The sequence below is a fragment of the Klebsiella sp. CN_Kp104 genome (assembly GCF_040064515.1).
Classification (GTDB): domain Bacteria; phylum Pseudomonadota; class Gammaproteobacteria; order Enterobacterales; family Enterobacteriaceae; genus Klebsiella; species Klebsiella aerogenes.
Genome location: NZ_JBEAII010000008.1, coordinates 57,672 through 115,032, shown reverse-complemented (window position 1 = coordinate 115,032; position 57,361 = coordinate 57,672). Strand labels below are relative to the sequence as shown.

Annotated in this window: 53 protein-coding genes and 1 tRNA gene (2 of these 54 only partly in view); 22 read left to right on the top strand and 32 right to left on the bottom strand. The window is 55.6% G+C overall.

Translation table 11 applies throughout. The features are described from left to right. From ABLU80_RS11690 to ABLU80_RS11675, 4 genes are all read right to left on the bottom strand, one after another. Nucleotides 1–263, bottom strand: the 5' portion of a protein-coding gene (locus ABLU80_RS11690) for an AI-2E family transporter (protein WP_015365665.1). The gene continues 847 nt to the left of window position 1, outside the view; only the first 263 of its 1,110 coding nucleotides appear in the window; its start codon is at nucleotides 261–263; the stop codon falls past the left edge of the window. Nucleotides 264–445: 182 nt separating this feature from the next. After that, nucleotides 446–522: transfer RNA gene (locus ABLU80_RS11685), tRNA-Pro, on the bottom strand. A gap of 76 nt (nucleotides 523–598) precedes the next feature. After that, nucleotides 599–2,359: an LPS biosynthesis-modulating metalloenzyme YejM gene (yejM, locus tag ABLU80_RS11680; RefSeq protein WP_047076990.1), complete on the bottom strand. Its 1,761-nt coding sequence runs from the start codon at nucleotides 2,357–2,359 to the stop codon at nucleotides 599–601. A gap of 19 nt (nucleotides 2,360–2,378) precedes the next feature. After that, nucleotides 2,379–2,606, bottom strand: coding sequence for a YejL family protein (locus ABLU80_RS11675; RefSeq protein ID WP_015365667.1), 228 nt, complete (start codon nucleotides 2,604–2,606; stop codon nucleotides 2,379–2,381). 188 nt (nucleotides 2,607–2,794) lie between these two features. Between ABLU80_RS11675 and yejK the strand changes: the two genes are divergently transcribed. Beyond that, nucleotides 2,795–3,802 (top strand): nucleoid-associated protein YejK, encoded by a 1,008-nt coding sequence (gene yejK, locus ABLU80_RS11670; RefSeq protein WP_015365669.1) that lies wholly within the window; start codon nucleotides 2,795–2,797, stop codon nucleotides 3,800–3,802. 39 nt (nucleotides 3,803–3,841) lie between these two features. Here the strand turns inward: yejK and ABLU80_RS11665 are convergent, their stop codons facing one another. After that, complete coding sequence (locus ABLU80_RS11665) at nucleotides 3,842–4,603, bottom strand: DeoR/GlpR family DNA-binding transcription regulator (RefSeq protein WP_047038200.1); 762 nt, start codon at nucleotides 4,601–4,603, stop codon at nucleotides 3,842–3,844. Nucleotides 4,604–4,684: 81 nt separating this feature from the next. Between ABLU80_RS11665 and ABLU80_RS11660 the strand changes: the two genes are divergently transcribed. Further along, nucleotides 4,685–5,281, top strand: coding sequence for an NUDIX domain-containing protein (locus tag ABLU80_RS11660; protein ID WP_260842034.1), 597 nt, complete (start codon nucleotides 4,685–4,687; stop codon nucleotides 5,279–5,281). Between the two features lie 20 nt (nucleotides 5,282–5,301). Here ABLU80_RS11660 and ABLU80_RS11655 read toward each other — a convergent pair whose 3' ends face one another. Continuing rightward, entirely contained in the window at nucleotides 5,302–6,588 is a 1,287-nt protein-coding gene (locus ABLU80_RS11655; RefSeq protein ID WP_047058034.1) for a serine hydrolase, read from the bottom strand. Nucleotides 6,589–6,691: 103 nt separating this feature from the next. Between ABLU80_RS11655 and ABLU80_RS11650 the strand changes: the two genes are divergently transcribed. After that, entirely contained in the window at nucleotides 6,692–7,579 is an 888-nt protein-coding gene (locus tag ABLU80_RS11650) for a LysR family transcriptional regulator (protein WP_348849991.1), read from the top strand. Between the two features lie 58 nt (nucleotides 7,580–7,637). On the opposite strand, the gene rplY is transcribed toward ABLU80_RS11650, so the two are convergent. Then, nucleotides 7,638–7,922, bottom strand: coding sequence for a 50S ribosomal protein L25 (gene rplY / locus ABLU80_RS11645; RefSeq protein WP_015365674.1), 285 nt, complete (start codon nucleotides 7,920–7,922; stop codon nucleotides 7,638–7,640). Nucleotides 7,923–8,058: 136 nt separating this feature from the next. Then, on the bottom strand, nucleotides 8,059–9,816 hold the full coding sequence (locus tag ABLU80_RS11640) for a DEAD/DEAH box helicase (RefSeq protein ID WP_348849990.1): 1,758 nt from the start codon (nucleotides 9,814–9,816) through the stop codon (nucleotides 8,059–8,061). Nucleotides 9,817–9,963: 147 nt separating this feature from the next. Here ABLU80_RS11640 and rsuA point away from each other — a divergent pair, with 147 nt between their 5' ends. From rsuA to ABLU80_RS11625, 3 genes are all read left to right on the top strand, one after another. Then, nucleotides 9,964–10,683 (top strand): 16S rRNA pseudouridine(516) synthase RsuA, encoded by a 720-nt coding sequence (rsuA, locus tag ABLU80_RS11635; RefSeq protein ID WP_015365676.1) that lies wholly within the window; start codon nucleotides 9,964–9,966, stop codon nucleotides 10,681–10,683. Next, nucleotides 10,680–11,876, top strand: coding sequence for a Bcr/CflA family multidrug efflux MFS transporter (locus ABLU80_RS11630; protein WP_015365677.1), 1,197 nt, complete (start codon nucleotides 10,680–10,682; stop codon nucleotides 11,874–11,876). The genes rsuA and ABLU80_RS11630 overlap by 4 nt, the downstream gene beginning before the upstream one ends. Before the next feature lie 331 nt (nucleotides 11,877–12,207). Continuing rightward, on the top strand, nucleotides 12,208–12,552 hold the full coding sequence (locus ABLU80_RS11625; protein ID WP_015365678.1) for a YejG family protein: 345 nt from the start codon (nucleotides 12,208–12,210) through the stop codon (nucleotides 12,550–12,552). A gap of 3 nt (nucleotides 12,553–12,555) precedes the next feature. Here ABLU80_RS11625 and yejF read toward each other — a convergent pair whose 3' ends face one another. From yejF to ABLU80_RS11580, 9 genes are all read right to left on the bottom strand, one after another. Beyond that, a complete protein-coding gene (yejF, locus tag ABLU80_RS11620; RefSeq protein ID WP_348849989.1) occupies nucleotides 12,556–14,145 on the bottom strand; it encodes a microcin C ABC transporter ATP-binding protein YejF in 1,590 nt (529 codons plus the stop codon). A gap of 1 nt (nucleotide 14,146) precedes the next feature. Then, nucleotides 14,147–15,172 (bottom strand): microcin C ABC transporter permease, encoded by a 1,026-nt coding sequence (locus ABLU80_RS11615; protein WP_047080709.1) that lies wholly within the window; start codon nucleotides 15,170–15,172, stop codon nucleotides 14,147–14,149. Beyond that, complete coding sequence (locus ABLU80_RS11610) at nucleotides 15,172–16,266, bottom strand: microcin C ABC transporter permease YejB (RefSeq protein WP_213796119.1); 1,095 nt, start codon at nucleotides 16,264–16,266, stop codon at nucleotides 15,172–15,174. The genes ABLU80_RS11615 and ABLU80_RS11610 overlap by 1 nt, the downstream gene beginning before the upstream one ends. Nucleotides 16,267–16,275: 9 nt before the next feature. Then, complete coding sequence (locus tag ABLU80_RS11605; RefSeq protein WP_047080707.1) at nucleotides 16,276–18,081, bottom strand: extracellular solute-binding protein; 1,806 nt, start codon at nucleotides 18,079–18,081, stop codon at nucleotides 16,276–16,278. Between the two features lie 57 nt (nucleotides 18,082–18,138). Next, entirely contained in the window at nucleotides 18,139–19,701 is a 1,563-nt protein-coding gene (locus ABLU80_RS11600) for a cyclic di-GMP phosphodiesterase (RefSeq protein WP_015365683.1), read from the bottom strand. Between the two features lie 205 nt (nucleotides 19,702–19,906). Then, on the bottom strand, nucleotides 19,907–20,476 hold the full coding sequence (gene mepS / locus ABLU80_RS11595; protein ID WP_015706124.1) for a bifunctional murein DD-endopeptidase/murein LD-carboxypeptidase: 570 nt from the start codon (nucleotides 20,474–20,476) through the stop codon (nucleotides 19,907–19,909). Between the two features lie 426 nt (nucleotides 20,477–20,902). Continuing rightward, on the bottom strand, nucleotides 20,903–21,610 hold the full coding sequence (locus tag ABLU80_RS11590; protein WP_047080706.1) for a phosphatase PAP2 family protein: 708 nt from the start codon (nucleotides 21,608–21,610) through the stop codon (nucleotides 20,903–20,905). Nucleotides 21,611–21,652: 42 nt separating this feature from the next. Continuing rightward, on the bottom strand, nucleotides 21,653–22,630 hold the full coding sequence (locus tag ABLU80_RS11585; RefSeq protein ID WP_049033857.1) for a GTP-binding protein: 978 nt from the start codon (nucleotides 22,628–22,630) through the stop codon (nucleotides 21,653–21,655). 121 nt (nucleotides 22,631–22,751) lie between these two features. Next, on the bottom strand, nucleotides 22,752–24,218 hold the full coding sequence (locus ABLU80_RS11580) for a fructuronate reductase (protein WP_348849988.1): 1,467 nt from the start codon (nucleotides 24,216–24,218) through the stop codon (nucleotides 22,752–22,754). A 206-nt stretch (nucleotides 24,219–24,424) separates the two neighbouring features. Here ABLU80_RS11580 and uxuA point away from each other — a divergent pair, with 206 nt between their 5' ends. Further along, nucleotides 24,425–25,615, top strand: coding sequence for a mannonate dehydratase (gene uxuA, locus ABLU80_RS11575; protein ID WP_045364293.1), 1,191 nt, complete (start codon nucleotides 24,425–24,427; stop codon nucleotides 25,613–25,615). A 156-nt stretch (nucleotides 25,616–25,771) separates the two neighbouring features. Here the strand turns inward: uxuA and yeiP are convergent, their stop codons facing one another. Next, entirely contained in the window at nucleotides 25,772–26,344 is a 573-nt protein-coding gene (gene yeiP, locus ABLU80_RS11570; RefSeq protein WP_015365690.1) for an elongation factor P-like protein YeiP, read from the bottom strand. A 205-nt stretch (nucleotides 26,345–26,549) separates the two neighbouring features. Between yeiP and ABLU80_RS11565 the strand changes: the two genes are divergently transcribed. After that, entirely contained in the window at nucleotides 26,550–26,804 is a 255-nt protein-coding gene (locus ABLU80_RS11565) for a YkgJ family cysteine cluster protein (RefSeq protein WP_015365691.1), read from the top strand. On the opposite strand, the gene setB is transcribed toward ABLU80_RS11565, so the two are convergent. Next, a complete protein-coding gene (gene setB, locus ABLU80_RS11560) occupies nucleotides 26,801–27,982 on the bottom strand; it encodes a sugar efflux transporter SetB (RefSeq protein WP_285177801.1) in 1,182 nt (393 codons plus the stop codon). The two genes, ABLU80_RS11565 and setB, sit on opposite strands and share 4 nt — an antisense overlap. A 330-nt stretch (nucleotides 27,983–28,312) precedes the next feature. On the opposite strand from setB, the gene fruB reads away from it, so the two are divergent. From fruB to fruA, 3 genes are read left to right on the top strand one after another with little or no spacing between them, the layout of a single operon-like run. Beyond that, entirely contained in the window at nucleotides 28,313–29,443 is a 1,131-nt protein-coding gene (fruB, locus tag ABLU80_RS11555) for a fused PTS fructose transporter subunit IIA/HPr protein (protein WP_020078281.1), read from the top strand. Next, on the top strand, nucleotides 29,444–30,382 hold the full coding sequence (gene fruK / locus ABLU80_RS11550) for a 1-phosphofructokinase (RefSeq protein WP_015365695.1): 939 nt from the start codon (nucleotides 29,444–29,446) through the stop codon (nucleotides 30,380–30,382). Between the two features lie 16 nt (nucleotides 30,383–30,398). Further along, nucleotides 30,399–32,093, top strand: a complete 1,695-nt coding sequence (fruA, locus tag ABLU80_RS11545; RefSeq protein WP_015365696.1) for a PTS fructose transporter subunit IIBC — start codon at nucleotides 30,399–30,401, stop codon at nucleotides 32,091–32,093. A 53-nt stretch (nucleotides 32,094–32,146) separates the two neighbouring features. On the opposite strand, the gene nfo is transcribed toward fruA, so the two are convergent. Then, complete coding sequence (gene nfo / locus ABLU80_RS11540) at nucleotides 32,147–33,001, bottom strand: deoxyribonuclease IV (RefSeq protein ID WP_020078284.1); 855 nt, start codon at nucleotides 32,999–33,001, stop codon at nucleotides 32,147–32,149. A gap of 97 nt (nucleotides 33,002–33,098) precedes the next feature. Continuing rightward, nucleotides 33,099–34,148, bottom strand: a complete 1,050-nt coding sequence (locus ABLU80_RS11535; RefSeq protein ID WP_348849987.1) for a YeiH family protein — start codon at nucleotides 34,146–34,148, stop codon at nucleotides 33,099–33,101. A 374-nt stretch (nucleotides 34,149–34,522) separates the two neighbouring features. Here ABLU80_RS11535 and yieE point away from each other — a divergent pair, with 374 nt between their 5' ends. After that, nucleotides 34,523–35,389 carry a DNA-binding transcriptional regulator YeiE gene (gene yieE, locus ABLU80_RS11530; protein WP_015365699.1) on the top strand — a complete coding sequence of 289 codons (867 nt, stop codon included), beginning with the start codon at nucleotides 34,523–34,525 and terminating at the stop codon, nucleotides 35,387–35,389. Here the strand turns inward: yieE and ABLU80_RS11525 are convergent. Together ABLU80_RS11525 and ABLU80_RS11520 are read right to left on the bottom strand one after the other, a co-directional pair. Then, a complete protein-coding gene (locus ABLU80_RS11525; RefSeq protein WP_032712049.1) occupies nucleotides 35,367–35,873 on the bottom strand; it encodes a hypothetical protein in 507 nt (168 codons plus the stop codon). The genes yieE and ABLU80_RS11525 overlap by 23 nt on opposite strands. Further along, nucleotides 35,870–36,337: a hypothetical protein gene (locus ABLU80_RS11520; RefSeq protein WP_032712047.1), complete on the bottom strand. Its 468-nt coding sequence runs from the start codon at nucleotides 36,335–36,337 to the stop codon at nucleotides 35,870–35,872. Before ABLU80_RS11520 ends, ABLU80_RS11525 begins: the two co-directional genes overlap by 4 nt. Before the next feature lie 215 nt (nucleotides 36,338–36,552). On the opposite strand from ABLU80_RS11520, the gene ABLU80_RS11515 reads away from it, so the two are divergent. Next, a complete protein-coding gene (locus ABLU80_RS11515; RefSeq protein WP_015365702.1) occupies nucleotides 36,553–38,022 on the top strand; it encodes an amino acid permease in 1,470 nt (489 codons plus the stop codon). 303 nt (nucleotides 38,023–38,325) lie between these two features. Next, nucleotides 38,326–40,299 carry a catecholate siderophore receptor CirA gene (gene cirA, locus ABLU80_RS11510; protein ID WP_015365703.1) on the top strand — a complete coding sequence of 658 codons (1,974 nt, stop codon included), beginning with the start codon at nucleotides 38,326–38,328 and terminating at the stop codon, nucleotides 40,297–40,299. Nucleotides 40,300–40,368: 69 nt separating this feature from the next. Here cirA and arsC read toward each other — a convergent pair whose 3' ends face one another. The 4 genes from arsC to fghA form a co-directional block, all read right to left on the bottom strand. Next, nucleotides 40,369–40,803 carry a glutaredoxin-dependent arsenate reductase gene (gene arsC, locus ABLU80_RS11505; protein ID WP_020078288.1) on the bottom strand — a complete coding sequence of 145 codons (435 nt, stop codon included), beginning with the start codon at nucleotides 40,801–40,803 and terminating at the stop codon, nucleotides 40,369–40,371. A gap of 12 nt (nucleotides 40,804–40,815) precedes the next feature. Continuing rightward, the gene (locus ABLU80_RS11500; protein WP_047466083.1) at nucleotides 40,816–42,105 is read right to left on the bottom strand and encodes an arsenic transporter; all 1,290 of its coding nucleotides are present in this window, start codon (nucleotides 42,103–42,105) and stop codon (nucleotides 40,816–40,818) included. 34 nt (nucleotides 42,106–42,139) lie between these two features. Beyond that, the gene (locus ABLU80_RS11495; protein WP_045376776.1) at nucleotides 42,140–42,460 is read right to left on the bottom strand and encodes a metalloregulator ArsR/SmtB family transcription factor; all 321 of its coding nucleotides are present in this window, start codon (nucleotides 42,458–42,460) and stop codon (nucleotides 42,140–42,142) included. Between the two features lie 150 nt (nucleotides 42,461–42,610). Next, complete coding sequence (gene fghA, locus ABLU80_RS11490; protein ID WP_116299845.1) at nucleotides 42,611–43,447, bottom strand: S-formylglutathione hydrolase; 837 nt, start codon at nucleotides 43,445–43,447, stop codon at nucleotides 42,611–42,613. A 343-nt stretch (nucleotides 43,448–43,790) separates the two neighbouring features. Here fghA and folE point away from each other — a divergent pair, with 343 nt between their 5' ends. The 6 genes from folE (at nucleotide 43,791) to mglC (ending at nucleotide 50,769) form a co-directional block, all read left to right on the top strand. Beyond that, complete coding sequence (folE, locus tag ABLU80_RS11485) at nucleotides 43,791–44,459, top strand: GTP cyclohydrolase I FolE (RefSeq protein WP_015365708.1); 669 nt, start codon at nucleotides 43,791–43,793, stop codon at nucleotides 44,457–44,459. Nucleotides 44,460–44,474: 15 nt separating this feature from the next. Continuing rightward, the gene (yeiB, locus tag ABLU80_RS11480) at nucleotides 44,475–45,632 is read left to right on the top strand and encodes a DUF418 domain-containing protein YeiB (protein WP_348849986.1); all 1,158 of its coding nucleotides are present in this window, start codon (nucleotides 44,475–44,477) and stop codon (nucleotides 45,630–45,632) included. A gap of 155 nt (nucleotides 45,633–45,787) precedes the next feature. Continuing rightward, a complete protein-coding gene (galS, locus tag ABLU80_RS11475) occupies nucleotides 45,788–46,810 on the top strand; it encodes an HTH-type transcriptional regulator GalS (protein ID WP_015365710.1) in 1,023 nt (340 codons plus the stop codon). Between the two features lie 298 nt (nucleotides 46,811–47,108). Further along, on the top strand, nucleotides 47,109–48,107 hold the full coding sequence (gene mglB / locus ABLU80_RS11470) for a galactose/glucose ABC transporter substrate-binding protein MglB (RefSeq protein WP_015365711.1): 999 nt from the start codon (nucleotides 47,109–47,111) through the stop codon (nucleotides 48,105–48,107). Nucleotides 48,108–48,222: 115 nt separating this feature from the next. Beyond that, nucleotides 48,223–49,743, top strand: a complete 1,521-nt coding sequence (gene mglA, locus ABLU80_RS11465; protein ID WP_015365712.1) for a galactose/methyl galactoside ABC transporter ATP-binding protein MglA — start codon at nucleotides 48,223–48,225, stop codon at nucleotides 49,741–49,743. Between the two features lie 15 nt (nucleotides 49,744–49,758). Continuing rightward, on the top strand, nucleotides 49,759–50,769 hold the full coding sequence (gene mglC, locus ABLU80_RS11460; RefSeq protein WP_015365713.1) for a galactose/methyl galactoside ABC transporter permease MglC: 1,011 nt from the start codon (nucleotides 49,759–49,761) through the stop codon (nucleotides 50,767–50,769). 70 nt (nucleotides 50,770–50,839) lie between these two features. Here the strand turns inward: mglC and sanA are convergent, their stop codons facing one another. From sanA to ABLU80_RS11435, 5 genes are all read right to left on the bottom strand, one after another. Continuing rightward, nucleotides 50,840–51,556 (bottom strand): outer membrane permeability protein SanA, encoded by a 717-nt coding sequence (gene sanA, locus ABLU80_RS11455; RefSeq protein WP_015365714.1) that lies wholly within the window; start codon nucleotides 51,554–51,556, stop codon nucleotides 50,840–50,842. Nucleotides 51,557–51,725: 169 nt separating this feature from the next. After that, complete coding sequence (cdd, locus tag ABLU80_RS11450; protein ID WP_032712038.1) at nucleotides 51,726–52,610, bottom strand: cytidine deaminase; 885 nt, start codon at nucleotides 52,608–52,610, stop codon at nucleotides 51,726–51,728. Between the two features lie 127 nt (nucleotides 52,611–52,737). Then, nucleotides 52,738–53,433 (bottom strand): CidB/LrgB family autolysis modulator, encoded by a 696-nt coding sequence (locus tag ABLU80_RS11445; RefSeq protein ID WP_015365717.1) that lies wholly within the window; start codon nucleotides 53,431–53,433, stop codon nucleotides 52,738–52,740. Then, entirely contained in the window at nucleotides 53,430–53,828 is a 399-nt protein-coding gene (locus ABLU80_RS11440; RefSeq protein WP_020078292.1) for a CidA/LrgA family protein, read from the bottom strand. Before ABLU80_RS11440 ends, ABLU80_RS11445 begins: the two co-directional genes overlap by 4 nt. Nucleotides 53,829–53,940: 112 nt before the next feature. Next, a complete protein-coding gene (locus ABLU80_RS11435; protein WP_015365719.1) occupies nucleotides 53,941–54,846 on the bottom strand; it encodes a LysR family transcriptional regulator in 906 nt (301 codons plus the stop codon). Between the two features lie 127 nt (nucleotides 54,847–54,973). On the opposite strand from ABLU80_RS11435, the gene ABLU80_RS11430 reads away from it, so the two are divergent. After that, entirely contained in the window at nucleotides 54,974–56,332 is a 1,359-nt protein-coding gene (locus ABLU80_RS11430; RefSeq protein ID WP_020078293.1) for an aromatic acid/H+ symport family MFS transporter, read from the top strand. Nucleotides 56,333–56,343: 11 nt separating this feature from the next. Next, nucleotides 56,344–57,361 carry the 5' portion of a gentisate 1,2-dioxygenase gene (gtdA, locus tag ABLU80_RS11425; protein ID WP_348849985.1) on the top strand. Its footprint extends 20 nt past the window's final position, so the window shows 1,018 of its 1,038 coding nt (coding positions 1–1,018); it begins with the start codon at nucleotides 56,344–56,346; its stop codon lies beyond the right edge, outside the window.

The window sequence follows — 57,361 nt, the reverse complement described above, 5'->3', positions numbered from 1 at the left end:
AGTTCGAAGGCTAGCGACGAAATGATAATCGCCAACGGGGTGAAAACAATAAGACAGATAATCACGACGGTCAGTAGCGCCGCGATACCGTTGCGCTCACCGATGCGCGTACGGATGTTGTTTTTTACCGGATTAAATATCACCGCCAGGATAGCTGCCCACAGGATAGCGGAATAGTAAGGGGAGAGTACGTCAAAAAAGGCCAGGGTAACGATCAGTAAAATAAGGATAAAAAATCCTTTGGTAAGTCCTTTAACTCTCATTGGGTCCGCTCCAGATGATAACGAATACAGTCGAATGATAGATGGAATTTAACAATTTGCCATCAGGATAATCGCAGTCACAAAGGGAAGGGGAGTACAAACATTAAAAAACCCGCGCTCTCAGGGAGAGTGCGGGTTCTAAAGGGGGACCGGTGGTTGTAGCAACCTACCGGTTAAATTTTTGGTCGGCACGAGAGGATTTGAACCTCCGACCCCCGACACCCCATGACGGTGCGCTACCAGGCTGCGCTACGTGCCGACGCGTGGAGGATAATATTACCCGTTCCCCCATCGAATGCAAGCGACCGACAACTGATTGATTTAAAATTAATCAATCAGTTAGCGATAAAGCGTTTTTCATCCGTCAGCACCTGCAGCAGCAGGCTGAGCTGCGGTTTTTGGTCTTTAATCTTCTCACCATCGCTGTTCCAGGTGTGGTAGGTGCCGTTGTGGTCGAGCACCACGGTCATCGTTGGCGTGGTAATCGCCAGAGTATCGCTATTGGCCGCAGTGACCCAGCTGCGGCGGCGTGCCGGGCTAAACAGGTCTTCGCCCTGCGAATATTCATTCGCTGGCGTCGACACGTGCAGCAGACGCTGCATCAGCGTCGTCATCACGTCTTTGTTATCCGTGAGCGTTGAGATCTCTTGCGCTGGGGTTCCCGGCCAGTGGATAACCAGCGGCACCTGCAGATTGCCACGTGACCAGTCGAATTTACCCTGCTTGTTATCCAGCGGCATACCGTGCCCGGCGGTAATAATCACCACCGTATTATCCAGTTTGCCCGCTTTACGCAGCGCGTCCAGCACGCGGCCAATTTGTGTATCGACGTTGCCTGCAGCGCGGCCGTAGGTGCGCGCAAAATTCTGCTGCTGGCTGTTATCAATATTAGTGCCGTTCAGCGATACCCACGAGAACCAGCGGTTCTCGTCCAGAGCGTAGCGATCCAGCCAGCCGATCCATTGGTCAGCCGTTTGTTCATCGCTCTGCGTTTTAGCCGCCGGCAGCGAGAAGTCCGACAGCAGCGCCTGGCGATAAAGCGGGCTGCTGAAACCGTCTGATGAGAACAGGCCCAACTGGTAACCCTGTTGGTTGAGGGCGGTAATCAGCGCCGCCGGAATACGCGCCGAGAGCACGCCATCCATATAACCCGGCGATATGCCGTAGAACAGGCCGAACATCCCGCTGTCGGTGCTGTTACCGGAGCTCATATGCTGGCTAAAGTTGACGCTCTCTTTCGCAAAAGCCGCTAGTTGCGGCATGTTCTTCTCGAAACGTGAATAGTTAAGGTTATCCACGGTAATGAGCAGCACGTTGTAACCCGTACCGAGGTCGCGATAGCGCAGATCGCTCAGCGGATATTGCACCGAAACCGCTTCCGGCGCGCCTTGCTCAACCAGACGGCGCTGATAGTCTTGCGCATCGAGCAGGCCATGCTTCTCAAGGAAGCGGCGGGCGGTCATCGGATAAGAAAGCGGCAAGTTGGCCCGCTGCATGGTGATCGGGCGATAGAAATTGGCATCCGCCCAGATATAAATCAGGTGGCTGCTGATAAACGAAATAAAGAAAAACCAGGCGACGGGGCGCGCGTAGTGGCGACGGCGCGTAAGGCTGCGCAGCTTTTGCCAGCTCCAGGTGGCGAAAAGCATCTCAATCAGGAAGATGATCGGTACGCTGATAAACATCAGCTGCCAGTCGCGTGCCATCTCGTTCTGATCGGGGTTAATCACCAGTTCCCAGACGACGGGATTTAAGTGCAGGTGGAAGCGAGTGAAGACTTCGCTATCGATTAGCAGCAGCGTCATCCCCGCGGTGGCGAAGATAACCGACAGGAAGCGCATAAGCCGCTGCGAGCCGACAATAAAGGTCAGCGGGAAGAGAATCAGTACATAGCTGGTGAAAACCAGAAAACTGAAATGACCAACGAGGCTGACATACGAGAATACTCGTCCGGCAAGCGTCGTTGGCCAGTCGGCGACAAAAAGATAGCGGCTGCCGAGCGCCATAGCCAACAATATGTTGAACAGGGCGAACCAGTGTCCCCAGCTGACCATCTGGGAGACTTTTTCTCGGTAGGGCTGACGAAGAGTCACCATATACTATTGTTCGTTATCCTTAGTGCGCGGGATCGTCGTTAATGGACGATTGCAGCGCCTGGGCGAAAGAACGGGCGATTGCCTGACGCTGAGCCGGCGCGACGCTACTGTTGAGCAGGTTGGTCACCATATTGCCCAGCACCATCAGTGACAGGTCAACCGGCGCTTTGTGTGTTTCCAGGACGTTCGTTAGCTCGCTGAGCAGCTGCTCGACCTGTTCATCGCTATAGCGGGATATTTGTGGCATAAACTCAAAATCTGTTTGTTCGTGAAAGGGCAACATATTACCGTAGCAGCAGCTTTTTTTCCGCATTTTTTCGCCACGGCGCAAAAGCGCCCGGCCACGCGAGTCTCAAGCATAAAAGAGGCGTCTGCCGGTTGCGTCGTCGTCCCGGTGGTGGTTGAATACCGCCCGGTCTAAAAGGAGAGTTTAACATGAGTCTGGATATCGACCAGATTGCCCTGCATCAGTTGATCAAACGTGATGAACAGAATCTGGAACTGGTGCTACGCGAGTCGCTGCTGGAACCAAATGCCACTGTCGTGGAGATGATGGCCGAACTGCATCGTGTCTACAGCGCAAAAAGCAAAGCCTATGGCCTCTTTAATGAAGAGAGCGAGCTGGCGCAAGCGTTGCGTTTACAGCGTCAGGGTGAAGAAGAATTTCTTCCTTTCAGCCGTGCGGCCACCGGCCGCCTGCGCGATGAGCTGGCGAAGTATCCATTTGCCGAAGGCGGCATTGTGCTGTTCTGTCAGTATCGTTACCTGGCGGTCGAGTATCTGCTGGTGGCGGTGCTCAATAATCTGAGCAGCATGCGCGTTAACGAAGAGCTGGATATCAGTTCCACCCATTACCTGGACATCAACCATGCCGACATCGTGGCGCGCATCGATCTGACCGAGTGGGAAACCAATCCCGAATCGACCCGTTATCTGACCTTCCTGAAAGGGCGGGTGGGGCGTAAAGTCGCCGATTTCTTCATGGACTTCCTCGGCGCCAGCGAAGGGCTCAATGCCAAAGCGCAGAACCGCGGTCTGTTGCAGGCGGTGGATGATTTCGCCGCTGACGCGCAGCTGGATAAATCCGAGCGCCAGAACGTGCGCCAGCAGGTGTACGCCTACTGTAACGAACAGCTGCAGGCGGGCGAAGAGATCGAGCTGGAATCGTTGTCGAAAGAGCTCTCCGGCGTCAGCGAAAAGAGTTTCCAGGAGTTTACCGCCGAGCAGGGTTATGAGCTCGAAGAGAGCTTCCCGGCGGATCGCAGTACGCTGCGCCAGCTGACCAAATTTGCCGGTAGCGGCGGCGGCTTGACCATTAACTTTGATGCGATGCTGCTCGGCGAGCGCGTATTCTGGGATCCGGCAACGGATACGTTGACCATTAAAGGTACGCCGCCGAACCTGCGCGATCAGCTGCAGCGCCGTACCTCAGGCGGTAATTAATCCCTGCTGATTATCCCGGCGGAACATGATGCCGCCGGGTTAACCTGCTACCTGAATAATCCCGACGCCGCTTTGCTTAAGCTTCTGGCGTAACCTGTCATCCAGTTCGCTATCGATAACCACTGTGCTGGCAAGATTAAGCTCGCCGATGGCAAACGCGGAGGCGGAATTAATTTTTTCGGCAGAGGCCATCACCACGGTTTCTGCGGCTCTGGCCGCCAGCGCGCGCTTAATGCCCGCCTCTTCATAATCACCGGTGGTAAAGCCCGCCTGCGGGTGCACGCCGGTAACCCCCATAAAGAACAGATCGGCATGAATCCGCGCCATCGCCGCCAGCGTCCCGGCGCCGACCGTAACTACGGAATGTTTAAACAATGTACCGCCGAGCAGGATCACTTCGATCCGCGGATGCTCGACCAGCGCCACGGCGATCCCCGGACTGTGCGTCACCACGGTGCAAGCAAGGTCGGCAGGTAGCGCGGCGATCATCGCCGTGGTGGTGGTGCCGCCGTCGACGATGACTACCTGTCCTGGCTGGATAAGCGCCGCAGCCCGGCGGGCTATCGCCTGTTTGGAAGCCATCTGCACGCTTTTTCTGCTTTCGATTGGCGCGATAGCGGCGGATACCGGTAGCGCGCCGCCGTGGACCCGTTGCAGTTTACCTTCCGCCGCCAGTTCGCGCAGATCGCGACGAATGGAGTCTTCTGAGACCTGAAAGCGCTGGCTTAACTCCCCCGACATCACCTGTTTTTCTGCGGCAAGGATCTGCAGGATGTGCTGTTTTCTCTGGCTGGCGAGCATGTTGTTTGCTTCACGATTGATCTTGTTTGTGCACGATTATGCATGTTATGTTGCCCGCTGTCACCTTGGAAGGGGAAAATCATGCATGAAGACGCACCGCGCGTTCGCCACGTTCGCGAAACGCTCTTGTCCGATAACTGGTACACGCTGAAAAAATATACCTTCGAGCTGTTGCGCCGGGATGGGCGCTGGCAGGAGCAGAGCCGGGAAGCCTACGACCGCGGCAACGGCGCGGTTATTCTGCTCTATAACCGCCACCAGCAGAGCGTGGTGCTCATCCGCCAGTTTCGTTTTCCGGTGTGGATTAACGGTCACGACGGCTTTCTGATTGAGGCCGCCGCGGGGTTACTGGATAACGCCTCGCCGGAAGAGCGCATTATCGCCGAAGCGGAAGAGGAGACCGGATTTCGCGTTACCCGCATTGAGCCGGTATTCACCGCGTTTATGAGCCCGGGGTCGGTTACCGAGAAGCTGTACTTCTTTATTGCCGAATACTCCGCGGACGATCGCCGTGGCGATGGCGGCGGGCTGGCGGCGGAAGGAGAGGATATTGAAGTGCTGGAGTGGCCGCTGGTGCGGGCGTTACAGGCCATTCGCGATGGCGAAATCGTGGATGCGAAAACCATTATGCTGCTGCAGCACCTGGCGTTAAATGCCGATACGCTCCTTGCCGGTTAAGCGGCAAGGAGCAGGGGAGATTAGCGCAATTCGCGGGCAATGGCGCTGTACATCAGCGCCGCTTCCAGCGGCTGTGCGTTAAAGGACGGTTCCGCCTGCGGCCAGGTTGACCACTGCACGATCACCAGATGTTCCGCACGGTTGACCATAATCACCTGGCCGTAGATCCCCAGCGCCCACAGCGAGCCTTTTAGCCCTTCCTGCGGCGTCGGCTGTACGTTTTGCGCATTGGCCGGAATGGCGTTATTCCACCATTGATAGCCATAGATACCTTCCGGATGCGCGGCTGAAACCGAGTTCAGCGCTTTTGTCCAGCTTGCGGCTTGATCGAACCAGCCAGCGGGCACCAGCTGTTTACCGTTGCTCAGGCGGCCATCGCGGGCGACAAACTCGCCAAAGCGGCCCCAGTCTTCGAGGGTGGCGTTAAAGCCGTGGGCGCCGACATCATGTTGTCCTTTTTTGTAGGCGTGCCAGACGCCATCGTGGGCCATACCCGCAGGCTGCCACAGTGATTGTTCAAGCCAGGCGGCCAGCGACATACCGGTCGCGCGCTCCAGCACATCGCCCAGTAGCCATGCACCGCCGGAAGAGTAGGACCACTGCTCGCCTGCCGGGTGTTTACGCGACAGCGTTGACACAATTTTACGCACGCAATCGTAGGCGCCGGGCTGTGCTTCACACTGGGTCAGACGGGCGAAGTGCGACTGTGGATTGGTGTAATCTTCATTCCATTCCACGCCGCTGGTATGTTGAATGAGCTGCTTGAGCGTTACGCCGTCCCAGGCGGTGCCTTTCAGTTCGGGTTCATAAACGGTAATCAGGTCGTCGAGGGAGTGGATTTTACCCTGTTGAATAGCGATGCCGACCAGCGTTGAGACGACCGATTTGCCCACCGAGCGCGAGGTCCACAACGTGGTGTCGGTATTACCTTCGGCGAGATATTTCCAGGCGACTTTACCGTCTTTCAGCACCAGCATACCGCTGACGTTTTCGCGCTTCAGGTAATCCTGCAAATTCCAGGTGTGGCCGTTGAGCGTATAGCGGGCATCGGTCAACTGCTTTTCAGCGCGCTCCAGCGGGACTGAGGCGCCGTGGCGGAAAACATCGCCAGCATAGTTGCGATAGTCATTACGAAAGCCAACGACGCGTGAAGCCTGATCCCAGGTGAGCATGTCTTTGGCCGCGGGTAGCGTTTGATCGTAAGGCGTGGGGCAGACATCCAGCGTCAGGTCGCCGCATTTTTGCGCCATTGCCGCCGCCGGCAGCGCCGCCAAAATTAACGCCAGGGCCAGTGGTTTTCTTATCATTTTCATTTCCTCGTTTGCCATAGATTCGCATCGCAGTATATAAATCGGCGCGCGGCGGCTAAAATCACTACATGGGGGATTTTCCCCCGAAAGGGAGGGAAGGATGAAAACCCTGCAGTATTCATTTGCACAGATTGAAGCCTTCGCGACGATTGCTGAGACCGGTAGTCTGTCGCGGGCGGCGATCCGTTTAGGGAAAGACCGTACGACGCTTCGCGATCTTCTGGATTACCTGGAAGATGCGTTGGGCTACCGGCTATTCAGCCGTGAAGGGCGTAGTCTGACTTTAACCGCCGAGGGCGAGCAGCTTTTTCGCCAGGCGCACCTGTTGTTGCGTCAGGCGCAGGCTTTCGAGTCTTTTGCGCAAACGCTGCCGCAAACGGCCTGGCAGGAGTTACGCCTGGTCTACGATCCCTTCGTGCCGCGTGAGTTTCTCTGTTTGCTGGCCGATACGCTTGCCCGGCGGCAGATCCGTTTAAGCTGCTGGAGCGCTTCGCGTCGCGAAGCCGAGCAGGCGTTGAGCGATGGCGTCGCGGATATGGCCATTTGCCAGGCGAACAATCGTACGCTGGGTAGCGAAATGGAGTGGCGGGCGCTGGGTACCGTTGATTTACGCTTTTACGCCGCGCAGCGGTTGTTCGCTGGTACCGCAAGGCCGCTGACGTTGCTGAATTTATCGCTCACCCCGCAGTTAGTCATGCACCGGCGCAGCGACGATCAAATCGCCCGCCGGTTGCAGATATCCGGGCATACGCTGTATATGAATGAAATCACCATGTTGCGCCACGCAATGGAGCAGGGGCAGGGCTGGGGTTTTTTACCCGATCATTTACGGCCCGACGAGTGGCAGGGGGTTGCTGAAATTGCCACCGAGGTCGGTAATCAGGGGCTTAACGTTACCATGGTGATGCTGTGGTTGCCGGGAATGAATAAACACCGCGCGTTGGGAGAGATTGTTGACGACGCGCCAGGGTTATGGCGGCGCAGATAACAAAACGCCCCGGGTCAGAAGACACCAGGGCGTTTGCCATACAACTTGCTATCGGCGATTAAGCGCGAACGAAGTCGATGTGGGTCAGTTTCGGCTTGAACGCGTGACGCTGAACAGCCTGAACTTTAACTTTTTCTTCTTTGCCATCGACAACCAGGGTCAGAACTTCGCCGTAGAACTCAGCTTTGTCCTGCATGTTCCACAGTTTGTCGTGGTCCAGTTCGATAGCAACCGGAGCAGCTTCGCCACCGTAGATGATTGCCGGGAACTTGTTAGCTGCGCGCAGGCGGCGGCTCGCACCCTTACCCTGCTCTTTACGTACTTCTGCGTTGATAGTAAACATTGATGTCTCTCTATATATAAAGCCTGCAACAGGCGACCCAGCAGCAGGCAGATTATCTGCTTTGCGAATGCAAAAGCGGGCGGCATTATAGCCGCCTATCGGCACAGCGGCAATCAAAACCTCAGTTTTTGACGGATTAACGTAGCTCATTGGCGCGACGGAAACGGCCCTGATAATCGAACACTTTTTCCCGCACCTGCCAGTATTGCCCCTTCATACGGGCGACGACAAAGTCCGGATGGCGCAGTAGCGCCTGCTGGGCAATGATATCCGCCGGGGTTATCCAGCGCAGCGGCACGCCCGGCGTACGGGTATGCGGGCGGATAAACAACTGCTCAAAGGCGGTACGCTGCGCGGGCGTTTGCAAACGGAAGCGCTCACTCACATCGGCGCCGTCTTCATCGTAATAGGTGATTTTTAGCCACGGGCCTTTTTCGTCGCCGCCATGCTGCAGCGCCATGCCGCTGCAGCGCAATACCAGCGCGTCTTTAAGCTTCAGCGCCGCCTTCAGCATGTCGTCCGGGTCGACCAGCACCGTATCGCACTCGCGACAGCGGCGGGCGGCAATGTCATTCTCGGCGTTGCACTGCGGGCAGTTTTTAAAACGAAAGCGGAAGTCGCACTGTTCGCGGTGGCTGTCGTCGTCTTCGAACCAGCCCTGGCAGCGGCGGCCAAAATGCTCAATCAACGTGCCGTCGGCGGTGGTTTTCCCCCAAAAAGTATTGGCGAAACCGCAGGCCGGGCAGAAGACCTGCACTGGGACATTATCGCTTTTGCCTTTTGGCGTGCCGACTTCCGGCGCATACAGGTCGTGAGGGTTGCCGGCATAGTCGAGGATCAGACAGTCGGTTTTGCCCGGCGCCAGACGCAGGCCGCGGCCTATAATTTGTTGGTAAAGGCTTACCGACTCGGTTGGCCGAAGAATCGCGATAAGATCGACGTGCGGCGCGTCAAAGCCGGTGGTCAGTACCGCGACGTTCACCAGATAGCGATACTGCTGCGCCTTAAAGGCTTCGATGATGCGATCGCGCTCCGGCCCCGGCGTTTCGCCGGTAATCAGCGCCGCCTGCGCGGGCGGCAGCAGGCCGGTAATTTCCCGCGCGTGTTCGACGGTCGCGGCGAAGATCATCACGCCTTTACGGTTTTCGGCAAACTCAACGATTTGGCTAACGATATGCGGCGTGATGCGCTGCTGTTTTTTCAGCTCGTGGTTAAGGTCAGCTTCGCTGAACAGGCCATTGCTCTGCGCCTGCAGGCGGCTGAAATCGTACTGTACCACCGGCATATCGAGGCGCTCAGGCGGCGTCAGGTAGCCGTGCTTAATCATATAACGCAGCGGCAGTTCATAGATGCAGTCGCGGAACAGCGCTTTCTCGTCGCCGCGTACCATACCGTGATAGTGGAACTGATAGATCCAACCCTTGCCCAGGCGGAAAGGGGTGGCGGTCAGGCCAAGCAGCCTGAGATGCGGATTCACCTGCCGCAGGTGGCTGATGATTTGCTGATACTGGCTGTCGTCATCGTCGCTGATACGGTGGCACTCATCGACGATCAGTAAAGAGAACTCGCTTTGAAATTGCTCAAGATTACGCGCCACCGACTGCACGCTGCCGAAGACCACCTTGCCCTGGCTCTCCTTACGCTGCAGACCGGCGGCGAAAATATCCGCTTCCAGCCCAAGCGCACAGTATTTACTGTGATTCTGCGCCACCAGTTCTTTAACGTGGGCCAGAACCAGTACGCGTCCGCGCGCCAGCCGCGCCAGTTCGGCGATCACCAGGCTTTTGCCGGCGCCGGTCGGCAGTACGATGGCGGCGGGCTCATGGTGACGGCGGAACCAGGCGAGCGTGGCGTCAACGGCCTCTTTTTGGTAGGGACGTAGTGTAAAAGTCATCAATTCTCGGGGGTTAATTAACTCGCAAATAGTATGCCATGAATCTTTTCCCTTGAGTGGTGTTAAGAGCCCGTTATACTAACCAATGGAATTCTTCTTTTTCGGGCGAGATGCCCGCTCCAGCATTATTACAGGCTAAAAAATCTCATGCGACTTGATAAGTTTATCGCTCAGCAGCTTGGCGTCAGCCGTGCTATTGCCGGGCGTGAAATCCGCGGCAGCCGCGTTACCGTGGACGGCGACATTGTGAAAGATGCCTCCTTTAAGCTCCAGCCAGAGCACGAGGTGGAATATGACGGCAATACGCTGACCCAGCAGCACGGCCCCCGTTACTTTATGCTCAACAAGCCGCAGGGTTATGTCTGTTCAACAGACGATCCCGATCATCCAACGGTGCTTTATTTTCTCGATGAGCCGGTTGCCCATAAGCTGCACGCCGCCGGGCGTCTGGATATCGACACCACCGGTCTGGTACTGATGACCGATGACGGTCAGTGGTCGCACCGCATCACTTCGCCGCGTCATCACTGCGAAAAAACCTATCTGGTGGAGCTGGAAAATCCGCTGGAAGAGGGCGTCGCCGAGCAGTTTGCCAAAGGCGTGCAGCTGCATAATGAAAAAGATCTCACCAAACCTGCAGTCCTCGAAGTTATCACTCCGACAGAAGTGCGCCTGACCATCAGCGAAGGCCGCTACCACCAGGTAAAACGCATGTTCGCGGCGGTGGGTAACCACGTCGTGGGATTACATCGCGAGCGTATCGGCGACATTACCCTCGATGCGTCGCTGGAACCCGGCGAATACCGCCCGCTGACGGAAGATGAAATCGCCAGCGTTGGCGCCCCACAAGCACGGAGTAAAACGTGACGACAAAGCAGAATTCTTCATTTGGGATTGTGTTTATTCTTGGCCTGTTGGCCATGTTAATGCCGCTGTCGATTGATATGTATCTGCCGGCGCTGCCGGTTATCTCGTCGCAGTTCAACGTGCCGGACGGCAGCGCGCAAATGACGCTCAGTACCTATATTCTGGGCTTTGCGCTGGGGCAGTTGCTGTACGGGCCGATGGCCGACAGCATTGGCCGTAAACCGGTGATCCTCGGTGGGACGCTGATATTCGCCGCGGCGGCGGTGGCCTGCGCGTTGTCGCAGACCATCGAGATGCTGATTACTATGCGTTTCTTCCACGGCCTGGCGGCCGCGGCGGCCAGCGTGGTGATCAACGCCCTGATGCGCGATATCTACCCGAAAGAGGAGTTCTCGCGCATGATGTCGTTTGTCATGCTGGTCACCACCATTGCGCCGCTGGTGGCGCCGATGGTCGGCGGCGCGGTGCTGGTATGGTTCAGCTGGCACGCGATTTTCTGGATCCTGGCGCTGGCGGCGCTGCTGGCATCGGCGATGATCGCTTTCTTTATTAGCGAGACGCTGCCGGTAGAACGGCGGCAGAAATTTCATATTCGCACCACGCTTGGCAACTTCGCCACCCTGTTCCGCCACAAGCGGGTACTCAGCTATATGTTGGCCAGCGGCTTTAGTTTTGCCGGCATGTTTTCATTTCTCAGCGCGGGTCCATTTGTCTACATCAACATTAATCACGTGTCGCCGCAGCACTTTGGCTACTATTTTGCGCTGAATATCGTGTTCCTGTTCATCATGACCATCATTAACAGCCGCTTTGTTCGCCGGGTCGGCGCATTGAACATGTTCAGAGCCGGGCTGTGGATCCAGCTGGCGATGGCGGTGTGGATGGTGGTGTGTGCGCTGCTTGATGTTGGTTTCTGGTCGCTGGTGGTGGGCGTGGCGGCGTTCGTCGGCTGCGTATCGATGGTCTCCTCTAACGCCATGGCGGTGATCCTCGACGAGTTTCCGCATATGGCGGGAACCGCATCGTCGCTGGCCGGAACATTTCGCTTTGGGATTGGCGCGATTATCGGCGCATTGCTGTCGATGGCCACCTTTACCACCGCCTGGCCGATGCTGATTTCTATCGCATTTTGCGCCGTTAGCTCCATTCTCTTCTATCTGTACGCCAGCCGGCGACGAAAAGTCGCACATTAAGTCACATTTTCAGGGGCGATTTCCGCCCCTTTTTTGATACATATCAACCGAAATCGGCTTCCCTGTTTAGCTATATGTTTCTTTTATGTAAAATCAATTAGTGTAAAAAGTCGCAATGTTGCGATAAAAAAGTTGTTTTGGATCACAGAAACGGGTACATATAGCCGCGAACTGTTTCCGCAAGGCAACTATAAAGTTCTGGATAATAAGCTGTTAGCCCTGACCACATGCGGGTGTAAGCGTTTTCTAAGCTGTTGCAGGACTATTTGTCAACAATGTGTTAATATTGATGTAAATTTATTGTGAAGCCTTTTGCTTCCGGGGAAACCAAGTGAATACACAGCAACTCTCTATCGTACACCGACTGCCGCAGAGCTATCGCTGGCTGGCCGGTTTTGCGGGTTCAAGAGTTGAACCGATTCCGCAAAACGGCGCTGAGGGCGAAAATAGCCTGGTGGCATTAAAACTGCTCAGCCCGGACGGCGAGAAAGCGTGGCCGGTGATGCGCACGCTGAGCCAGGCGCTGAGCGACATCGAAGTGGACTGTTCCATTCTTGAGTGTGAAGGCGAACCGTGCCTGTTCGTTAATATGCAGGATGAGTTTGCTGCTACCTGTCGTCTGAAAAATTTCGGCGTGGCCATTGCCGAGCCTTTCTCTGGCAACAACCCCTTCTGACCGTCAGCTTAACGCCAGCAGCTGGCGGGTGTACTCCTGAAGCGGTGCCGTAAATACGCGCTCGCATTCTCCCTGCTCGACGACTTCTCCCTGCCGCAGCACTATCACCTGATGGCAGAGCGTCCGTACAACACGTAAATCGTGGCTGATAAACAGATAGGCCAGCTGATGCTTTTGCTGTAGCGTCTTCAGCAGCGCCAGGATCTGCGCCTGCACGGTTTTATCCAGCGATGACGTCGGTTCATCCAACACAATCAGCTGCGGTTTGACGATCAGCGCCCGGGCAATGGCAATACGCTGGCGCTGGCCGCCGGAGAATTCCGCCGGATAGCGCTGCCGCGTCGCGGGGTCGAGCCCCACTTCCTGCATCACCTGAATCACCGCTTGTTCACGTTGCGCGGACGTCAACGTCGGCTGGTGAACGCGTAATCCTTCCTCGATAATCTGCAGGACGTTCAGACGCGGGTTGAGGGATGAATTCGGATCCTGAAAGACCACCTGAATGCGTCGGCGCAGCGGCAGCATCTGGCGGCGATTTCGCCCCTGGATCGACTCGCCGGCAAACTGCATTTCTCCGCTGGAGTTAATCAGCCGCAGCAGCGCCAGCCCGGTAGTGCTTTTGCCAGAGCCGGATTCTCCCACCAGCCCCAGCGTTTCTCCGGCCCGCAGGGTAAAAGTCAGATGGTTGACCACCCGATTGTGATCGACCACCCGGCGCAGGATCCCTTTGCGGATTGGGAAGGCGACATTAAGATCGCGGGCCTGCAGTAGGATGGGCGCGTCGGCGGGGAGCGGCACCGGTTTGCCGGCCGGTTCGCTATCCAGCAGGCGGCGGGTATACGAGTGCGTTGGCGCCTGAAACAGCTCCCGGCAGCCGTTTTGTTCGACGCAGCGGCCGTCTTGCATCACCGCTACCCGGTCGGCAAGCTGGCGGACGATGCTCAGATTGTGGGTGATGAACAACATCCCCATGTTGAGCTCACGCTTCAGTTCGCGCAGCAGTTGCAGAATCTGCGCCTGTACCGAGACGTCCAGCGCGGTGGTCGGTTCATCGGCAATGAGCAGCTCCGGGCGCGTCAGCAGCGCCATGGCGATCATCACCCGTTGGCGTTCGCCGCCGGAAAGCTGGTGCGGATAGTCGGCAAGCCGTCGTGAGGCGTTGCGGATGCCAACCCGATCCAGACAGTCGAGGATTTCGCCGCGCGCCGCCTCTTTGCGCATGCCGCGGTGCAGCGAAAGCACCTCGTACAGTTGTTTCTCCAGATTATGCAGCGGATTGAGCGACACCATCGGCTCCTGGAAAATCATCGCGATGCGGTTGCCGCGGATCCCGCGCAGGGTTCGTTCATCGGCGTGCAGCAATGATTGACCGTGAAAGCGAATATCGCCGCTGGGGTAGCTGACCGGCGGAGAGGGCAGGAGGCGCAGTACCGACAGCGCGGAGACGCTCTTGCCGGAGCCTGATTCGCCGACCAACGCCAGCGTTTCACCTGCGGCAATCCGCAGCGTCAGGTTGCTGACTACCGTTTGGCTTGCCCCTTGCTGGCGGAAGGCGATAGAGAGGTCGTCAATGTCTAATAACGGCTGGCCCATGTTATACCGCCTTACCCGGATCGAAGGCGTCGCGGACCGCTTCGCCAATGAAAATTAGCAGAGTCAGCAGCACCGCCACCGACAAAAATGCCGCCATCCCCAGCCACGGCGCCTGCAGGTTATTTTTCCCCTGCAGTAGCAGTTCGCCCAGCGATGGCGAGCCTAGCGGCAGGCCAAAGCCGAGAAAGTCGAGCGAGGTCAGGGTGGTTATCGAACTGCACAAAATAAACGGCAGGAAGGTGAGGGTAGCGACCATCGCATTCGGCAGCATATGGCGCAGGATTATATGGCGATCGCTGACCCCCAGCGCCTGTGCGGCGCGAATATAATCGTAGTTACGGGTGCGCAGGAACTCGGCGCGAACCACTCCAACCAGCGTCATCCAGCCAAATAAAACGGTAATCGCCAGCAGCCACCAGAAATCAGGTTGCACCACGCTTGAGAGCAGAATAATTAAAAATAGCGTCGGCATGCCGGACCATACTTCAATAAAACGCTGCCCCCACAGGTCGAGCTTACCGCCGTAGTAGCCCTGCAGCGCCCCGGCAAGCACGCCAAGCACGCTGGAGAAGAACGTCAGCAGTAGGCCGAATAATAATGAGATCCGCGCGCCATAGAGGATCCGTGCGAATACATCGCCGCCGTTAGCGTCGGTACCCAGCCAGTTGCGCCGGGACGGCGGGGAAGGGAAGGGGCTGTCGGTGGCGAAATTGATGCTGGTGGCGCCGAAACGCACCGGCGCCCACAGCACCCAGCCGTTTTCCGCCAGCCGTTTTTGCAGCCAGGGATCCTGATAGTCGGCGGCGGTGGCAAAATCACCGCCAAAGGTTGTTTCGCTATAGGTTTTCAGCGCCGGTACGTAGAGACTACCGCGATACTGCACCAGCAGTGGTTTATCGTTGGCGATAAGCTCGGCGCACAGGCTGCAAATAAATAGCGCAAGGAAGATCCACAGCGACCAGTAGCCGCGGCGGTTGTGGCGAAAACGCGCCCAGCGGGCCTGATTAACGGGGGAGAGAAATGACATTAGCGGCCCTCGAAATCGATACGCGGATCGACCAGCGTATAGCTGATGTCGCTGACAATGTTTAATAACAGGCCGATTAACGTGAAGATATACAGAGTGCCGAACATCACCGGGTAATCGCGCGACACGGTGGCTTCGTAGCCGAGCAGCCCAAGACCATTGAGCGAGAACATCACCTCAATGAGCAGCGAGCCGGTAAAGAACATGCTGATAAAGGTGGCGGGAAAACCGGCAATCACCAGCAGCATGGCGTTGCGGAAAACGTGTTTCCACAGGATCTGTTTTTCACCGACGCCTTTGGCGCGGGCCGTTACCACATATTGCTTGCGGATCTCATCAAGGAAACTGTTTTTAGTCAGCATGGTCAGGGCGGCAAAACCGCCGATCACCGTCGCCAGCACCGGTAAGGTGATATGCCAGAGATAGTCGGCGATCTTCTGATACCACGGCAGGCTATCAAAATTAGCGGAGACCAGGCCGCGCAGCGGAAAAAGATCGAAATAGCTGCCGCCGGCGAAGATCACGATCAGTAATATCGCGAACAAAAACGCCGGGATGGCGTAACCGATGATGATAAATGTGCTGCTCCAGACGTCGAAATGGCTGCCGTTACTGACGGCTTTACGGATCCCCAGCGGTATCGACACCAGGTAGATAATCAGCGTGCTCCACATGCCGAGGGTAATAGACACCGGCAGGCTGTCTTTAATCAACTGCAGCACCGAAGCGCTGCGAAACAGGCTATCGCCAAAATCAAAACGCAGATAGTCGCCAAGCATCTTAAGATAGCGTTCGTGAATGGGTTTATCGAAGCCGTAGCGGTGGGTGATTTCGGCAATCACTTCCGGATCGAGCCCGCGCCCGCCGCGATAATGGCCTTCACTGATATTGCCAACGCCGGTACGTGCATGGCTGGCGCCCATACCGCTATCTACTGCGCCGGGCAACCCGCTGCGGTCGCCGAATTCCACGGCGGCGATCGCCTGATCGACCGGACCGCCTGGCGCAATCTGCACGATAAAAAAATTGATGGTGATGATGGCCCAGAGCGTCGGGATCACCAGTAATAGTCGGCGGAGCAGGTAGGCGCCCATCTTTAATCCTTAACGTCGGTCCGCGGGAAGCCTGGCGGCTTTGTTAACATCGTACCACCAGCCATCAAAACCGGAGGAGTAGGTCGGGCGTGTTTGCGGGAAGGAAAATTTATTCCAGTAGGCCGTCCTGTCCTGCGCCATATACCACATCGGCAGCATGTAATAGTTCCATGTCAGCACCCGGTCGAGCGCGCGGCCCAGCGGCAGAAGCTTCTGTTTGTTGCCCTGCCAGCGCACGATCTGCGCAATCAACGCGTCGACCGCCGGGTTCTGCACTCCCGGCGCGTTATAGCTGGAGTTAATATAGTCCGAGGCCCACGAAACCTGTAAGCCCGTATCTGGCCAGGCGGTGGCGCGCCACAGCGAGGGCATCATGTCGTAATCGCGGCTCCGCAGTCGGCTGTTGGCCTGGGAGTTATCCACCTGACGGATATCCATCGTCACGCCTAAACGCTGTAAATTATGCTGGAACGGTAGAACCCAACTGACGTTGCCGCCGGAGGCGAGCAGCAGCTCAAAGCGCAGCGGTTTGCCGGTTTTGGCATTAACGCGCTGACGGTTTTTTAGCACCCATCCCGCCTGGTTCAATAGGGCATCTGCTTTGAGTAAATTGGCGCGGTCAAAACCATCGCCGCTGGAAACTGGCGGCTGATAAATCCGGGTAAAGACCTCAGGCGGCAATTCTTTTTTCATCGGCGCCAGCAGGGCGAGCTCATCGGCCTTCGGGTAATCACGAGCGGCATATTCTGTGTTCTGAAAGTAGCTGTTTGGCCGACTGTAGGCGCCGTAAAACAGCGCCTTATTCATCCATTCGAAATCAAATGCAAGGGTGATGGCCTCACGTACCTGACGGTCGGCAAAGACCGGGCGTTGAATATTAAAAGCCAGCCAGCGGGTATCCTTTGCCGAGGTATTCGTTCGATCGTCTTTCACAATATAACCGTTGCTAAAGTTGCGCCCGATATAGCGCGTGGCCCAGTTTTTTGTTGAACTCTCCTCGCGCATATCTACCGCTCCGGCCTTGAAGGCTTCGAAAGCGACGTTATCGTCAAGATAGTAGTCGTAGCGAATCGTGTCGAAGTTCCAGCGCCCCCGGTTTACCGGCAGGTCGGCGGCCCAGTAGTTCTCGACTCGCGAATAGACAATATACTGCCCCATCCGCCAGCGGCTGATGCGATAGGGGCCGCTGGCGAGCGGCGGCGTTGAAAGCGGGTCGCTCAGTTTATGATGGCGCCAGAATGACTCAGGCATTACCGGCAGCGACAGCAGGCTGAGCATATTTTCTTTGCCCGGCTTGGCCAGTTCGATGCGCACCGTCAGCGGGGCGATGGCTTTGACGGTCGTCCCTTTATAGATAAGACGGAACTGCGGTACCCCTTCGGTCATAAATTTGTGGAAGGTGAAAGCAACGTCGCTGGCGGTAATCGGGCTACCGTCATGAAAGCGGGCGCGCGGGTTGATGGTAATTTCCATCCACGAGAAATCATCGGTAAAGCGCGCGCGATCGGCTATCAGCGGGTAGTAGCTGCCCGGTTCATCGTCCGAGGTGGTAAACAGGGTGTCATACAGCGCATCGGTGCGTACGCCGGGGTTACCGCGCAGGGCGTAGCGGTTGAAATTGTCAAAGGTGCCAATGGCGGCAAGCGTTATACTGCCGCCTTTAGGTGCGTCCGGATTGACGTAATCGAAGTGATGAAAGTCAACGGCATACTTTGGCTCGCCGATAATAGCGAACGCTTCGCTCTCTTTAATGGTTTGCGCCTGGCTACTCAGGCTAAATAAAGCCAGCAGCAGCAGGCCGATGCGCGCAAACATAGTTGGAATATCATCCTCTGACCATTAACCCCGGTGGTTTCGCATCATAAGCGACCCTCAGCGGCTTGTGAAATAATTTGCCGGTTCATCATGGGCGGCGACCAGTTTATCCAGCGGCAGCGGGCGGCTGAAGCAGTAACCTTGCAGATACTTCACGCCGTGAGCGCGCAGCCATTCCGCCTGCTCCGGCGTTTCTACGCCTTCAGCCACGGTTTTCAGCTGCAGACGGCGGCTTAGCGTTAGCACCGCATCCAGGACGGGAGAGGTGACGGTTTCGGTACCGATCGCCTGCACAAAACCACGATCGATCTTCAGATAATCAAAGTTATAGCGCTCCAGATAAATCAGCGCGCTATGGCCGGTACCAAAATCATCGATCGCAATTTCGAAGCCCTGCTGATGCAGCCACTCAAAAATGGCCATCGACTGGTTTTTATCGATCATCGAACGTTCGGTTATCTCCAGCACGACGTCGAAGTAGTTTGCGGGTAACGCGGCGGCAAAACGTTGCATATCTTGCTGAAATCCGGCGGCATGCAGGTGGGCAGGCGAGATATTCAGACCGAGCTTGGTACCGCGCGGCAAAATACGCTGCAGAGTCGGCGCGTCGCGGGCAATCAACATTAACAGGTGATGGGTAAGCGGCACGATCATCTGCTGCGTCTCCGCCAGATTAATAAAGACGTCTGGCGGGATTTCACCTACCACCGGATGCCGCCAGCGCATCAGCACTTCAACGCCGCTAATCTGCAGGGTATCGGCCTTTACCACCGGCTGGTAGACCACGTAGAACTGGTTGTTTTTGATCCCCAGTTGGATCGATTTCCGCGGATCGGATTTGATCGTCAGGATGTAGTAGCTGAGCAAGCCGGCAAGCATGCCGCATACCACGCCGAGCAACAGGGCGAACTGGGTATTCTCGCCAAGCCAGCTGTTAGAAAAGAGATACACTTTTAGCGGTAGCCCCGGAACCTGAATCTGGCGTATCGGCTCATTGGGCAATGATAGCGGATCGATAATTTTGCTGCTGAAGGTCGAAATTGCCGTATGGCCGATGGCCAGCGCAATGCCGCTGAAATCATTCTGTCGTGCGGTATAAAGGATATAAGGCGTCAGATTGGCATTGATGGATACAAAAATGCCGCTGTCTCGATCGCCGGGACGTTGTACCCACATGGCCAGCGCGGCGGTGTTTGGCATCATCGGCGTGCCCTGGAGGATGGCCATATCCAGAGGTTTATTGGTATCAAGCTGCGGTATCAATTGTTTAAACGGTGTGTCCATTGCGCCGGTGGCGGATGAGCAGAACGCTTTGCCGTTTTTCACCAGCAGGAAGGCGCGCACGTTGGGGCTAAAGGCGGCGCTGGCGGCGAGGCCGGAGTCAATATGTTCGCAGGGCTGATCGAGCAACGGCTGCAGGCCATCAATGGTTTTGCTTAAATCAGCGAAATAGCTATTAAGGTAGTGGCTGACGTTATTGATTATCTGATCGAAACGCTCAGAGCGGTTGTGGTAGATAACCATAAACTGGATGCTGCCGGCCAGTAGCGCGACGGCAACGCCGATACAAATACTGGTAAGCCAGATTTTACGTCGGGGTGAAAAGTAGCGGGTTAGCATAGGCCAGAATCTGTCCGTATTATTGAATCACGCCAATGGGATGCCTGAAGAGTATGGTTCCATTTCCTTTAAAAGACATAGCTTATAAAGACATAGCTTATTTTGCGGGGTTCACCGGCGGAGAAGCAAAAAAAAACACTGCCGAGGCAGTGTTCTTTTCATTTCTTACCGTCAGCCAAGGGATAACTCACGGTAAGAAGAACAATCAGGAACGACTCAGAACGCGACGCGCTTCGTTATAGCGCTTTTTCCAGTATGGCTCATCCAGGCTTGAGATGGTGACGCCGCTGCTGGTAGAGGCATGAACAAACTGGTTGTTGCCGATATAGATACCAACATGACGACCCGTAGAGCCAGCGCGGAACAGCACTAAATCGCCGGTACGCAGTTGAGTGCGCGAAATCGATTTGCCGGAATCCTGTTGCTCGGAAGTTGAGCGTGGCAGCTCCAGGCCAAATTGTTCACGGAAAGTACGCTGCACGAATGCCGAGCAATCGATCCCTTTCCGGGTGCTGCCGCCAAGGCGGTAACGCACGCCTTTCCAGCTAGCATACTGGTCCATCAAACGGGACTTCACGTCCAGGTTGCTGACCATTTTTTCAAATTCATCCTGAGAAGCTTGCAGTGATGATAAATCTCCACTACCCACAGCATGCGTCTCAGAATGCATATTCTTGGCGGTACTTGTTGAACTACACGCGGAAAGCAGAACCGCAACTGCAATCGCGGGGGCGACCCGCAAGATATATCTCAAAATCGGCTGAGATTTGACCATTATGTTTATTTTCCCTTGTTGTCCTTAACGACAATGTCGTTATAAAAAATGCCAAACGTGGTAGAGCCTAGATTCCAGAAAGCAATGAGACAATTCCTTAAGCCTAAAAATGTGGAGTACCGCACAAATTTATTTGGATGATGAATTGTGTTGCTTGGGAAGGCAAAACGAGAAAGAGATTACCCTATCAAACGTGGGATGGCGAGCGGTTTTGCGCGATTTCTTATAAGTATTTTTGCGACAAAAAGTGAATCATCGGCAAAGGGGAAAATAGCGCCTTTTTTGGCTGAAAAATATGCAATATCTTCATTTCAATGATGATTAATGTGACAGGAAGATGATGTCGCGAATAAATCATCAGCAAATATAAAAAAAGGGGTCAGAACGACCCCTTATGGATAATATTAATAAAATGTAAAAATGATCTTATTTTTTTGCTATTCCACCCGGAAGCGAACGGTCAAACCAGGCGATCAACTTATCGGAAAGCGAGGTCATTAATACCCACGGCGCACCTATCAGCACCGCGCTGAGTGAACCTACGGCAATATCGGTGAACCAATGGGCGCCGATCATCACTCGCGGGAAAGCAAAAACCACAAAAATAATCAGTGAAATGGTAAATGCCCGGCGGCCGAAATATCGCCACATAAACGAGGCGAAAATGAGCAGCATCATGCCATGGTCGCCCGGGAAGCTATCTTTTGAAGCGTCTTTGGTGGGCAATGAGACCACGTCGCTGACTTTCGTAATATCCGTAAAGAACAGCGAAGGGCTGGCGCGCTGTACCGGCATCAGATGCTGGGCAAGTTGATTGATAATTACCGCTGCGAGCAACATCACCAGCCCCATAATGATTATGCGGCGGCGCTCAGCGCTCTGCGCTTTGATCCAGAAACTGAGCATCAGGCAGCCCATCGCCAGCAGCGAGCAGGCGTCGAAAGCGCGATTGTTGATGATGGCTAACAGCCAGGCATAGGTGTGGTTGGCGCTGACGCCCTGGTTAAAGAAGTGAAAAATAGCCGAGTCAAGCGGGAACCAGAAACCGTGATTTGCCGGTAGATACCAGGAACAAAATAAGGCTACGCCCGCGGCGTTCAGCAGCAAGATAAGGGGAATACGGTTTTTAGTCATAACAGATGCGATTTTTTTAAACAGCGGCCAAAAATAGCCGCATTAACTTAAACGAAGCTTCAACAGCGAGGACTGCAGGGCATTCCAGTCAACGTCTGATTCACAAATCAGTTCGATGCGGCTATCCGGCGGCGGCGCGTTTTGGGTTTCGATATGCAGATCGAGTCCCTGGCGGTTGATACGCACCAGACCCTCGGCAATTCGCATCACGCCTTTCACCCGGCCAACCGGCGCCAGACGCGCCCACTCCAGCAACCCAACGGTGTCAAATTGGGTATCAGCATCAAAAATCCATCCGCAGGCATGGTATCCCTGACCACTGTTAACGCTGCGACGCCAGCGTTGATGTGCCGGCAAATTTAACGCCGCCAGACCCTGCTTTTGTCCGTGGCTGTGCAGGTGGTCCGGGCTTACAGGCAGCGGCGCGGTGTTGCGACGCGGAAGATCCAGCAGAGCGAGCTCGATGTTACCCTGGGTGGCGTTCACCTGCAGGCGCTCGCCGGCGTACTGTTGCCACCAGTTGGCAAAAGCGGCCTCGCTTTCCGGCGTCGCCCGATCGCTTTTATTGGCGACGATGACATCGGCTGCGGCCAGCTGATCGCGGAAATTATCATTGGCCACGATCTTTTCCTCCAACAGCTGGCGCGGATCGAGAATGCACAGCGTCGCACGCAGATCGATCCACGGCTCGTAGACCGCAGCGGTGAGGATATCAAGGATCTGCCTGGGATGACCCAGACCGGTTGGTTCAATCAGCAGACGATCGGGCTTTCCCTGGCGCAGCAGCGTATTGAGCCCAACCTGCATTGGCAGACCGTTGACGCAGCACATGCAGCCGCCGGGGATCTCTTTTAGCAACGCGCCGCTTTCCGCCAGCAGGGCGCCGTCGATGCCGACTTCGCCGAACTCGTTGACCAGCACGGCCCATTTTTCATTTGCAGGCTTGTGGGCCAGTAAATGAAGAATCGAGGTCGTTTTGCCGCTGCCGAGAAAGCCCGTGATCAGGTTAGTTTTGGTCACATCCCCTCCAGCATAGAAATGTAATGTTGTAACAGTTGAGACTATCCTGACGAAAAAAGGGGAAAAAGAGAAGGGTTACTGCGGACAGAAAAACATTCTGTCCGCTAAACAGCAGAAATTGTTAACTATGCAGAGCGTTAGCCACGGCCTGGCGGGAGCCGAAGGTTGTCAGTTGCTGCCAGGCTGAAGTGATTTCAGCAACAAATTGCGGGTTGCCCGGCAGATCTTTGCCAAATATCTCTTCCAGGCCAAGCAGGGCGCTTACGCGCTCTTCTTGCTGGCTGGCGTCAACCAACCGTTTGATTTTGTCGACTAGCGGGTCGCGCACGTCAATGGCTTGCCCGGCGTCGTCGACGCCGCTTACGTAACGCATCCAGCCCGCCACGCCCAGCGCCAGCAGTGGCCAGCGGCTGTCGTTTGCCAGATGAACGCGTATACTATCGAGCATGCGCTGCGGCAGCTTTTGACTGCCGTCCATGGCGATTTGCCAGGTTCGATGCTTTAAGGCCGGATTGGCGAAGCGCGTTATCAGGCTGTCGGCATAGGCACCTAAATCCACGCCGGTAATCGATAGCGTTGGCGCTTGTTCATCAAGCATCAGGCGACGGGCGGCATGGCGGAAAACATCGTCCTGCATGCAGTCGCTAACGTGCGCATGCCCCGCCAGGTAGCCCAGCCAGGCGAGGAAGGAGTGGCTACCGTTGAGCATGCGCAGTTTCATTTGTTCCCACGGCAGGACATCGTTGGTCATCTGTACGCCCGCGGTTTCCCAGGCTGGACGCCCGGCGACAAAATTGTCTTCCACAACCCATTGAATAAACGGTTCGCAGCTGATAGCGCAGGGATCGTCAACGCCCAGCACGGAGGCAATCTCCGCCAAAGATTCTTCGGTGGCGGCCGGGACGATGCGGTCAACCATGGTGCCGGGGAAGCTGACATGTTCAGCAATCCAGCTTGCCAACTCCTGACTACGTTTCTCAGCCATGCCGAGGACGGCGTTTTTCACGACGTGACCATTGTCGGGAATATTGTCGCAGGAGAGTACGGTAAAGGGAGCCAGTCCGCGTTCGCGGCGGCGATTGAGCGCTTCAACTAAAATACCGGGAGCCGACTGCGGCAGCGTCGGGTTTTCCAGATCGTGAACGATGCGCGGCTGGGTTGGGTCCAGTTTACCGGTGGCCGGATCGATGCAATAACCTTTCTCAGTAATCGTCAGCGAAACGATAGCCACCTGTGGTTCGCAAAATTTTTCGATAATTGCTGCCAGCGAATCAAGTTTGGCGTTCAGGCATTCATGTACTGCGCCAACCACGATCGGCTGGTTACCCTCAGCGCCTTTTTCCAGCACCGTAAACAGGTGGTCTTGCGCACGCAGTTGGCTCATCAGCTTATCGCCGCTGAACAGGCTGATTTCACAAATTCCCCAGTCGCCGCCGCTGGCGTTAAGCACCCGGTCGGTTAGCAGCGCCTGATGCGCACGGTGAAATGCGCCAAAACCAAGGTGCACGATACGCGAGCGCAATTGGCGGCGATCGTATTGCGGAAGTTGCACGCCTGCTGGCAGCGCGGCGGTAGCGATAGTTGTCATTTTTATACACCTGATTAACCAATGATTAACATGAGGTAGTGTAAAGTTATATGACAACAATTTAAATTGGTAAGCCGAATTTATCCGCTTAGTGTGAGCTGGATCAATCAATGCTACGGGGGAAATTGACCATTAAGCAGAAGCATGTATGGTAGTCGTCATGATGTTTCACATTATTGGTATAACAACTTAAAGAGGGCATTGCGATGGAGCAAACCTGGCGTTGGTATGGACCGAACGATCCGGTATCGCTTGATGATGTGCGCCAGGCTGGCGCCACGGGTGTCGTGACCGCGTTGCATCATATTCCGAATGGCCAGGTCTGGCCGGTAGAAGAGATCCAACAGCGTTTAGCGCTACTGGCGGAAAAAGGCCTGAGCTGGTCGGTTGTTGAGAGTATCCCGGTGCACGAGGATATCAAAACCCACAGCGGACAATATGAGAAGTGGATTGCCAACTATCAGCAGAGTATCCGCAATCTGGCGGCCTGCGGTATTGATACCGTGTGCTATAACTTCATGCCGATTCTGGACTGGACGCGTACCGATCTGGAATATCAGTTGGCTGATGGCTCCAAAGCGCTGCGTTTTGACCAGATTGCTTTCGCCGCTTTTGAACTGCACATCCTTAAACGCCCGGGCGCCGAAGCTGACTACAGCGCTGAAGAACAGCAGCAGGCGGACGTTTACTTTAAGGCGATGAGCGCGGCGGATATCGACAAGCTGACCCGCAATATCATCGCTGGTCTGCCGGGAGCGGAAGAGGGCTATACTCTCGATCAGTTCCGCGCACGTCTGGCGGAGTATGACCACATCGATAAAGCGCAATTGCGTGAGAACATGGCTTACTTCCTGCGGGCGATTGTGCCGGTGTGCGAAGAAGTCGGCGTGCGCCTGGCGGTTCACCCGGACGATCCGCCGCGTCCGATCCTCGGCCTGCCGCGTATCGTGTCGACTATCGAAGATATGCAGTGGTTGAAAGATACGGTGGACAGCATTTATAACGGCTTTACCATGTGTACCGGATCCTATGGCGTTCGCGCCGATAACGATCTGGTGAAGATGGTGGAAACCTTCGGCGATCGTATCCACTTTACCCATTTGCGCTCTACCTGCCGTGAAGAGAATCCTAAAACCTTCCACGAGGCGGCGCACCTGAACGGCGACGTCAATATGGTGGCGGTGGTTGATGCGATTCTGAGTGAAGAGCTGCGTCGTAAGAAAGCAGGCGATCTGCGTCCCATCCCGTTCCGTCCGGATCATGGGCATCAAATGCTTGACGATCTGCGTAAGAAAACCAACCCCGGTTATTCGGCGATTGGCCGTCTGAAAGGCATGGCGGAAGTGCGCGGCGTTGAGCTGGCGCTGAAGATGACCAAATATCCTGAGTTGCTGTAATCGTGGCGTGAGGGAAAGCAAAAGGACAGCCAACGGCTGTCCTTTTTTGTGCCTGATATCGGCAGCGAGTAGCCTGGATAAGGCGCGCAGCGCCGCTATCCGGGACATTCCCCGGCCTGCGCGACGCTGGGCCGGGCAACCGTCAGAGGCGGGAGGTTAGTCCGCGCGGCCCATATAGCGGCACTCTTCGATATGAATGCGGATTTTCTCGCCGCTGGTCAGGTATTCCGGAACCTGAATCACCAGCCCGGTGCTCATGGTGGCCGGTTTGGTGCGCGAACTGGCGGAAGCGCCTTTGATTCCCGGCGCGGTTTCTACGATTTCCAGGTCAACGGTCTGCGGCAGCTCCAGCGCCAGCAGCTGGCCATCCCAGGTCAAAACCTGCATATCCGGCATGCCGCCTTCCGGGATAAATTGCAGCTCTTCTTCGATCTGCTCTTTGGTGAAGGTATACGGGGTATAGTCTTCTTTATCCATGAACACGTATTCGTTGCCATCGACGTAGGAGAAGTCAACGAAACGACGGGTCAGGGTAACGGTATCAACGATGTCGTCGCCCTTAAAACGTTCTTCTACTTTCAGGCCGGTACGCACGTCGGAAAAACGCATTTTATACAGCGTTGCTGCGCCACGGGCGCTTGGCGACTGAATATCAATATTTTTAACAATCAGCAGTTTGCCGTTGTAATTCAGCACCATACCTTTTTTAATTTCATTCGCTCTTGGCATTGCAGTAATCCTGTCACTTAAAGGGTCAAAAATATCGCGTAAAACTACTCGCGCCGGGCCTTTCAGGCAAGCGGAATTCGCGACTTTTGCTATCTCCTGGCAAATCTTCGAGCGGCGCTGCTGAAAAAGCCGTGTCGCCAGCTTCAGCTTTCCTGACGGGCGATATTTTGCTACTGTCCGCCTCCCACTCATTAAGGAGTCAGGTATGGAATGTCGCCCGGACTGCGGAGCCTGTTGCACCGCGCCGTCCATCTCAAGCCCCATTCCCGGAATGCCTGACGGCAAGCCGGCCAACACCCCATGCGTGCAGCTGGATGAACATCTGCGCTGCAAGATTTTTGCCTCGCCGCTGCGCCCTAAAGTCTGTGCGGGTTTACAGCCGGCTGCGGAAATGTGCGGCAGCACGCGTCAGCAGGCGATGGCTTATCTTATTCATCTCGAAGCGTTGACCGCGCCTTAAACGTCTTTAATCCGCCACAGGCAGCCCTGGGCGATAATTCCCATCGCCAGCGCAATCCAGAACACCGCGTGATAGCTCCAGATTTCCGCGACAACGCCCGCCAGCGAGCCGGCGATGATCCAGCCGACGCGCGTGGTATTGGTATACAGCGTAGTCGCCGCGCCCGCCTGGCCCGGCATCAGATCCTGAAAATAGAGCATACCGATACCGGCCAGGATCCCGATGTAAATCGCGTTCAGCGCCTGCATCGCCAGCAACAGGGCCGGGGTATGGACAGTCAGCATACCGACATAAAACAGCAGTCCGGCAAGCGCGGCAATGCGCATCAGCAAGCGCTTTCCAAAACGTTTCGCGTAATAACCGGCAATCAGCATGGTGGGGATTTCCAGCCCGGCGGCGGTCCCCATCATCAGCCCGGCCAGTTTCTCCGGCAGATGCAGTTCATTAATGATAAACAGCGGCATATTAATGATATAGAGGCTGTTGGTGCCCCACATTAACGTACAGATGCTGAACAGCAGCAGCGCATCGCGGCGGTTGGTACGCGGCGCTTCAAGATGACCACCGGCGGTTTTGCTCTCTTTACGCATGCTGGGCAGGAAGAACCAGACCATCAGCGCGCAGACGATAAACGCCACGGCGGCGCTGAGATACATCACGGTAAAACCAAAACCCATCGCCAGCGCGTAGGCCAGCGGCGGGCCGATCACCCACGCTAGCGAGACCTGCGCGCGCAGAATGGAGCTGAACATCACCGCCTCGCGCCCGGTTTTGTCCGCGTGCTCGCGGGCGAGGGCGAACATTTGTGGGTTGGCGGTGGAGCCAAAACTACTGAGAAAGACGCCGACGAACAGCAGAATAAAGTAGTTGCGGTTCCAGGCGAACAGCACGCAGGCCAGCACCCCCAGCAGGCAGCAGGCGACAATCAGCTGCTTGCGATCGCCTTTACGATCGGAACGCCCGGCAAGAAACTGACTTACCAGAATGCCGATGACCGCGCTGCCGGTAAAAAAGAAGCCGACCATCGCCGGGCGCACGTGCACCTCATTGGTCAGAAACAGGCTCAGGGTCGGGGTTTGTAAGGCTCCGGCGATCCCCGTCAGAAAGGCGACGATAAGAAAAGCGGAGGAGGTTATGTCGAACCCGCGGCGGGGAAGGGCGGCGCTACTGTTTTGCATGCTGGAATATCATTGGTTTCAGGAGAGGCGAAGTTTACGCCGACACCCATAAAATAAATAGTGGTATGGCACGAAAAATTAAAAAGGCGTTTCAAATTATGTCGTTCAGCAAAATGCTGAAGCCAATGGCGCATTTCACCATTAGCTTCAGCAAAAATGTGCGGTATCTCTAAATTCTGTTATCAGCCTTCGGAGTTTACTTGCGCAGTGCGCAAGAAAGGTACAGACTCATTGAAACGTTTCAGCGTCATCAGAGTATTATCCAGTCATCGGGTGGCGTATTTTTTCTCATGTTAGCTGAAACGATTCAATTCAGCGGAGAGGAGAACTATGTTCCAGTTATCTGTACAGGATATCCATCCCGGCCAGCAGGCCGCGAATAAAGAAGAGGCAATACGTCAGATTGCTGGCGCGCTGGTTAGCGCGGGTAATGTGGCTGACGGCTACGTTAACGGTATGCTTGCCCGCGAGCAACAGACCTCCACTTTCCTCGGCAATGGCATCGCTATTCCGCACGGCACCACCGATACCCGCGACCAGGTTCTGAAAACGGGCGTCCAGGTGTATCAGTTCCCGCAGGGCGTGACCTGGGGAGAAGGACAAACCGCTTATGTGGCGATCGGTATTGCCGCCAGCTCCGACGAGCACCTCGGTCTGCTGCGTCAGTTGACGCACGTCCTGAGCGACGATTCGGTGGCTGAACAGTTGAGAACCGTCACCACCGCAGAAGAACTGCGCGCTCTGCTGATGGGCGAAAAGCAAAGCGAAGCGCTGAAGCTCGACAACGAAACGTTGAGCCTCGACGTGGTCGCCAACGATCTGCTGACGCTGCAGGCGCTGAACGCCGCGCGGCTGAAAGAGGCGGGGGCGGTAAACGCCGATTTCGTCAGCCGCACCATTAATGATGCGCCGCTCAACCTGGGCCAGGGGATCTGGTTGAACGACTGTGCGGAAGGCAACCTGCGCAGCGCCGTTGCCGTGAGTCGCGCCGCCAATGCGTTTACCGCTGACGGGCAGCCGGTGGCGCTGCTGATCACCGTCGCGATGGCCGATGAGCAGCCGACCGCGGTGCTTAATCGCCTGAGCAATCTGCTTATTGATAAAAAAGCGGAGCATCTGCTGAAAGCCGACGCCGCCACGCTGCTGGCGCTGCTGACCAGCGACGACGCCATTGCTGAAGACGTGCTGAACGCCGAGTTTGTGGTACGCAACGAGCACGGGCTGCACGCACGTCCGGGCACGATGCTGGTTAATACGATTAAACAATTCTCCAGCGACATTACCGTTACCAACCTCGATGGTTCCGGCAAGCCGGCTAATGGCCGCAGCCTGATGAAGGTCGTGGCGCTGGGTGTGAAAAAAGGTCACCGTCTGCGTTTTACCGCGCAGGGTGAAGATGCGCAACAAGCGCTGGATGCGATTGGCGAAGCGATCGCCGCAGGCCTTGGGGAGGGCGCATAAATGAGCAGACGTGTAGCAACGATTACTTTAAATCCGGCATACGACCTGGTGGGTTTCACCCCGGAAATCGAACGTGGTGAAGTGAACCTGGTACGTACCACTGGCCTGCATGCGGCAGGTAAAGGTATCAACGTGGCGAAGGTGCTGAAAGATCTTGGCATCGACGTCACCGTCGGCGGCTTCCTCGGTAAAGATAACCAGGATGGCTTCCAGCAGCTGTTCAGCGAGCTGGGTATAGCCAACCGCTTCCAGGTGGTGCAGGGGCGTACCCGTATCAACGTTAAGCTGACGGAAAAAGATGGCGAAGTGACCGATTTCAACTTCTCCGGTTTCGAAGTGACCCCGGCGGACTGGGAGCGTTTCGTTAATGATTCTCTGAGCTGGCTGGGGCAGTTCGATATGGTTTGCGTCAGCGGCAGCCTGCCGTCCGGCGTGAGTCCGGAAGCCTTTACCGACTGGATGACGCGCCTGCGCAGCCAGTGCCCGTGCATTATTTTCGATAGCAGCCGCGAAGCGCTGGTTGCAGGGCTGAAAGCCGCGCCGTGGCTGGTAAAACCAAACCGCCGCGAGCTGGAAATCTGGGCTGGCCGCAAGTTGCCGGAGATGAAAGATGTTATCGACGCCGCCCATGCGCTGCGCGAGCAAGGTATCGCCCACGTGGTGATTTCGTTAGGCGAAGAGGGCGCGCTGTGGGTTAACGCCTCCGGCGAATGGATTGCCAAACCGCCTTCAGTCGAGGTCGTCAGCACCGTCGGCGCCGGAGATTCGATGGTCGGCGGCCTGATTTACGGCCTGCTGATGCGTGAATCCAGCGAGCATACCCTGCGCCTGGCGACCGCCGTCGCCGCCCTGGCCGTTAGCCAGAGCAACGTTGGCATTACCGATCGTACCCAGTTGGCCGCAATGATGGCGCGCGTCGACTTACAACCCTTTAATTGACAGCAGGAGAGGCATAATGAAAACGCTGCTGATTATTGATGCCGGGCTTGGACAGGCTCGCGCCTACATGGCGAAGACCCTGCTCAGCGCCGCGGCGCAGAAAGCGCACCTTGAGCTGATTGATAACCCGAACGATGCCGAACTGGCCATCGTACTGGGGACCGCGCTGCCGGCCGATAGCGCGCTGAATGGTAAAAACGTCTTTCTGGGCGATATTAACCGTGCTGTCGCCCATCCGGAGCTGTTCCTGGGTGAAGCGAAAGATCACGCTAAGCCGTACGTTGCGCCAGCGGCGGTAGCCGTTCCGGCCGCCGCCCAGGGGCAGAAACGTATTGTCGCCGTTACCGCTTGTCCGACCGGTGTAGCTCATACCTTTATGGCGGCGGAAGCCATTGAAACCGAAGCCAAAAAACGCGGCTGGTGGGTGAAAGTGGAAACCCGCGGCTCCGTGGGGGCCGGTAATGCTATTACCCCGGAAGAGGTGGAGCAGGCGGATCTGGTGATCGTCGCCGCCGACATCGAAGTCGATCTGGCGAAGTTCGCCGGTAAACCGATGTATCGCACCACCACCGGACTGGCGCTGAAGAAAACCGCGCAGGAGCTGGATAAAGCCGTTGCGGAAGCGAAGCCGTACCAACCATCCGGCAAACCGCAGGCCTCCGGTGACGGTAAAAAAGAGTCGGCTGGCGCCTATCGTCACCTGCTGACCGGCGTCTCCTACATGCTGCCGATGGTGGTCGCGGGCGGTCTGTGTATCGCGCTGTCGTTCGCGTTCGGTATTAAAGCGTTTGAAGTGAAAGACACCATGGCGGCGGCGTTGATGCAAATCGGCGGCGGTTCAGCCTTTGCGCTGATGGTGCCGGTACTGGCAGGCTTTATCGCGTTCTCCATCGCTGACCGTCCGGGTCTGACGCCTGGTCTTATCGGCGGTATGCTGGCCGTGAGCGGCGGTTCCGGCTTCATCGGCGGTATCATTGCCGGTTTCCTTGCTGGTTATGTGGCGAAGTTAATCAGTACTAAGCTGAAACTGCCGCAGAGTATGGAAGCGTTGAAGCCGATTCTGATCATTCCACTGATTTCCAGCCTGATTGTCGGCCTGGCAATGATCTACCTGATCGGTAAACCGGTGGCGGGTATCCTGGCCTGGCTCACCCACTGGCTGCAAACCATGGGGACGGCGAACGCGGTGCTGCTCGGCGCGATCCTTGGCGGCATGATGTGTACCGATATGGGCGGCCCGGTGAACAAAGCGGCTTATGCTTTCGGTGTGGGTCTGTTGAGTACTCAAACCTACGCGCCGATGGCGGCGATTATGGCGGCCGGTATGGTGCCACCGTTGGCGCTTGGCCTGGCGACGCTGATTGCCCGCAACAAGTTCGACAAATCACAGCGTGAAGGCGGTAAAGCGGCGCTGGTTCTGGGTCTGTGCTTTATTACCGAAGGGGCGATCCCATTCGCCGCACGTGATCCGATGCGCGTACTACCTTGCTGTATCGTTGGCGGCGCGGTGACCGGCGCTATTTCAATGGCGGTTGGCGCGAAACTGATGGCGCCGCACGGAGGTCTGTTCGTTCTGCTGATCCCTGGCGCCATCACTCCGGTGCTGGGTTATCTGCTGGCGATTATTGCCGGTACGCTGGTCGCGGGTCTCTCTTACGCGGTGCTGAAGCGCCCGGAAGCGCCGGCGGCGGAAGCTGAAAAAGCGGCGTAATATAAGCGCAATAAAAAAGGGCCGATTTGTCGGCCCTTTTTTTGTGTCTGGATTCAGGCCACTTCGGCGGTCTGCTGCGCCCGCAGCCAGGCAATTTCTTCCGCCCAGATATCCGGGTTAATGGTTTCCAGAATCAGCGGGATACCATCGAAACGGTTATCCTGCATGATCCAACGAAAAGCATCATGGCCGATATTGCCTTCACCCAGGCTATGGTGACGGTCGACTCGGCTGCCAAAAGCGCTTTTGGCATCATTCAGGTGCATGCCGCGCAGATACTGGAAGCCGACGATCCGTTCGAATTCGGCGAAGGTCTTTTCACACTCCTCCGCGCTGCGTAGGTCATAGCCGGCGGCGAAAGCGTGGCAGGTATCAATGCAGACGCCAACGCGGGATTTGTCTTCAACGCCGTCAATGATGGCGGCAAGATGTTCAAATTTAAAACCGAGATTGCTGCCCTGACCGGCGGTATTTTCGATAACCGCGGTTACGCCTTCGGTTTTCGCCAGCGCGATGTTGATGGATTCAGCGATACGCGCCAGGCATTCATCTTCCGGGATCTGCTGCAGGTGGCTGCCCGGATGGAAGTTGAGCAGCGTTAATCCCAACTGCTGGCAGCGGGTTAATTCATCGATAAAGGCCTCGCGGGATTTCTCCAGCGCTTCTTCGACCGGGTGACCGAGGTTAATCAGGTAGCTGTCGTGCGGCAGGATTTGCCCCGGGCCGAAGTGATATTTTTCGCAGGCGGCTTTGAATTCGGCAATCGCTTCGTCGGTGAGCGGCGCGGCGCGCCATTGACGCTGATTTTTGGTGAACAGGGCGAAGGCGGTCGCTTCGATTTCGGCGGCGCGGATGGCGGCATTGGCCAGCCCGCCGGAGGCGCTAACGTGCGCTCCAATATATTTCATAAAAAAACTCCAGTTAAGCCGCTGGGGGGAGGGTAATGATAGCGGCTTAACCGGAGAGTTACAGCAATGAATGAATATCGACGAGAAAACTTACTGCTTAGCCAATCAGGTGGTGGATAGCGAAGTTAATCGCGCCGCCGCCAACAATCAGCCAGACGAACAGCATCAGCGCCATCAGCAGCGGCTTCGCACCGGCTTTTTTCAGTGCGCTGACGTGGGTGGTTAAGCCCAGCGCGGCCATCGCCATCGCCAGCAGTACGGTATCGAGGGTGACCAGCATATCGACGACGGCTTTCGACAGCAGGTGGAAGGAGTTAAATACCGCCACCAGAATAAACAGAATGGCAAACCACGGAATGGTGATTTTGCTCTTTTCGCCGTTACCGGCTGGCGCCAGTTGTTTCACACGAGCAGCAATGAACAGCAGGAACGGAGCCAGCATCATCACGCGCAGCATTTTGGCGATAACCGCGGCATTTTCGGCGTCCGGGCTAACCGCGTGACCGGCGGCAACGACCTGGGCGACTTCATGCATGGTGGAGCCCATATAGATGCCATAGGTTTCCGGAGTGAACCAGTGCGCCAGCAGCGGATACATCGCCGGGTAGAGGAAGATGGCGATAGTACCGAAGATAACCACTGTCGCCACGGCCACCGTCACTTTACTGGCTTCGGCTTTGACGACCGGCTCGGTGGCCAGGACCGCCGCGGCGCCGCAGATGCTGCTACCGGCGCCGATAAGCCAGCTGGTATGTTTATCGAGCCCGAAAACCTTCTGCCCGAGGAAACAGGCGATAAAGAAGGTGCTGGACAGCGTCAGTACGTCAATCAGGATCCCGCTGACGCCGACGTCAGCAATCTGGGCAAACGTCAGACGAAAACCATAAAGAATGATCCCCAGGCGCAGCAGATACTGCTTGGCGAAAATCACCCCGCCGTCGCAGGACTGCCAAATTTTGGGATAAACGGTGTTACCGACCACCATGCCGAACAAGATAGCCAGCGTCAGCGCGCTGAAGCCCGCGCCGGCGATAGCAGGGAAACTGCCTGCCCACAGGGCGGCGCCGGTCAACGCGGCGGTCAGCGCCAGGCCTGGGACGAAATGCCACAGGGTGCGATGTTTAGTGGGTAAAGTGAGTGCTGTCATAACCTTCTCCTTTGTCTGGGCAAAGAATACGACTGGCTGGTTTAAAAATAAAATTGATTATATATTTATAATCTATCGGAATAAGTGATAAACCCTTCATCCTTCGCGCTGCAGATGTGTTGGCTGCGTTTACTCACCCCAGTCACTTACTGATGTAAGCTCCTGGGGATTAATGAGGGACATCCTTGTCCCTCACCGGAGGCCAGCCTTTGACTGGTCAAATTCGTTCCTGACGAATTTGTCGCTCACTTGCCGCCTTTCTGCAGCACGAATGATTTTGGGTTATACCCTTCATCCTTCAGGCCACAGCCCTGCTGATTTATGTCACCATAGCGTTGACGGTTATCCAGCTTGGGCTAATAAACAGGTGAGTTATGCATATCACGCTACGGCAACTGGAAGTTTTTGCTGAGGTTTTGAAAAGCGGGTCAACGACGCAGGCGTCACAGATGCTGGCGCTTTCGCAGTCGGCGGTGAGCGCGGCGCTAACCGACCTGGAGGGGCAACTCGGCGTTCAGCTGTTTGACCGCGTCGGTAAACGGCTGGTGGTCAACGAGCATGGCCGCTTGCTCTACCCGCGGGCGCTGGCGCTGCTGGAGCGCGCCGGAGAGATAGAACAGCTGTTTCGCGGCGATAATGGCGCGATCCGCGTTTATGCCAGTAGCACCATCGGCAACTATATTCTGCCGGAAATCATCGCCCGCTACCGCCGCGACTTCCCCGAACTGCCGCTGGAGCTGAGCGTCGGCAACAGCCAGGATGTGATTAATGCGGTCAGCGATTTGCGCGTCGATATTGGCCTGATTGAAGGGCCGTGCCACGCGGCGGATATTATCGCCGAGCCGTGGATTGAAGATGAACTGGTGGTGTTCGCCGCCCCTGATTCGCCATTCCTGGAAGGCGAATTGACGCTGCAACGGCTGGCGGAAGCGCAGTGGATCCTGCGCGAGCATGGCTCCGGCACGCGAGAGATCGTCGATTATGTGCTGTTGTCGCATCTGCCCGCATTTCAACTGGGCATGGAGCTTGGCAACTCAGAGGCCATTAAACATGCGGTGCGCCACGGACTAGGCATCAGCTGCCTGTCGCGGCGAGTCATTGCCGAGCAGCTGGAGGCCGGAACGCTGGTGGAGCTCAAGCTGCCGCTACCGCGCCTGACGCGCACGTTGTGGCGTATTCGCCATCGGCAAAAACACGTTTCCAAGGCGCTGCAGCGCTTTATCCGTTACTGCGAGGTGTAGCGGTATCCCTTATTGGCGCGTAGCCGTGCTGCACGCAGATCTCCGGGGTTCTGGCATAATGCCAGCTGCCCATGGGAACGGGTTCCCAGCAGCGAATATAGCGCGGCGAGCCGTATACCGTAAAATGTAAGGTAAAAATGGCGCTGTTGATGACGATCAGCAGCGCCAGCGTAAATCCGGCGATAGCGGTCAGCAGGCGATTTTCATAACTTCCATCGACGGTTTTACCACGCAGCACTCTGTCCATCCGCCAGGCGAATGAAAAAAAGAGCAGCGCGGAGCCGGTAAAATTGGCCTTCAGTAAGGAAACGGAGGCGAAGTCCGGCCAACCGCGTAATTTCAGTAATGGCAGATAGTCGGTTGCTAAATAGAGCGCGTAAACCCCTAGCGCCGGAAAAATAAGCCATGCGTTTAGCTGTTGCCAGATTCGCTGTGCGCGAGTGGCCTGCGGTTCGGCGTTAGCAACTTTTGCTGGTTTCTTCACGGGGTATTCTCCCTATTAGCAATGGGGGAGGGGATTTGCACCCTTTTGTCGAAATGGTCGCACCAGTCGCTATTCCACACGTACATATAAATGGTGTGTTTGCTGTATTGCTTGCATACGCCGTACTGCGGGTTATCCCGATAGTGGTCCATCGTGCGCCAGTCCAGCCAGGCGAAAGCCGCAATATAGATAAGAGAAAAGGCGCAGAAGACTTTGCATAGCCGAACCATCAGCCGCTTTTTCACTCCGACGCCCGCCAGTAGCCCCAGCAGCCCCGCAATCGCAAGAGGAAGCGCGCCGACAAGAAAAGTCTCCCTGTTATCGGTCAGGTAATTTGGCAGCCGCAACCAGTGTTCCAGCACCGTGATACTGGCGTACAGGCCAATAACGAATAGATACAGGCAGAAAATCGCCAGTAGCAGAAAGGCATCGGGGGCCAGGCTGCGACGAGTGGGGGAAACCATAAGCTGACTCCTTCAGCATTGTGACAATCCTCGCGTTATTTTGCCGTAAGCCGCGATTTTTTGTCTGTTTTTTTATGCGCCAATGCAGGATTACTGCTTTACTAATAATTTGTGTCAGATCATGAAGCTCTCTTATAACTTTGCATTTGTACCGGATGGATGGACGATCGTCTGCTACAATCGCGCCTCATTTTTTGGATGGATAGCATTTTCACATGGTTTCGGAAACTAAAACCACAGAAGCGCCCACGCTCCGCCGCGAGCTAAAAGCGCGCCACTTGACCATGATCGCTATTGGCGGTTCCATCGGTACAGGTCTTTTCGTTGCCTCTGGCGCAACAATTTCTCAGGCAGGCCCCGGCGGCGCGCTGCTTTCCTACATTCTGATCGGTCTGATGGTGTATTTCCTGATGACCAGCCTCGGCGAGCTGGCGGCGTTTATGCCGGTTTCAGGCTCTTTTGCGACCTACGGTCAGAACTATGTAGAAGAAGGCTTTGGTTTCGCGCTGGGCTGGAACTACTGGTACAACTGGGCGGTGACTATCGCCGTTGACCTCGTTGCTTCGCAGCTGGTGATGAGCTACTGGTTCCCGGATACACCCGGCTGGATCTGGAGCGCCTTATTCCTCGGCATCATGTTCCTGCTGAACTGGATCTCGGTACGCGGCTTCGGCGAAGCGGAGTACTGGTTCTCGCTGATTAAAGTTGCCACCGTGATTATCTTTATCATCGTCGGCATTATGATGATTTTTGGCATTTTCGAAGGCGCCAAGCCGGCGGGCTGGAGCAACTGGGGCATTGATGATGCGCCGTTTGCCGGCGGTTTTGCGGCGATGATCGGCGTGGCGATGATTGTCGGCTTCTCCTTCCAGGGCACCGAACTCATCGGTATTGCCGCGGGCGAATCGGAAAATCCGGAGAAGAACATTCCGCGCGCGGTGCGTCAGGTGTTCTGGCGTATCCTGCTGTTCTATGTCTTCGCGATTTTGATTATCAGCCTGATCATCCCGTATACCGATCCGAGCCTGCTGCGCAACGACGTTAAAGACATTTCCGTTAGCCCGTTCACCCTGGTATTCGAGCACGCCGGTCTGCTCTCTGCGGCGGCGATCATGAACGCGGTTATCCTGACGGCGGTGCTGTCGGCGGGTAACTCCGGGATGTACGCCTCTACGCGTATGTTGTATACCCTGGCGTGCGACGGCAAAGCGCCGCGCATTTTCTCGAAGCTGTCGAGAGGCGGCGTACCGCGCAACGCGCTGTATGCGACTACCGTGATTGCGGCGCTGTGCTTCCTGACCTCGATGTTCGGCAACCAGACGGTCTACCTGTGGCTGCTGAATACCTCCGGGATGACTGGCTTTATCGCCTGGTTGGGTATTGCGATCAGCCACTACCGTTTCCGTCGTGGTTACGTGTTGCAGGGTAACGATATTAATAACCTGCCGTACCGTTCCGGGTTCTTCCCGCTGGGGCCGATCTTCGCCTTCGTACTGTGCCTGATCATCACCCTTGGCCAGAACTATGAAGCCTTCCTCAAGGACACCATTGATTGGGGCGGCGTGGCGGCGACCTACATCGGCATTCCGCTGTTCCTGGTTATCTGGTTTGGTTACAAGCTGGTGAAAGGTACCCGCTTCGTGCGCTACAGCGAAATGAAGTTCCCGGAACGCTTTAAAGGCTAATTCCACACTCTACCGTTTTCGATAAAGCCCTCTTTTAAAGAGGGCTTTTTTTATGCCAGCAAGGCTTACAAACGGACACACTTCTTCATAATTGTATTGATAATTGTAATCATTATCCTTATCATTTCGGCAAATTCAGGATGAAGCCAATCTCCATATCTTGCCGCTCAACTACGAAAGGCAGGGGGTGACCAGCCACATCGACTGTAAAAAAATTGCGCGCGGCCGCCAGAGCCGCGTGTCGACAGGATGTGCAAGCAGCACCCTTTGTTTGATTTGTAGTTGACCTCATGGAGATTTGGTATGTTCAGGTTAAACCCTTTTGCCCGGGCGGGACTGTGCGCGTCCGTCGTAGCATTGGCATTTCCGGCGCTGGCCGCAAATGATGACGAAACGCTGGTTGTCACCGCCGCGGCGACTGAACAGAGCGTCAAAGATGCGCCCGCCAGTATCAGCGTGATCACCCAACAGGACTTGCAGCGTAAGCCGGTGCAGAACCTGAAGGACGTGTTGCGCGATGTGCCTGGCGTTCAGCTCACTAACGAAGGGGATAACCGCAAGGGTGTCAGCATCCGCGGTCTGGATAGCAGCTATACGCTGATCCTCATCGATGGCAAACGGGTGAACTCGCGTAACGCCGTCTTCCGCCATAACGATTTCGATCTGAACTGGATCCCGGTGGACTCCATCGAGCGGATTGAAGTAGTGCGCGGCCCGATGTCCTCCCTGTACGGTTCCGATGCGCTCGGCGGCGTGGTCAACATCATTACCAAAAAAATCGGCCAGAAATGGACCGGAACCCTCAGCAGCGATGCCACCATTCAGGAACACCGCGATCGCGGTGACACTTATAACGGCCAGTTCTTCACCAGCGGCCCGCTGATCGACGGCGTGCTGGGGATGAAAGCCTACGGCAGCCTGGCGAAACGTAGTAAAGACGATCAGCAATCTTCCAGCAACGCTGCGGGTGAAACGCCGCGCATTGAAGGTTTCACCAGCCGCGACGGTAACGTTGAGTTCGCCTGGACGCCAACGGAGAATCAGGACATTACCGCCGGCTACGGTTTCGATCGCCAGGATCGCGACTCAGACTCGCTCGACAAAAACCGCCTTGAACGCCAAAACTACTCTTTGACCCATAACGGGCGCTGGGATGTTGGGAATAGCGAAGTGAAATTCTACGGCGAGAAAGTGGATAACAAAAACCCGGGGCAGGCTGGGACCATTACCTCTGAAAGCAATGCGGTGGATGGTAAATATGTGATGCCGCTGGGTATGATCAACCAGATCGTCACCCTCGGTGGTGAATGGCGCCACGATAAACTCAAAGATCCGGTGAACCTGAGCAGCGGCGGCAAATCGACTTCCGCCAGCCAGTACGCGCTGTTCCTCGAAGACGAGTGGCGGATCTTTGAACCACTGGCGCTGACCACCGGCATCCGTATGGACGATCACCAAACCTACGGCGATCACTGGAGCCCGCGTGCGTACCTGGTCTATAACGCCACCGATACCGTGACCGTGAAAGGCGGTTGGGCAACGGCCTTTAAAGCGCCGTCGCTGCTGCAATTGAACCCGGACTGGACCACCAACTCCTGTCGCGGTAGCTGCAGCATTATCGGTAACCCGGATTTGAAGCCGGAAACCAGCGAAAGCTTTGAGCTCGGTCTGTATTACAGCGGTGAAGAGGGCTGGCTGGAGGGAGTTGAAGGCAGCGTGACCGCCTTCCAGAACAACGTTGACGATATGATCGACATCCTGCGCACCTCCAGCGCCAGCGAAGCGCCGGGTTACCCGAACTTCGTCGGCTGGAAGACCGTGAACGGTAAGCGTGTGCCGGTGTTCCGTTACTTCAACGTCAACAAAGCGCGGATTAAAGGCGTAGAGACCGAAGTGAAGGTTCCGTTCGGCGAAGAGTGGAAACTGACGGTCAACTATACCTATAACGATGGTCGCGATCTGAGCAACGGCGGCAATAAACCGCTGCAGACGCTGCCGTTCCACACCGCTAACGGTACCCTCGACTGGAAACCGCTGGAGGATTGGTCTTTCTACGTCACGGCCAACTATACCGGCGAGCAGCGTGCGGTAAGCGCGACGGGTAAAACCCCAGGCGGTTATACCATGTTCGATATCGGCGCCGCGTGGCAGGTCAGTAAAAACGTGAAACTGCGCTCCGGCGTGCTTAACGTTGGCGACAAAGATCTGAACCGCGACGATTACAGCTACACCGAAGATGGCCGTCGCTACTTTATGGCCGTCGATTACCGCTTCTGATAGCGATAAACTGTCTGCCGCCGCTGAAGTAACTTCAGTGGCGGCAGCCCCGATAATACGTGTACGCCGCTATCCGCCAGGTATCAGCCGCTTGCCCCTTTCATCCACCACCTTTTCTCCATCCTCTTTGCTAAAAGCGCCTTGCTGCGGATCGGGCAGGATATCCAGTACCACTTCAGATGGCCGACATAAGCGGGTTCCCCGTTCAGTGACCACAATAGGGCGATTAATCAGGATGGGATGAGCGAGCATAAATTCTATTAACTGCTCGTCGGTGAACTTGTCCTCCGCGAGTCCCAACTGGGCATAAGGTTCAACATTCTCGCGTAGCAGAGTACGCACGGCGATCCCCATCTCTGCGATAAGTTTAACCAGCTCATCGTGAGTCGGCGGTGTTTCAAGGTAGTGAATAACAGTGGGTTCATTACCGCTGTTACGGATCATCTCCAGTGTATTACGTGACGTACCGCAGGCCGGGTTGTGATAGATGGTGATATTACTCATATGAGTTTCTCGTTATAGAGTGAGAGAGAGCCGCAGCGCCAGCGCGGCCAGAGTGACAAACAGCACAGGTAGCGTCATGATGATGCCCGTGCGGAAGTAATATCCCCAACTGATGGTCATGCTTTTCTGCGACAGTACGTGCAGCCACAGCAGGGTCGCCAGACTGCCTATTGGCGTGATTTTGGGGCCTAAATCGCACCCGATCACGTTGGCGTAGATCATCGCTTCTTTGATAACGCCAGAAGCGGTGCTTCCTTCAATCGACAGTGCGCCCACCAGGACCGTTGGCATATTGTTCATTACCGACGACAGGAAAGCGGTCAGGAAGCCCGTGCCAAACGTTGCCGCCAGCAGTCCCTTATCCGCCAGCATATTCAGCACACCCGATAGATATTCCGTTAAGCCCGCATTGCGCAGACCGTAGACCACCAGGTACATACCCAGCGAGAAAATAACGATCTGCCAGGGCGCGCCGCGCAATACTTTACCGGTATTGATGGCGTGACCTTTTTTCGCAACGGCAAACAGAACAGCGGCTCCGACAGCGGCGATGGCGCTAACGGGCAGCCCCAGCGGTTCAAGAACAAAGAAACCAACCAGCAACAAAAGCAAAACAACCCAGCCGGCTTTGAAGGTTGCGGGATCTTTAATCGCGCTGGCAGGTGTTTTCAGCAAAGTGACGTTGTAAGTTGCTGGAATATCCCGGCGGAAAAACAGATGCAGCATGCCCAGCGTGGCCGCTATGGCAGCAATATCAACAGGAACCATCACAGAGGCGTATTGCGTAAAACCAAGCCGGAAGAAATCAGCTGAGACAATATTGACCAGATTGGAAACGATAAGCGGCAGGCTGGCGGTATCGGCAATAAACCCGGCAGCCATGACAAAGGCTAATGTTGTCCTTTTGCTGAACCCCAGAGCGAGCAGCATGGCAATGACGATGGGCGTCAGAATGAGCGCTGCGCCATCGTTAGCAAACAGCGCCGCAACGGTCGCGCCTAACAGGATAATCCAGGTGAACAGCAGACGACCGCGCCCGTTGCCCCAGCGGGAGACATGCAGCGCAGCCCATTCAAAAAAGCCCGACTCATCGAGCAGCAGGCTGATGATAATCACCGCGATAAAAGTTGCTGTTGCGTTCCAGACGATATTCCAGACAACGGGAATATCACTGAGATGAATAACGCCGCTGGCCAGCGCCAGTATTGCGCCAATACTCGCGCTCCAGCCGATGCTGAGGCCCCTGGGCTGCCAGATAACCAACACCAGCGTGAATAAAAAGAGACTACCGGCCAACAACATTCTCTACTCCGATATATGCGTTTCTATATATGTATCAACAGGTGGCGCACGCTGTTTTCTTGCGCCATTCGTCAATATCTTCCCTCATGCTCTGCCTGGTCGTGGCAATGATCTCCGCCGCCCAGGCCGGCATATGGGGCGAGAGGCGATAGTGGACCCATTTCCCTTGCCGGCGGTCGAGTACCAGTTCAGATTCACGTAATATCGCCATATGGCGAGATATTTTCGGCTGGGATTGCCCGGTGGCGGCACACAGATCGCAGACGCACAGTTCGCCGGACTCACGCAGCAACATGATGATGGCTAAACGGGTTTCATCCGCCAGGATTTTAAACAGCTGGATAGGCTTTATCATGGTTGACCAGATTATCATGGAGGTACATATATGCTAAATCATATATGTTGTGTTTTAAATAACAAATTATCGCCCGTAGCGACAAGATAGTTCCTGACGAAGATATAAAGCCGGGCAAGCGGAGCATGCCCGGCGGAGGGAAATAGAGGGTTACTTAAACAGATGCTCCGCGTGGAAGCGCAGATGATCTTCTATAAAGGTGGCGATGAAATAGTAGCTGTGGTCGTAGCCGGGCTGGATACGCAGGCTCAGTGGCCACTGTTTCTGTCGCGCCGCCTCTGCCAGCACCGCGGGCTGTAGCTGGGTACCGAGAAACTGGTCGGCGTCACCCTGATCAATTAATGTGGGAATGGCATCCCCGGCCTGGCTTGCCTGCATGAGTGCGCAGCTGTCCCACTCCTGCCAGTTCGCTTCATCATTGCCGAGATAGGCGCTGAACGCCTTTTGTCCCCACGGAACTTTGCATGGGTTAACGATCGGCGCGAAGGCCGAGACGCTGGTAAAGCGCCCTGGGTTTTTCAGCGCCATGATGAGCGCGCCGTGGCCGCCCATCGAGTGGCCGCTGATAGCGCAACGGTCGGCGACCTTAAATTGACGGTTAATCAACTGCGGTAGCTCATCGCGCAGGTAGTCGTACATGCGAAAATGTGCCGCCCACGGCGCCTGAGTGGCGTTGAGGTAAAAACCCGCGCCTTTACCGAGATCGTAACCGGCATCATCGGCGACGTCATCACCGCGCGGGCTGGTGTCGGGCATCACCAGCGCGATGCCAAGTTCGGCGGCGACACGCTGGGCGCCAGCCTTGGTGGTGAAGTTTTCGTCATTGCAGGTCAAACCGGATAGCCAGTACAGCACCGGCGGCGGGGCGGTTTCCGTCGTCGGCGGTAAAAAAATGCTGAACGTCATCGCACAGTTCAGGGTACTGGAGTGATGACGCCAGCGCTGCTGCCGACCCTCGTAACAGCGATGTTCTTCAAGCAGTTCCATGCAGGGCTCCTCGGGTATCTATGTGTAATGCTTAATAATACAGATATTTCATTAACCGGTGAGTAACTTTCACTTTCCCGTCGCGCAAAGCTATTGCATCATTAATACGAGTTATAAAGAACGTCTCTAAACATCTACAGTGCTAATGAATGCGCGCGAGGGCGGTAGGGCTCGCTGGCGTGGCGCATCGACAACGTCCAACCGCAGCGGTAAAAATGAAAGGTTGCGCCAATTTCAATAATTATCGTGACGGCTACTGGATTATGTGCGCCACCTCACGCACAATGAGTGCAAACTTTGCCCTCAGAAGAGCAAAGAGCGCCACACCTGCAGGAGAACCTAAATGTCATCATTGAGTAAAGAAGCCATACTCGTTCATGAAGCGCTGGTCGCTCGTGGGCTGGAGACGCCGCTGCGTCCGCCAGTACAAGAAATTGATAATGAAACGCGCAAGCGTCTGATCGCCGGGCACATGACTGAGATTATGCAGCTGCTGAATCTTGATCTCAGTGACGACAGCCTGATGGAGACTCCGCATCGCATCGCAAAAATGTACGTTGATGAGATTTTCTCCGGTCTGGATTATGCCAGATTCCCGAAAATCACCGTTATTGAAAACAAAATGAAAGTTGACGAGATGGTGACGGTCCGCGATATCACGCTGACCAGTACCTGTGAACATCACTTTGTGACGATTGACGGCAAAGCGACCGTTGCTTATATCCCGAAAGATTCGGTAATCGGCCTGTCGAAAATTAACCGCATCGTGCAGTTCTTTGCCCAGCGTCCGCAGGTGCAGGAGCGCCTGACGCAGCAGATTCTTACCGCGCTGCAGACTTTGCTCGGTACCAGCAACGTCGCGGTATCCATTGACGCGGTGCATTACTGCGTGAAAGCGCGCGGCATCCGCGATGCGACCAGCGCCACGACCACCACTTCGCTTGGCGGTCTGTTTAAATCCAGCCAGAATACCCGCCAGGAGTTCCTGCGCGCCGTACGTCACCACAATTAATTCGGAGCAGGGTGCATGGAGAGAAACGTCACGCTGGACTTCGTTCGCGGCGTCGCCATCCTCGGCATTCTGCTACTGAATATCACCGCCTTCGGCTTGCCGAAGGCGGCCTATCTGAATCCGGCCTGGGCCGGGAGTATTTCGCAGAGCGACGCCTGGAGCTGGGCAATCCTCGATCTGTTTGCGCAGGTAAAATTCCTCACCCTGTTTGCACTGCTGTTCGGCGCCGGATTGCAAATGCTGCTGGTACGCGGTAAACGCTGGATCCAGTCGCGGCTAACGCTGCTTGCCCTGCTTGGTTTTATCCACGGTCTCTTTTTCTGGGACGGCGATATTCTGCTGGCCTATGCGCTGGTGGGGCTGATTGCCTGGCGCATGGTGCGCGATGCCCATCATGTTAAATCGCTATTTAATACCGGCGTCGTGCTTTATCTCATCGGTATTGCGGTGCTGGTATTGTTGGGATTAATTTCCGCCAACGGCGCCAGCCGGTCATGGGTGCCCGATGCCGCGAATGTGCAGTATGAGCAGTTCTGGAAGCTCAAAGGCGGTCTGGAGGCGGTGAGCAATCGCGCGGATATGCTGTCCGATAACCTGGTGGCGCTTGGCGTGCAGTATGGCTGGCAGCTGGCGGGGATGATGCTAATGGGCGCGGCGCTAATGCGCTGCGGCTGGTTGAAAGGGCAGTTTAGCCTTAGCCATTATCGCCGCGTCGGGGCTGTGCTGATTATTGCCGGAATGATGGTAAATGTGCCGGCCATCGCCGCGCAGTGGTATTTGCAATGGGACTACCGCTGGTGCGGTTTTCTGCTGCAGGCGCCGCGTGAACTTGGCGCGCCGCTACAAACCATCGGCTATGCCGCGCTGGCGTGGGGATTCTGGCCGCAATTATGCCGCTTTCGTCTGGTTGGGGCGATTGCCTGCGTTGGGCGGATGGCGCTCAGTAACTATTTACTGCAAACCCTGATCTGCACCGCGCTGTTCTATCATCTGGGCCTGTTTATGAAATTTGACCGTTTACAGCTGTTGGCCTTTGTGCCGGCGGTGTGGGCCGTTAATCTCCTCTTCTCGCAGTTTTGGCTGCGTCATTTCCGCCAGGGGCCCGTTGAGTGGCTATGGCGTCAGTTAACCCTGAGAGCCTCAGGGACATCATCCAGAGATACATCTGTATAACGATCTCGATCACAATCATTAACAAAATGGATGTAACCGTTTCCAGCCGTGTGACCTCACTCACGTAGCGCGGTGCGCGTCGCTGCCAGAATAGCCACCTTGCTGAACACAGGAGGTGGGTGTGACGTATTGCAATGCGATAAAGGCGGGTATGTATGATCACCATTCGTGATGTCGCCCGTCAGGCGGGGGTTTCCGTGGCGACGGTTTCACGGGTGCTGAACAACAGCGCGCTGGTGAGCCCGGATACCCGGGAGGCAGTGATGAAGGCGGTCGCGCAACTGGGCTATCGGCCGAATGCCAATGCCCAGGCGCTGGCGACCCAGGTTAGCGATACCATTGGCGTGGTGGTGATGGATGTGTCAGACGCCTTTTTCGGCGCGCTGGTGAAAGCGGTGGATACCGTCGCGCAGCAGCATCAGAAATATGTGCTAATCGGCAACAGCTACCATGAAGCTGAAAAAGAGCGTAACGCCATTGAGGTGCTGATTCGCCAGCGCTGTTCGGCGCTTATCGTGCATTCGAAAGCGTTAAGCGATGCCGAACTTGGCGACTTTATGCAGCATATTCCAGGCATGGTGCTGATAAACCGCATTGTGCCGGGCTTCGCGCACCGCTGCGTGGGTCTCGATAACGTCAGCGGCGCGCTAATGGCTACGCGGATGCTGCTCAATCACGGCCATCAACGGATTGGCTATCTCTCTTCCAACCACGGCATTGAAGATGATGAACTGCGCCGCGAAGGGTGGAGTAAAGCGCTGCAGGAGCAGGGCATTATCGCGCCGGATAGCTGGGTGGGCTCGGGTTCGCCGGATATGCAGGGCGGTGAAGCGGCGATGGTAGAACTGCTGGGGCGTAATTTAGGCCTGACCGCGGTGTTTGCCTATAACGACAGTATGGCTGCCGGGGCGTTAACCACTCTCAAGGATAACGGCATTGCCGTGCCGCAGCATCTCTCGCTGATTGGTTTTGATGACATTCCCATTTCCCGTTACACCGATCCGCAGTTGACTACCGTGCGCTATCCCATTATGTCGATGGCGAAATTGGCTACCGAACTGGCGCTACAAGGGGCGGCAGGGAAACTCGATAGCGAGGCCAGCCACTGCTTTATGCCCACGCTGGTGCGGCGCCATTCGGTGACGCAAAAGCAAAGTGTGGGGCCGATCACTAACTGAATCTATTAGCTGATGTAACCGCTTTCAATCTGTGAGTAAATTCACAGTATATTAACATTCAGCTGTTTATGATGGCAGCGTTGACCAGTCCGAACCAGACTGTGCGGGTGATGTTTTAAAATATCATCTTAAACAATAGGTTAGGCACTTGATGAAGCCGTTTTTCTGGAGCGTTACCCTACACGGAAGACAGAATTAACGTTGTGAATATCGTTGTGCGGTAACCCTAATGTAACAACTCCCGCCAGCTATCTTCACGCCAAAAAAAACGATGCAAAATAATAAAACCGGAGATTCCATGAATAAGAAGGTCTTAGCTCTGTCCGCCGTCATGGCTGGCATGCTTTTTGGCGCCGCAGCGCATGCCGCGGATACCCGTATCGGCGTTACGATCTACAAGTATGACGACAACTTCATGTCCGTTGTGCGTAAAGCGATCGAAAAAGACGGCAAATCTGCGCCGGACGTGCAACTGCTGATGAATGACTCGCAGAACGATCAGTCCAAACAGAACGATCAGATCGACGTGCTGCTGGCGAAAGGGGTGAAGGCGCTGGCCATCAACCTGGTTGACCCGGCGGCGGCGGGTACGGTTATCGACAAAGCGCGTGGGCAAAATGTGCCGGTGGTGTTCTTTAACAAAGAGCCGTCGCGCAAGGCGCTGGATAGCTACGATAAAGCCTATTATGTGGGTACCGACTCCAAAGAATCCGGGATTATCCAGGGCGATCTTATCGCCAAACACTGGAAAGCGAATCCAAACTGGGATCTGAACAAAGATGGTCAGATTCAGTTTGTTCTGTTGAAAGGCGAGCCGGGCCACCCGGATGCCGAAGCGCGTACTTCCTACGTTATCAAAGAGCTGAATGAAAAAGGTCTTAAAACTCAGCAACTGGCGTTAGATACCGCCATGTGGGATACCGCGCAAGCGAAAGATAAAATGGACGCCTGGCTCTCCGGCCCGAACGCCAACAAAATCGAAGTGGTCATCGCGAACAACGATGCGATGGCGATGGGCGCGGTAGAAGCGCTGAAAGCGCATAACAAGAGCAGCATTCCGGTGTTCGGCGTCGATGCCCTGCCTGAAGCGCTGGCGCTGGTGAAATCCGGCGCGATGGCCGGTACCGTGCTGAACGACGCCAACAACCAGGCCAAAGCGACCTTCGATCTGGCGAAGAACCTGGCTGACGGCAAAGAGCCCGCTGCTGGCACCAACTGGAAAATTGAGAATAAGATTGTCCGCGTACCGTACGTAGGCGTAGATAAAGACAACCTCAGCCAGTTTATCGGTAAATAAGTTCTTCATGCATTGCGGGCGCGCTCGCGCGCCCGATTATTCCTGATACCGAAGCCGATTTTGCTGCGATATAACTTATCGTCGCGGATCGGCACGAACGCAGCCAGGTATAACTATGGTCAGCAATAATAGCGTACAGTCGGGCGAATATTTGTTGGAAATGAGTGACATCAACAAATCTTTCCCCGGCGTTAAAGCTCTTGATAATGTCAACCTGAAGGTTCGTCCGCACTCTATCCATGCATTAATGGGGGAGAATGGCGCGGGTAAATCGACATTATTAAAATGCTTATTTGGAATCTATCAAAAAGATTCCGGCAGTATTCTTTTTCAGGGAAAAGAAATCGATTTCCATTCGGCGAAAGAAGCGTTGGAAAACGGTATTTCTATGGTGCACCAGGAATTAAACCTGGTACTTCAACGTTCGGTCATGGACAACATGTGGCTGGGACGTTACCCCACCAAAGGCATGTTTGTCGATCAGGATAAAATGTATCGCGATACCAAAGCGATATTTGATGAACTCGATATTGATATTGATCCGCGCGCTCGCGTGGGGACTTTATCGGTATCGCAGATGCAGATGATTGAAATTGCGAAAGCATTCTCCTATGACGCGAAAATCGTCATTATGGATGAGCCTACCTCATCGCTGACAGAAAAAGAGGTCAATCACCTGTTTAAAATAATCCGCAAGCTGAAAGAGCGTGGCTGCGGTATTGTTTATATCTCCCATAAAATGGAGGAGATATTTCAGCTATGCGATGAGATTACGATCCTGCGCGATGGTCAGTGGATTGCCACCCAGCCGCTGGAGGGGCTGGATATGGATAAGATCATCGCGATGATGGTTGGCCGTTCGCTGAACCAGCGTTTTCCGGATAAACAAAACAAACCGGGCGAAGTAATCCTTGAAGTTCGTAACCTGACCTCGCTGCGCCAGCCGTCAATTCGCGATGTCTCATTCGATCTGCATAAAGGTGAAATCCTCGGTATTGCCGGACTGGTGGGCGCTAAACGTACCGATATCGTTGAAACGCTGTTTGGCATCCGCGAAAAGGCCAGCGGCACAATTACCCTGCATGGCAAAAAAATTAATAACCATAGCGCTAACGAGGCGATAAACCACGGCTTTGCGCTGGTGACCGAAGAGCGTCGCTCGACGGGAATTTATGCTTACCTCGATATTGGTTTTAACTCGCTGATATCAAATATCAAGAAGTATAAAAACAAGGTCGGTCTGCTGGATAATTCGCGGATGAAAAGCGACACCCAATGGGTTATCGATTCCATGCGGGTTAAAACCCCAGGCCATCAAACGCAAATCGGTTCGCTGTCCGGCGGGAATCAGCAGAAGGTTATTATCGGTCGTTGGTTATTAACCCAACCGGAAATATTAATGCTTGATGAACCGACCCGCGGGATTGACGTCGGGGCCAAATTCGAAATTTATCAGCTGATTGCCGAACTGGCCAAAAAAGATAAGGGCATCATTATTATCTCTTCTGAAATGCCGGAGCTGCTGGGAATTACCGACCGTATACTGGTTATGAGTAACGGGCTGGTTGCCGGAATTGTTGAGACCAAAACCACGACGCAAAATGAAATTCTGCGTCTTGCATCATTGCACCTTTGAGATCAGGGGCTTTCCATGAGTGCGTTAAATAAAAAGAGTTTCCTCACTTACCTGAAAGAGGGTGGGATTTACGTTGTACTTTTGGTCTTACTGGCCATTATTATTTTCCAGGACCCGACCTTCTTAAGTCTGTTGAACTTAAGTAACATCCTGACGCAATCCTCGGTACGTATTATCATCGCGCTCGGCGTCGCTGGGCTGATTGTCACCCAGGGGACCGACCTTTCCGCCGGACGTCAGGTGGGTCTGGCGGCGGTGGTAGCGGCTACCATGCTGCAGGCGGTGGATAACGCCAACAAGGTGTTCCCGGAGATGGCGACCATGCCGATTCCGTTGGTGATTCTGCTGGTCTGCGCGATCGGCGCGGTGATTGGCTTGATTAACGGTATCGTCATTGCCTATCTCAACGTGACGCCGTTTATCACTACCCTGGGTACGATGATCATCGTTTACGGTATCAACTCCCTGTACTACGACTTTGTCGGCGCGTCGCCGATTTCCGGTTTCGACAGCCACTTCTCGCAGTTTGCCCAGGGCTTTGTCGCTTTAGGTTCATTCCGCCTGTCGTACATCACTTTCTACGCGCTGATCGCTATCTTCTTCGTGTGGATCCTGTGGAATAAAACCCGTTTCGGTAAAAACATCTTCGCTATCGGCGGCAACCCGGAAGCGGCGCGTGTCTCCGGCGTTAACGTGGCGCTGAACCTGCTGATGATTTATGCCCTGTCCGGGGTGTTTTACGCCTTCGGCGGGCTGCTGGAAGCCGGACGTATCGGTTCGGCGACCAACAATCTCGGCTTTATGTACGAACTGGATGCGATTGCCGCCTGCGTGGTGGGGGGCGTTTCCTTCAGCGGCGGCGTGGGTACGGTTTTCGGCGTGGTGACCGGGGTCATTATTTTTACCGTCATCAACTATGGTCTGACCTACATTGGCGTCAATCCATACTGGCAGTACATTATTAAAGGGGCGATTATCATCTTCGCTGTGGCGCTGGATTCACTGAAGTACGCGCGTAAGAAATAAGATTGAACATATAAAAAACCCGCGCCTGGCGCGGGTTTTTTATGCCTGAAATTCGATAAAACGACGGCGGCTATTTTTCTTTCTGTAGCTCCAGTAACTGCTCGGGCGTGACCGCCGGGTAGGATTGCGCATCCTCCGGAACTTCATGCTGCTGCGCCGGAATGGGGATCAGCGGCCCGAGGAAACGCGGTTCGCGTTTGAAGATATAGAGATCCGCCAGTGCGCCAAACCGGGCGCCAAACTCGCGCAGACGCACGGTCCACATATCCTTCGGCGAGGGCACCGCATAGCACTGCGCCTGAATCCCCATATGCAGGGCGATAAACAGCGCGCGCTCGCAATGGAAGCGCTGGGTGATAATAATAAAATCATTGGTATCGAACACTTTGCGGGTGCGCACGATCGAATCGAGGGTACGGAAACCGGCATAGTCCAGCACGATATCCGCCGGATCGACGCCGGCTTTAATCAGATCGCGGCGCATGGTCATTGGTTCGTTATAGCTTTGCAAGGCGTTGTCACCGCTCAACAGCAGATAATTAACCTTACCGCTATTGTAGGCGTTGAGCGCGCCCTGGATCCGATAACGATAATACTGATTGATCACGCCGGTGCGATAATATTTGGCAGTGCCCAACACCACGCCCACCTGGCGGTAGGGGAGATCCTGCAGCTCATCGTAAATATAGGGCGCGGTTTTCCAGCTCATCCAGCGGTCAAGACCCAGCACGGTCAACAGCAGCAGGCCGAGCAGGACTAACAGGCTGTATAACACACGCTTTAACATGAACTTGACTCAATGGTGGACGAGGGAAGCTTCAGGCTACTTTACCCGCCGGGTAAGCGCAAGAAACCATCGTTTAATTGCGGGGATTTTCAGCAATATGGCAGATTACCGAATCCAGGCCGGAGAAGCCAAAGGCGCATCCGGCAATCTGCTCAGGCTATCAGGCTAATTAACCTAACAGCAAGCGGTCGATATTCTGACAGCCCAACGCTTTCAGGGTCGCGACGGTCGCATCCCACTGGATAAGCGATGCATCGGCTTTCTCGGCCAACAGCGCGCGCTGGATATCCGGATAGTCGTAACCGTTAAGGCTCAGCAGGTTCAGCGCGCCCTGTAGCGGCGGTAGTGTTGGATTGAACGCCGCGTTTTCCGCATAACTGCCGCAGAAAATGGTGCCGTCTTTCAGCTCCAGCGCCACGCCGGAAGGGGAGTTGCTGTACGGCGCGTGGCAGCGGTTCGCCGCCTGAATAGCCGCCTGCGCGAGCGCATCGCCGCTGAGGGGGAAGCCGTGATCCTGCTCATCCATCAACAGAGTTTTGATTTCCAGGTCTTTCGGGCCAAAGGCGTCCGGCAGATAGTGCTGCAGGGAGTGCGCTTCGCGACCCGGCAGATGAATGCGCAGCGCCAGACCGCTGTTCAGTTCATTCATAAACTGGCGGCAGTGGCCGCAAGGCGTGTAGTTGACGGTAATCGCGCGTAGGGATTTTTCGCCGCGCAGCCAGGCGTGGCTGATGGCGCTCTGTTCCGCGTGGACGGTTTGCTGCATAGTGGCGCCGAGGAATTCCATGTTGCCGCCGAAGTACCAGCGACCGCTCACGCCGCGGGCGATAGCGCCAACGTTAAAGTGAGAAAGATCGGCGCGGGCGCAGGCGGCGGCAAGCGGCAGTAGCGCAAAGGCCAGCGCGTCTTCATCCAAACCTGCTGCTTGTTGTAGCGTCGCCACCTGATCGGCTTCGAGCAGCGCCGGGAAGTGCGGGTCTGCGAGCATCGGGGCGATGGCCGCCTGCAGGTCTGCCGCCAGATTAGTCAAAGCAGCTTGAAAACGAGAGTGCATAGCGTTGCCTCATAACAATGTAATGGGAAGCTAGTGTACGGGCCCGCACGGGACCCATATGTGACATAGGTCTCATTGTTTATGCAACGCTAATTTGTTGCATTTATAAATGTGATGCAAATCACAATTATCCGACAACAGCGACGATCACCGGGAACAGAAAAGGCGCGACCAGCGAGGTAATAATTCCGCACAGTACCAGCGCCAGCGAGCTAAACGCCCCTTCCTGGTAGTCCAGTTCGGCGCAACGCGCGGTGCCGAGGGCGTGCGAGGCGGTACCCATCGACAGGCCGCGGGATGCTTTAGTATGAATACGCATGGCGTTAAGCAGCGTATGGCCGAACACCGCGCCGAGGATCCCAACGAAAATGACGCACACGGCGCTAATCGCTGGAATACCGCCAATACTGCCGCTGACCGCCATGGCAATTGGCGTGGTGACGGATTTTGGCATGATGGAAGCGGCGATTTGCGGGGTGGCGCCCATCAGCAGAGCGACGGTGGTACCGGTGATCATCGCCACGCAGCTACCGATAAAGCAGATGGTGATGATGGATTTCCAACGCGCGCGGATCTGGTGCAGTTGTTCATATAGCGGAAAGGCCAGCGCAACCACCGCCGGCTGCAGCAGATCGTTAAGGATTTTGCTGCCGGCAAAATAGCGTTCATAAGAAATACCGGTGACCAGCAGAAAAGGAATAATGACCACCATGGCGACCAGCAGCGGGTTGAGCAGCGGAAATTTAAACCGCGCCGCCAGCTTGCGGGCAAGGAAAAAGACAATCAGCGTTAACGGTAGCGACCACCACATTTCATGGATCATTTTTTACTTCCTTTTTGCCCGATGATTTTGCGTTCACCGTGGACCAGATGCGAGCTCCAGCTCACCACCAAAAAGACTAATAAAGTACTGACGGCGCAGGACACCGCCACCGGTCCCAGCTGCGCGCGCAGTAAATCCCAGTACTGCATTACGCCAACGCCGATAGGCACGAACAGCAGCGCCATGTAGCGGATCAGAATGTTGCAGCCGGGGTTGACCCACTGCGGCGGCATAATTTGCAGCGCCAGCAGCACGAACAAAATCAGCATGCCGATAATGCTGCCGGGGATCGTGATGGGCAGTAGCCCGGCGATAAAAATGCCTGCATACAAGCAGGCGTAAATCAGGACGAAAGCTCGCACGTACTGCCAGATAATATTCAGCGACTTACTCATGGTAATAACCCTTGATGAACTGCCATTCATCATACAATTAAACCCTGAAATGTGCTACCGATCACATCATGAATTCTAGGCATCGTCAGCATAGAAAATGGGAACAGCGGCCTTATTCTGCGAGGTAGTGCAGAAAACGAGTGAGCGCCAGCGATGGTACTTCGCTTTTGCGCCAGAACACCCCAACGCTACCTTTTTGTTCAATACGCGGCAAATTCAGAATCGTCAGCTGCCGATGTTCGGCGTAATGCTGCGCCAGCCGCAAAGAAAGAATAGAGATCATATCGCTGCTTTGCAGCAAATTGCTGGTGACATTCATCGAGGCTGACTCGATAGTATTCTCCGGCAGCATGACGCCGTTATCGACCAGCGCGTTATCAATGCTCTGACGAATGGGCGTGCCGGTAGGCCAGACTATCCAGCGCCAGACGGCGAGATCCGCCCAGCTCAAACGCGGCATGCTAGCCAGCGGGTGGTCGGGACGGGCGACGAAGCACACCGGTTCGGTATAGAGCACACGATAGTTGAGCGGCAGTTCCAGCGCGCGGCCGCCAACACGTCCGACGACCACATCGACCACGCCGGAGAGCAGGTCGTGCAGCAGCGGGGTCATCACTTTTTCTTCGATATTCAGATGCAGGGTCGGCATCTCTTTAAGCAGGGCGAGGATCGCCTGCGCCACGCAGTCTGTCGCCACGGGAGAGCAGCCGATCATCAGGCTGCCGACCAGCCCGCCTTGCTTAAAGCGCTCGATCTCGTACTGCGAGCGCGACATGTCGTTGATTAGCCGCTGGGCGTGCTGTAGCAGCAGTTTGCCGCCTTCCGAAGGGCGCAGACCCTTACTGTGGCGCTCAAAGAGCGGCATGCCGACTTCTTCTTCAAATTGCGTCAGCCACTTAGAGAGTGCGGGCTGGGTAATATTCATCATTTTCGCGACCTGCGTGAGATTGCCTTGCTCACCCAGCGCCACCAGCATTTTCAAATGCTGCAGCTTCAACTTTTGCGTCCAGTTCGCCATCAGCCGATAACCTCCAGGTTATGTCTATGCCCGAAAAGCCATTGTACATTTCATCGCCATGGTTACAAAATCGCAACATAAAAGAAATAAATACAACATCTACCCTGACCTGCACTGAGGCATCATTATGGCTCAACGACGTGAACTACAGACGTTACTTAACGCAGCGCCGGTTGGCGCCCTACAGTGGCGTGTGATTATCTGCTGTTTTCTGGTGGTGATGCTTGATGGATTTGACACCGCCGCCATTGGCTTTATCGCTCCCGATATCCGTGTTCACTGGCAATTGAGCGCCAGCGACCTCGCGCCGCTGTTTGGCGCCGGACTATTGGGATTGACCGCCGGGGCGCTGCTCTGCGGCCCGCTTTCCGACCGTTTCGGTCGTAAACGGGTGATTGAGTTTTGCGTCGCGCTGTTTGGCCTGTTCAGTCTGCTCTCCGCATTCTCGACGAATCTAGAGATGCTGGTTTTTCTGCGTTTCCTCACCGGTCTGGGATTAGGCGGGGCGATGCCCAACACCATCACCATGACTTCGGAATATCTGCCCGCCCGCCGCCGCGGCGCGTTAGTTACCCTGATGTTCTGCGGCTTCACCCTCGGTTCGGCGCTGGGCGGGGTGGTGAGCGCCCAACTGGTGGCGCATATCGGCTGGCACGGCATTCTGGCCTTAGGCGGGATCCTGCCGCTGCTGCTGGCCGTCGCGCTGCTGTGGGCGCTGCCGGAATCGCCGCGCTGGCAGGTTCGTCGCGGGCTGCCGCAGGCGACCATCGCCAGAACCGTCAGCGCTATCACCGGCGAGCGCTATCCCGAGACCCATTTCTGGCTCGACGAACCGGCAGCCGGGCCGAAAGGCAGCATTAGCCAGCTGTTTGCCGGCCGACAACTGGCGATCACCTTAATGCTCTGGGTGGTGTTCTTTATGAGCCTGCTGATTATCTATTTGCTCTCCAGCTGGATGCCGACGCTGCTTAACCATCGTGGTATCGATTTACAGCACGCTTCGTGGGTGACCGCCGCGTTTCAGGTGGGCGGCACGCTCGGCGCACTGTTGCTCGGCATCCTGATGGACCGTTTCAATCCCTTCTTTGTGCTGGCGCTAAGTTATTGCCTGGGCGCGTTGTGCATCGTGATGATCGGTTTAAGCGAAAACGGTTTGTGGCTGATGGCGCTGGCGATTTTCGGCACCGGAATTGGCGTGAGTGGTTCGCAGGTGGGCCTGAATGCGCTGACCGCCACCCTTTACCCAACCCAGAGCCGCGCGACCGGGGTCAGCTGGTCCAACGCCATCGGCCGCTGCGGCGCCATTGTTGGTTCGCTCTCCGGCGGCATGATGATGGCGATGAATCTCTCTTTCGACACGCTGTTTTACGTTATAGCGGTACCGGCGGCGATCGGCGCGGTGATGCTCATCATGCTGATGCTGGCGGTTCGCCGTCCTGGATCTGTACCCGACGCGCTGCCCTCTGCGGGTGTCGCGAATAAATAAGGAGAACAATAATGACCCTATCTACTCCGCAATCGAACCGCGAACGCCAGCAGTTCTACCAGCATATTGCCGGGCAGAATCTGACCCCGCTGTGGGAATCGTTGCACCATCTGGTGCCGCAAACGCCGAATGCCAACTGCGCCCCGGCGTACTGGAACTATCAGGAAATTCGCCCGCTGCTGCTGGAAAGCGGGCAGTTAATCGGCGCTAAAGAGGCGGTGCGTCGGGTACTGGTGCTGGAGAACCCGCAACTGCGCGGCCAGTCGTCCATTACCGCGTCGCTGTATGCCGGCCTGCAGCTCATCATGCCGGGCGAGGTGGCGCCGAGCCACCGTCACAATCAGTCGGCGCTGCGCTTTATCGTGGAAGGCCACGGCGCGTTTACCGCCGTCGACGGCGAGCGCACGCCAATGCGCCCCGGCGATTTTATTCTGACTCCGCAGTGGCGCTGGCACGATCACGGCAATCCTGGCGATGAACCGGTGGTCTGGCTCGATGGTCTCGATTTACCGCTGGTCAACTATCTCGGCTGCGGCTTTGCTGAAGATTATCCGCAGGAGCAACAGCCGGTGACGCGTAAAGAGGGCGACTACCTGCCGCGCTACGCTGCCAATATGCTGCCGCTGCGCCATCAGGTGGGAAACTCCTCGCCGATTTTTAACTACCGCTACGACCGTAGCCGCGAGGCGCTGCATGACCTGACCCATCTTGGCGAGGCCGACGAATGGGACGGCTACAAGATGCGCTACGTCAATCCGGTCACCGGCGGCTATCCGATGCCCTCGATGGGCGCTTTCCTGCAACTGTTGCCGAAAGGGTTCCGGTCGCGGGTGGCGAAAACCACCGATAGCACCATCTACCACGTAGTGGAAGGTAGCGGCCAGGTGACGATTGGTGAACAAACCTTTGCATTACAGGCGAAAGACATCTTCGTGGCGCCAACCTGGCACGGCGTATCGTTCAACGCCAGCGAAGAGTGCGTGTTATTTAGCTTCTCGGACCGTCCGGTACAGGAGGCCTTAGGCCTGT

Bases quoted from the DNA above. Each gene is read 5' to 3' on its own strand.
- ABLU80_RS11495 (WP_045376776.1), bottom strand. From the start codon at position 42,460: ATGATAAAGCCTATCCAGCTGTTTAAAATCCTGGCGGATGAAACCCGT.
- ABLU80_RS11565 (WP_015365691.1), top strand. From the start codon at position 26,550: ATGGAATGTCGCCCGGACTGCGGAGCCTGTTGCACCGCGCCGTCCATC.
- ABLU80_RS11665 (WP_047038200.1), bottom strand. From the start codon at position 4,603: ATGCTCGCCAGCCAGAGAAAACAGCACATCCTGCAGATCCTTGCCGCA.
- ABLU80_RS11515 (WP_015365702.1), top strand. From the start codon at position 36,553: ATGGTTTCGGAAACTAAAACCACAGAAGCGCCCACGCTCCGCCGCGAG.
- setB (WP_285177801.1), bottom strand. From the start codon at position 27,982: ATGCAAAACAGTAGCGCCGCCCTTCCCCGCCGCGGGTTCGACATAACC.
- nfo (WP_020078284.1), bottom strand. From the start codon at position 33,001: ATGAAATATATTGGAGCGCACGTTAGCGCCTCCGGCGGGCTGGCCAAT.
- mglB (WP_015365711.1), top strand. From the start codon at position 47,109: ATGAATAAGAAGGTCTTAGCTCTGTCCGCCGTCATGGCTGGCATGCTT.
- ABLU80_RS11675 (WP_015365667.1), bottom strand. From the start codon at position 2,606: ATGCCACAAATATCCCGCTATAGCGATGAACAGGTCGAGCAGCTGCTC.
- arsC (WP_020078288.1), bottom strand. From the start codon at position 40,803: ATGAGTAATATCACCATCTATCACAACCCGGCCTGCGGTACGTCACGT.
- cirA (WP_015365703.1), top strand. From the start codon at position 38,326: ATGTTCAGGTTAAACCCTTTTGCCCGGGCGGGACTGTGCGCGTCCGTC.
- yieE (WP_015365699.1), top strand. From the start codon at position 34,523: ATGCATATCACGCTACGGCAACTGGAAGTTTTTGCTGAGGTTTTGAAA.
- ABLU80_RS11640 (WP_348849990.1), bottom strand. From the start codon at position 9,816: ATGACTTTTACACTACGTCCCTACCAAAAAGAGGCCGTTGACGCCACG.
- fruA (WP_015365696.1), top strand. From the start codon at position 30,399: ATGAAAACGCTGCTGATTATTGATGCCGGGCTTGGACAGGCTCGCGCC.
- rsuA (WP_015365676.1), top strand. From the start codon at position 9,964: ATGCGACTTGATAAGTTTATCGCTCAGCAGCTTGGCGTCAGCCGTGCT.
- galS (WP_015365710.1), top strand. From the start codon at position 45,788: ATGATCACCATTCGTGATGTCGCCCGTCAGGCGGGGGTTTCCGTGGCG.
- fruK (WP_015365695.1), top strand. From the start codon at position 29,444: ATGAGCAGACGTGTAGCAACGATTACTTTAAATCCGGCATACGACCTG.
- ABLU80_RS11655 (WP_047058034.1), bottom strand. From the start codon at position 6,588: ATGATAAGAAAACCACTGGCCCTGGCGTTAATTTTGGCGGCGCTGCCG.
- yeiB (WP_348849986.1), top strand. From the start codon at position 44,475: ATGGAGAGAAACGTCACGCTGGACTTCGTTCGCGGCGTCGCCATCCTC.
- yejF (WP_348849989.1), bottom strand. From the start codon at position 14,145: ATGGGCCAGCCGTTATTAGACATTGACGACCTCTCTATCGCCTTCCGC.
- ABLU80_RS11435 (WP_015365719.1), bottom strand. From the start codon at position 54,846: ATGGCGAACTGGACGCAAAAGTTGAAGCTGCAGCATTTGAAAATGCTG.
- yejM (WP_047076990.1), bottom strand. From the start codon at position 2,359: ATGGTGACTCTTCGTCAGCCCTACCGAGAAAAAGTCTCCCAGATGGTC.
- ABLU80_RS11440 (WP_020078292.1), bottom strand. From the start codon at position 53,828: ATGAGTAAGTCGCTGAATATTATCTGGCAGTACGTGCGAGCTTTCGTC.
- ABLU80_RS11605 (WP_047080707.1), bottom strand. From the start codon at position 18,081: ATGTTTGCGCGCATCGGCCTGCTGCTGCTGGCTTTATTTAGCCTGAGT.
- fghA (WP_116299845.1), bottom strand. From the start codon at position 43,447: ATGGAACTGCTTGAAGAACATCGCTGTTACGAGGGTCGGCAGCAGCGC.
- sanA (WP_015365714.1), bottom strand. From the start codon at position 51,556: ATGTTAAAGCGTGTGTTATACAGCCTGTTAGTCCTGCTCGGCCTGCTG.
- ABLU80_RS11430 (WP_020078293.1), top strand. From the start codon at position 54,974: ATGGCTCAACGACGTGAACTACAGACGTTACTTAACGCAGCGCCGGTT.
- cdd (WP_032712038.1), bottom strand. From the start codon at position 52,610: ATGCACTCTCGTTTTCAAGCTGCTTTGACTAATCTGGCGGCAGACCTG.
- mglA (WP_015365712.1), top strand. From the start codon at position 48,223: ATGGTCAGCAATAATAGCGTACAGTCGGGCGAATATTTGTTGGAAATG.
- ABLU80_RS11615 (WP_047080709.1), bottom strand. From the start codon at position 15,172: ATGTCATTTCTCTCCCCCGTTAATCAGGCCCGCTGGGCGCGTTTTCGC.
- rplY (WP_015365674.1), bottom strand. From the start codon at position 7,922: ATGTTTACTATCAACGCAGAAGTACGTAAAGAGCAGGGTAAGGGTGCG.
- ABLU80_RS11650 (WP_348849991.1), top strand. From the start codon at position 6,692: ATGAAAACCCTGCAGTATTCATTTGCACAGATTGAAGCCTTCGCGACG.
- ABLU80_RS11500 (WP_047466083.1), bottom strand. From the start codon at position 42,105: ATGTTGTTGGCCGGTAGTCTCTTTTTATTCACGCTGGTGTTGGTTATC.
- yeiP (WP_015365690.1), bottom strand. From the start codon at position 26,344: ATGCCAAGAGCGAATGAAATTAAAAAAGGTATGGTGCTGAATTACAAC.
- ABLU80_RS11660 (WP_260842034.1), top strand. From the start codon at position 4,685: ATGCATGAAGACGCACCGCGCGTTCGCCACGTTCGCGAAACGCTCTTG.
- fruB (WP_020078281.1), top strand. From the start codon at position 28,313: ATGTTCCAGTTATCTGTACAGGATATCCATCCCGGCCAGCAGGCCGCG.
- ABLU80_RS11600 (WP_015365683.1), bottom strand. From the start codon at position 19,701: ATGCTAACCCGCTACTTTTCACCCCGACGTAAAATCTGGCTTACCAGT.
- folE (WP_015365708.1), top strand. From the start codon at position 43,791: ATGTCATCATTGAGTAAAGAAGCCATACTCGTTCATGAAGCGCTGGTC.
- ABLU80_RS11535 (WP_348849987.1), bottom strand. From the start codon at position 34,148: ATGACAGCACTCACTTTACCCACTAAACATCGCACCCTGTGGCATTTC.
- ABLU80_RS11580 (WP_348849988.1), bottom strand. From the start codon at position 24,218: ATGACAACTATCGCTACCGCCGCGCTGCCAGCAGGCGTGCAACTTCCG.
- mepS (WP_015706124.1), bottom strand. From the start codon at position 20,476: ATGGTCAAATCTCAGCCGATTTTGAGATATATCTTGCGGGTCGCCCCC.
- mglC (WP_015365713.1), top strand. From the start codon at position 49,759: ATGAGTGCGTTAAATAAAAAGAGTTTCCTCACTTACCTGAAAGAGGGT.
- ABLU80_RS11610 (WP_213796119.1), bottom strand. From the start codon at position 16,266: ATGGGCGCCTACCTGCTCCGCCGACTATTACTGGTGATCCCGACGCTC.
- ABLU80_RS11445 (WP_015365717.1), bottom strand. From the start codon at position 53,433: ATGATCCATGAAATGTGGTGGTCGCTACCGTTAACGCTGATTGTCTTT.
- uxuA (WP_045364293.1), top strand. From the start codon at position 24,425: ATGGAGCAAACCTGGCGTTGGTATGGACCGAACGATCCGGTATCGCTT.
- ABLU80_RS11520 (WP_032712047.1), bottom strand. From the start codon at position 36,337: ATGGTTTCCCCCACTCGTCGCAGCCTGGCCCCCGATGCCTTTCTGCTA.
- yejK (WP_015365669.1), top strand. From the start codon at position 2,795: ATGAGTCTGGATATCGACCAGATTGCCCTGCATCAGTTGATCAAACGT.
- ABLU80_RS11590 (WP_047080706.1), bottom strand. From the start codon at position 21,610: ATGACTAAAAACCGTATTCCCCTTATCTTGCTGCTGAACGCCGCGGGC.